Source organism: Streptomyces sp. NPDC002680, assembly GCF_042889145.1.
GTDB classification, from domain to species: domain Bacteria; phylum Actinomycetota; class Actinomycetes; order Streptomycetales; family Streptomycetaceae; genus Streptomyces; species Streptomyces adonidis.
The window spans coordinates 278,529-335,494 of the sequence record NZ_JBIAQP010000012.1; the positions used below are offsets into that span (position 1 = coordinate 278,529).

The window sequence follows — 56,966 nt, forward strand, 5'->3', positions numbered from 1 at the left end:
CGGGCGGCTGGGACGGGCCCGCCGTTGTGGCGGGACATCGCGCCCTCGGTCAACTCGTCGTCGTACGGCCGGAGTTCGCGAACAGGCCGGTGGAGGCCCGGATGCTGGGGGAGGACGCAGCGCTCGTACCGCTCGCAGGGCCCGCCGCCCTGGTGACCGCGCTCGCGCCGGACGCACTGCGACTGCGGCGCGTGCTGGACCAGGCACTGGCGGCACTGGAGCAGGCCCACAGCAGCTGATCGCCCGCCCATCCGCTGAGCGGAACTCCCCTCACCGTTTATCGGATTGGCAAAGAAGACCGCCCACCCCCTGTTCACAGGTCCCCCACAGCGGCAAGGATCGGTCCCCGTCAGCGACCGACAGCAACCACGTACGGGGAGGCCCCACTTGAGAGGCACGAGACCGACGAAACGAGCCGCCGCGCTCGGTTCCGCCGGAGCGCTCATCACGGCGACCCTGATAGCGGGCGCCGTCACGGCGCCCGCGGCCAGTGCGAGCGCCCGTCACGGCCAGGACCGTGAGACGCGGGGCGCGACGATCGCCGCCGCGAAGGCCGCGAAGGCCGGCATCGACTGGCAGGACTGCCCGGCCGACTGGGGTCTGGAGAAGCCGATCCAGTGCGGCTGGGTCACGGTGCCGCTCGACTACGCGAAGCCGTACGGCAAGCAGATCAAGCTCGCCGTCGACCGCATCGGCAACACGGGGACGAAGGAGGAGCGGCAGGGCGCGCTCGTCTACAACCCCGGCGGTCCCGGTGGCTCCGGGCTGCGCTTCCCGCGCCGGGTCACGACCAAGAACCCGCTGTGGGTCAACGTCTCGAAGGCGTACGACTTCGTGGGCTTCGACCCGCGCGGAGTCGGCCACTCGGCGCCCATCTCCTGCGCCGACCCGCAGGAGTTCGTGAAGGCGCCCAAGGCGGACCCGGTGCCCGACTCGGAGGCGGACAAGCGCGCCCAGCGCAAGCTGGCCCGCGAGTACGCTGAAGGCTGCTACGAGCGCAGCGGCGAGATGCTGCCGTACATGACCACCCCGAACACCGTGCGCGACCTGGACGTCATCCGGGCCGCGCTGGGGGAGAAGAAGCTCAACTTCCTCGGGGTGTCCTACGGGACGTACATCGCGGCTGTCTACGGCACGCTGTACCCGAGCCATGTCCGCCGCATGATCGCGGACAGCGTCGTCAACCCGTCGCGCGAGAAGATCTGGTACGAGGCCAACCTCGACCAGGACGTCGCCTTCGAGATGCGCTGGAACGACTGGCAGGACTGGGTCGCCAAGAACGACGCGGTCTTCCACCTCGGCACCACACGGGCCCAAGTCCAGGCGAAATGGCTGGAGTTGCGGGCCACCGCCAAGAAGAACCCGATCGGCGGGCTCGTCGGACCGGCCGAACTGATCGGCTTCTTCCAGGGCGCCCCGTACTACGACTCGTCGTGGATCCCGGTCGCCACCGTGTTCAGCAAGTACTTCGCGGGCGACACCCAGGCGCTCGTCGACGCGGCGGCCCCCGACCTCTCGGACACCGCGGGCAACGCGACCGCCGAGAACGGCAACGCCGTCTACACGGCCGTCGAGTGCACCGACGCCAAGTGGCCCACCAGCTGGAAGAAGTGGGACCGCGACAACACCCGGCTGCACAAGGACTATCCGTTCCTCACCTGGGCCAACGCCTGGTTGAACCTGCCGTGCGCGACCTGGCCGGTCAAGCAGCAGACCCCGGTGAACGTGAAGTCCGGCAAGGGCCTGCCGCCGGTGCTGATCGTGCAGTCCGAGCGTGACGCGGCCACCCCGTACGAGGGCGGAGTCGAACTGCACAAGCGTTTCAAGGGCTCCCGTCTGATCACCGAGAAGGACGCGGGCTCCCACGGCGTGACCGGGCTCGTCAACCCGTGCATCAACGAGCGGGTGGACACCTACCTGCTCACCGGCAAGGTGGACGCGGCGGACGTGACCTGCGCCCCGCACGCGATACCGAAGCCGTAGCGGCAAAAGGTGAGGGGCGGCCGGAGATTTCTCCGGCCGCCCCTTTTCCGTCACACGAACCCCGTCACGCGAGCCCCGTCACACGAGCCAGGCGTCCTCCGCCGCGTAGTCGAAGAGGTCGCCGTACGTCTCGTACATCTTGGGGTACGCCTCCCGCCAGTCCCGCCCGGCCAGTTGACCCTCGATCCAGGCGACGGTCTCCGGCAGACTCTCCGCGTACGTCACGACGGGCCGGTAGCCCAACTCCCGTTCCGCGGCGGACATGTCGCACACCACGGGCACCGGAACCGACCACGGGGTGTCGCCCACCGTGGGCGCCGGGGGAGGCCCGTCCACCAGGACGTCCTCCACCTCGACGCCCATCACGGCGTCGATGGCCCCCGCGATCTCGGCCACCGTCGGCGCCTCGGGATCGACGGCGTTGAGGGCCCGGGCACCCGGGCGCGCCGCGGCCAGCCGGACCAGTTCGGCGATGTTGTGGACGCTCGCCGGATGGAAACGGCTCGCGCCACCGTAGGCGAGGACGCGCCGACGACGCCCGTCCAGGTTGCGCTTGACGAAGTACAGCTCGCGCGGGGTCCGGCAGTACGGCCCGTGGATCGCGCCCGCCCGCAGCAGCGTCGTCGGCAACTGATCGGCGACGGCGAGGAGTTCACGTTCGAGCCCCGCCTTGCGGGTGCTGTACGAGGCTTCGCCCGGGCTGATCGTGCGCTGGTCCTCGGTGATGGGCACGGGGTACTCGGGGAATCCGTCGGGCTCGCTCTGTGTGTCGAAGTTCCGCCCCTTGTCGTCCTCGTACACGGACAGACTGGAGATCACCACGGCCGACCCGACCCGGCCGGCGAGACCGGCCAACTGCCGTGCGTGCTCGGGCCCGTAGGCCACCATGTCCACGAGGACGTCGCACCCGTCGCCCACGGCCGCCGCGAGCGCCGCGTCGTCGGTCCGGTCGGCCGCCGCGACCCGCACCTCCTCCGGCCAGTCCGCGTCCCGCCCGCCACCCCGCGAGACGGCGGTCACGTCCCACCCGTCCCTGGCGAGCGCACCCACGGCCACCCGCCCGATCTGTCCCGTCGCCCCGATCACCACAGCTCGTGTCATGCAGCGACGGTAACCGCTGCCGCCGCCGGGCCGGCCGGGGATTAGCCACGAGCAGATCACAGCCACGGGCGAGAGCGCCAAAGGCTTCAACTCAGCGGCATACGCGGGAACTTGCGCCCCCGCTGCTCCTTCTCCGCCTTCTTGCGCTCGGCCTCCTCCGCCTTGGCGACCGCCGCGTACTGGTCGACGTACTCCTGCTCGGAGAGGGTGAGGATGGCGTACATGATCTCGTCGGTGATGGCCCGCAGCACCGCCTTCTCGTCCTCCATCCCGAGGTAGCGGGAGAAGTCGAGGGGCTTGCCGAAACGAATCACCACGGGATGGATGTTCGGGATCACCTTGCCCGGCGGCTGTGCCTCGAAGGTGCCGATCATCGCGCACGGGATGACGGGCACCTGCGCCCTGAGCGCCATGACGGCGACCCCGACCTTGCCCTTGTACAGCCGTCCGTCGTGCGACCGGGTGCCCTCCGGATAGATGCCGAGCAGCTCGTCCTTGCTCAGCACCCCGAGCCCTTCGCGGATGGCCGCCTGCCCGGCCTCCTTGCCGGACCGGTCCACCGGAATCTGCCCGGCACTCCGGAAGAAGGAGGCGGTCAGCCGTCCCTTGATCCCGGGCCCCGTGAAGTACTCGGCCTTCGCGAGGAAGGTGATGCGCCGCTTGAGGACCGCGGGCATCAGGAAGTGGTCCGCGAACGACAGATGATTCCCCGCGATGATGGCGGGACCCGACGACGGTACGTGTTCGAGTCCCTCGATCCGCGGTCGGAACACCAGTCTCAGCAGCGGACCGAGAAGCACATATTTGAGCACGTAGTAGAACAAAGGGGGTCGCTCCTCACTCCGTCGGGATCGGCTCAACCGCCGCGTTCTAGCAGGTCAGCCGGGCTCGCGTCGGGCCGTCAGTGTATGTGCAGGCGGGTTCCGCCGGAACCGGGTGGAATCGCGCCGCCGACGCTCGGCCACCCTCACAGCCGTACGACGATCAACGCGGTGTCATCGGTTGCGCCACCTGGCGGCAGCAGTTCCAACAGGACGGCGTCGGCGAGTCGTTCGGGGTCCGCCGCGCGGTGGCGGGCGAGGGAGTCGGCAAGGCGGGTCAGGCCGATGTCGATGTCCTCGTGGCGGCGTTCGATCAGGCCGTCGGTGTAGAGGACGAGGGTGGCGCCGGCCGTGAACGTCGTCTCGGCCTGCGGGCGGGGGGCCGGGTCGGGGCGGGCGTCGAGCGGGGGGTCGGTGGCCCGGTCCAGGAACTCCACGCGGCCGTCGGGGTGGACCAGTACGGGCGGGGGGTGCCCGGCGCAGCTGTAGGTGATCGTGCAGCGCTCGAAGTCGATGAACGTCGTGACGGCGGTGGCCGACTCCGCGCCGTCGACGACATGGGCGTACCGGCCCAGGACGTCCAGGGCCTGGGCGGGGCCCTCGGCGACCCGGGAGGCGGCGCTGAGCGCGCTGCGCAGCTGGCCCATGACACCGGCCGCTCCCAAGCCGTGGCCGACGACGTCGCCCACGGACACGCCGATGCGGTCGCCGCCCACCAGGTCGACCAGGTCGTACCAGTCCCCGCACACGTTCAGCGAGCCCACCGCGGGCCGGTAGCGCACGGCGGCCCGGTGGTGGCCCACCTGTCGGTGGGCGGGCAGCATCGCTTCCTGGAGAGCCAGGGCGACCTCGCGTTCACGGGCGTGGGCGCGCCGGAGGCGGTCGTTGAGATCCTGCAACTCGCGGGCGCGTGTGTACAGTTCGGCCTCCAGTACGCGGGCCCGGGTGCCTCCGCTCCGCCCGCCGCGGGCCCGGATCAGTTCGGTGACCTCCTCGACCCGGTGCACCAGGAGCACGACCCGCCCGTCCGGGCCGAGCACCGGCGCGTTGACCGGGCTCCAGTAGCGCTCCTCCCACTCGCCGGGCCGGTCGGGGTCCTCCACGTCGTAGCGCTGGAGGGCCATGGTGTCGCGCTCGCCGGTGGCCAGTACGCGGTGCAGCGAGGCCTCCAGGTTGCGCATGCCCGTCGCGGTGGGGTCGTTCGGGTTGTCGGGGAAGACGTCGAACAGATGGTGGCCGATCAGATCCTGGCGCTTGCGCCCGGTCAGCCGCAGGAACTCCTCGTTGGCGTCCGCGTACACCAGTTCGGGCGTCAGCAGCGCCACCATGCCGGGCAGGGCCTGGAACACCCCCGCGTAGTCGATCGTCGCCGTCTTGTTCATGGTTCCCGCCTCACACCGGGGCCCCATCAGTTTCCCACGTCATGACCGGTATGCACCGGCTCGTGCGTCACACCGATGGACCCGTGAGGGACTGCTCGGCCCAGATGATCTTCCCGTCGGGGACGAAGCGGGTGCCCCAGCGCTGGGAGAACTGGGAGACGAGGAGCAGCCCGCGCCCGCCCTCGTCGGTGGTGCGCGGATGGCGCAGATGGGGTGCGGTGGCGCCGCCGTCGAAGACCTCGCAGATCAGCGAGCGGTCCTTGATCAGACGCAGCCGGATGGGCAGGGCGGCATGACGGATGGCGTTGGTGACCAGTTCGCTGACGACCAGCTCCGTGGTGAAGGCCAGCTCCTCCAGAGACCACTCCGTGAGCTGCCGGGTGGCCTCCTTGCGGGCGTCGGCGACGACCGCCGGGTCGGCGGGCAGGTCCCAGTCGGCGACCTGGTCGGCGCCGAGCAGCCGGGTACGGGCCATCAGCAGGGCCACGTCGTCATTCGGGCGCGCGGGCACCAGGGCGTCGACCACGGTCCGGCAGCGAACGGCGAGCGACGGCTCCGGCCGCTCCAGCGCCCGCCGCAGCCGGTCCCGGGCCCCGTCGTCGGCCCCGCTCTGCCCGGGGGCCAGCAGGCCGTCGGTGTGGAGCGCGAGCGTGCTGCCCTCCGCCAGGGCCAGCTCGACCGACTCGAAGGGCAGTCCGCCCGCGCCGAGCGAGGACCCCTGGGGCAGGTCGACGAACGTGACCGTGCCGTCGGGCAGCACGACGGCGGGCGCGGGGTGGCCCGCGGCGGCCATGGTGCACTGCCCGTCCACCGGGTCGTAGACGACGTACAGGCACCCCGAGCCCACGGCCTGGGTGCTGTCGGCCGCCGCCGTGTCCGGCCCGAGGCCCTCCTCGCGGGCCGCCGTCGCGACCAGGTCGTCGAGGTGGGCGAGCACCTCCTCGGGCGGCAGATCCAGGGCCGCGAGGGTCCGTACGGCGGTCCGCAGCCGGCCCATGGCGGCCGCGGCGTCGATGCCGTGACCGGGCACCTCGCCCACGACCAGGGCGACGCGGGCACCGGACAGCGGCACGAGGTCGTACCAGTCGCCGCCGAGGCCGGTCAGCTCGTCGGCCGGCCGGTACTCCGCGGCCACCTCCACGGCGTCCTGCTCGGGCAGCCGGTGGGGGAGCAGACTGCGCTGGAGGACCAGCGCGGCCTCGCGCTCGCGGGTGTAGCGCCGGGCGTTGTCCACGCAGACGGCCGCGCGCGAGACGAGGTCCTCGGCGAGGCTCAGATCGTCCTCGTCGAACGGCTCCTGGCGGTGGCGCCGGAAGAAGGTGGTGATCCCCAGGGTGACGCCCCGAGCCCGGACGGGCACGATCATCACACTGTGCAGCCCCAGCTCCAGGAAGGTGGCCGCCCGGCCGCCGGAGCCGCCCGTGGCCCACTCCTCGGCGCGGGGGTCGAGGTGCGGCTCGCGCCAGGGCCGGCCGGTGGTGAGGGAGAGCACCGGGGGTGATCCGGCCCGGTAGCCGGCCACGTCGCCGACGCGGACGACGGTCTCCGGGACGCTGTCGAGCACCGTCTGATGGCCGGCCCGGCGCAGCAGCACCCGGTCCGTGGTGCTCAGCGGCCCGGCCGGGAGCTCCGCGCCCCGCAGCACCGGTTCCAGCAGGTCCACGGCGACGGAGTCGGCGAAGGCCGGCACCACCACGTCGGCCAGCTCCTGGGCGGTGCGCACGATGTCCAGGCTGCGGCCGATCTGCTCGCCCGCCCGGTCGAGCAGGGCGAGCCGCTGCCGGGCCCGGTGCCGCTCGGTGATGTCGACGACGGTGTAGTAGACGCCCATCGGATGGCCCCGGTCGTCCTCGAGCCGCGTGAACGACAGCATGTGCGCCGTCTCCCGGTGGGGTGCGGAGCGCAGCCGGCCCACGTGCTCGTACCCGACCACCGGCTCCCCGGTCTCCAGCACCCCGCGCATCTGCGCCTCGATCGCCTCGGAGTCCAGGCCGGGCTGTACGTCCGCCAGCCTGAGCCCCAGCCGGTGCCTGGCGGGTCCGCCGCCGAACTGCTCCAGGGCCGCGTTCGACCACACGAAGCGCAGACCCGCGTCGACGATCGCTATGCCGACCGGGGACCCCGAGACCATCTGCTCCAGCACCGTGCGGCTCATGTCCCAGCCGGGCGCCTCGTCCATCTCCGACAGCAGCACCAGCCACTGGGCGGCGCCCCCGGGCTCCAGCGCCGAGGTGATCCGCACCATGACCCGGACCGGCCGCCCGTCCTTGCGCCGCGCTGTCAGCAGCCCCGCCCAGCCGCCGTCCCGACGGCACCGCTTGGCGAGTTCCGGCACCCGTTCGGCGTCCTCGGCGGACAACAGCCCGGCGACCTGCGTGCCCACGACCTCGGCGGGGGCGTACGCCAGCAGCCGCTGGGCGTCCCGGGTCCAGCTCGTCACGACGCCCTGTGCGTCGAGCAGCACGGGCGCGGCGTCGGCCACGTCGAACCGCTGCCGGGCGACGCGCTGCTCCTCGTAAGTGCCCACGGCCGACCTCTCTGTCGCTGAGAGTGGTCTACCACCTCTTGCCCCGGTCTTCACCCCGCAGAGCGGCGGCCGGGTCCACGGGGCGCACCCCCTGGACCGCGGATGCGGTGTCAGCCCTGCCCGCACACCTTCTCCAGGGTCCCGCGCCTTGAGGCTGCGCGCACGGGAACGCGCTCACCGGCGCTGGTGTGGCGCCGCGGCCCGGTCCACGGGTGCACCCCGTAGACCGGTGGATGCCGCGTCGGCCCTGCCTGCACACCCTCTCCGGCGTCCCGCGATGTGCGGCTGCACGCATCGGACCCCGCTCACCGGCGCCGATGCGGCGCTGGTGATTCCCCGAGACCTGATCCGCCGGACAGGACCCGGCCCCCGCACGCCGACGGCCGGGCCCACGGGACGCACCCCGTGGACCCGTGAATGCCGGATCAGCCCTGCCCGAGCACCCTCTCCAGGGTTCCGACGGCCGAGCGCAGTTCCTCGGCCGTGACCGTCAGAGGTGGTGCCAGCCGGATGGTCGAGCCATGTGTGTCCTTCACGAGGATTCCCGCCCGCATCAGGCGCTCGCTGATCTCCCGCCCGGTGCCGATGGCCGGGTCGATGTCGACGCCCGCCCACAGGCCCCGTGACCGGAAGCCGACCACGCCCTTGCCGACCAGCCCGGTCAGGCCGTCGCGCAGGACGGCGCCCAGCTCGGCCGCCCTGTGCTGGAACTCGCCGGTCTCCAGCAGCTCGACCACGGCCTGGCCGACCGCCGCCGCCAGGGGGTTTCCGCCGAACGTCGAGCCGTGTTCGCCCGGCCGCAGTACCCCGAGGACGTCCCGGCGGGCGACCACCGCCGACACCGGCACGATGCCGCCGCCCAGCGCCTTGCCGAGCAGGACCATGTCCGGGACGACGTCCTCGTGGTCGACCGCCAGGGTGCGGCCGGTGCGACCGAGGCCCGACTGGATCTCGTCGGCGATGAACAGGCAGCCCTCGCGGCGCGTCAGTTCGCGTACGCCGGTGAGGTAGCCGTCGTCGGGGATCAGGACGCCCGCCTCGCCCTGGATCGGCTCCAGGAGGACCGCCGCCGTCGTCTCGTCGATCGCCTCCTCCAGGGCCGCCAGGTCGTTGTACGGGACGATCCGGAAGCCCGGCGTGAACGGACCGAAGCCCGCACGCGCCGTCTCGTCCGTCGAGAAGCTGACGATCGTCGTCGTACGGCCGTGGAAGTTGTCCGCCGCGACCACGATCGTCGCCCGGTCGGCGGGGACGCCCTTCACCTCGTACGCCCATTTGCGGGCCACCTTGATCGCGCTCTCGACGGCCTCCGCGCCGGTGTTCATCGGCAGGACCATGTCCAGGCCGATCAGCTCGGCCAGGGAGGTGGCGAACCGGGCCAGCCGGTCGTTGTGGAAGGCGCGGGAGGTGAGCGTGAGGCGGTCCAGCTGGCGGTGGGCCGCCTCGATCAGCGTCGGGTGGCGGTGGCCGAAGTTCAGGGCCGAGTAGCCCGCCAGCATGTCCAGATAGCGGCGGCCCTCGACGTCCTCGACCCAGGCGCCCTCGGCGCGGGCCACGACCACGGGCAGCGGGTGGTAGTTGTGCGCGAGGACCGGCTCCTCGGCGCGGATCAGGTCCGCGGAGGTGCGGGTGCCGGCGCCGGTGGTCGTCAGTGCGGTCATGAGCGGATCTCCTGGGTGCAGCACTTGATGCCGCCGCCGGCCTTGCGGAACTCCGACAGGTCGACGGGGACGGGGAGGTAGCCGTGGCGCCGAAGTTCGGCGGCGAGGGCCGTGGCGCCGGGGTCGATGAAGACGTGGTGGCCGTCCGACACCGAGTTCAGCCCGAACGTCATCGCGTCCTCGCGGGTCGCCACGACCGCGTGCGGATACAGCCGCGCCAGCACCTCACGGCTGCCCGGCGAGAACGCCCCCGGGTAGTACGCGATGTTCGTCTCGTCCAGGACGAACAGCGCCGTGTCCAGGTGGTAGAAGTACGGGTCCGTGAGCTTGAGGCCGATCACCGGCATCCCGAAGTACTCCTGCACCTCGTGGTGGGCCTCACGGGTCGTACGGAAGCCCGTGCCCGCCAGGATCCAGCGGCCGGCCGGGACCAGGTCGCCCTCGCCCTCGCACACCGACTCGGGGCGGTACACGTCGAAGCCCGCCGACTTGAACCACGTCTCGTACGCGGTCGACTCGGGGCGGCGCTCCGGGGCGTGGAACGAGGAGCCGAAGACACGGCCGTCGACGACGACCGCCGAGTTCGCCGCGAACACCATGTCGGGCAGGCCGACGACCGGCTCCACGGTGTCCACGGTGTGGCCATGGGCGCGGTAGGCGCTGATCAGCGAGCGCCACTGCTCCTGGGCCAGATCCACGTCGACCCTGGTGTCGGGATTCATCCAGGGGTTGATCGCGTACTGCACGGCGAAGTGTCTGGGTTCACAGACGAGAAAGCGCCGGGATCGCGGCACACGGCTTTCGGGCACAGAGGGGTTCCTCCGCTTCCTGCGGTGTCGGGTGGGATTGATACCAAGGTAGGAACCGATCCCGACGCCCGACAAGCGACAACCACTGCGTGTCCGCGCAGGAATCCTGCGTCTTTGGCACCCTCAACGCAGATCTGATGCGTTTCCCGAAGTGTGGTTCGGCGCAGGGTGGGTAGCGCCCGCCTCCGGGCTTTCCGGGAGGAGGTGGGACAGCACCATGTAGCTGATCGTCTTCCGGATGAACGGCTCCCTGCGGATGCGCTCCAGCACGTTCTCGAAGTGCCCCACATCCGTCGCCCGCACATGCAGCAGCGCGTCCGCGCCACCCGTCACCGTCATCGCCGCCGTGATCTCCGGATGGTTGCGCACGACCTCCGCCAGCCGCCGCGGCGGCGCCGCGCCCTCGCAGTACACCTCGACGTACGCCTCCGTACGCCAGCCGAGCGCCGACGGCTCCACCGTCGCCGTGAACCCGGTGATCACGCCCGACTCGCGCAGCCGGTCCACGCGCCGCTTGACCGCCGTGGACGACAGCCCGATCGCCGCGCCGATCTCGGCGAAACTCGTACGGGAGTTCGCCATCAGGGTGGTGATGATCTTCCGGTCCAGCTCGTCGAATGGCGCCGGCCTGCTGTTCATCCGGGCACTGTATCCAGCGACCATCGGGCAGCGCGCCCGCTGACAGCTTGCGCGTCCGGCGCATGTGCACGCGTACGAATTCCACCTACACTCCACCTTCATGCTGCGCGCCCTCGCCGTCGACGACGAACGCCCCTCCCTGGAGGAGCTGCTGTATCTGCTGCACGCGGATCCACGCATCGGCAGCGCGGAGGGCGCAGGCGACGCCACCGAGGCACTGCGCCGCATCAACCGCGCCCTGGAGTCGGGGCCCGGCGGCCCCGAGGCCATCGACGTCGTGTTCCTCGACATCCACATGCCCGGCCTCGACGGCCTCGACCTGGCCCGGCTCCTCACCGGGTTCGCCAAGCCGCCCCTCGTCGTGTTCGTCACCGCCCACGAGGACTTCGCCGTCCAGGCCTTCGACCTCAAGGCCGTGGACTACGTCCTGAAGCCCGTACGCAAGGAACGCCTCGCCGAGGCCATCCGCCGCGCCGCCGAACTCCGCGACAGCGCCCCGTCCGTGCCCGCGCCCATACCCGTGCACGAACCCGACCCCGACCACATACCCGTCGAACTCGGCGGCGTGACCCGCTTCGTCGCCGTCGACGACATCACCCACGCCGAAGCCCAGGGCGACTACGCCCGACTGCACACCGACCGGGGCAGCCACCTCGTCCGCATCCCGCTCTCCACCCTGGAGGAGCGCTGGCGGGCCCGCGGGTTCGTCCGTATCCACCGCCGCCATCTCGTCGCCCTGCGCCACATCGGCGAACTCCGCCTCGACGCGGGCACCGTGAGCGTCCTGGTCGGCGCCGAGGAACTCCAGGTCAGCCGACGGCACGCACGCGAACTGCGGGACCTGCTGATGCGCCGGCCCACGAGCTGAGGGGCACCTTCCAGCCATGCCCCAGGACCCTTCCGAACGCCGGGTCGTCGTCACGGGACCGCCCCGGCGTGTCCGCCGCACCTCGGGCTACTACCGGCCGCGCACCGAGATCGACGAGCAGACCACCCTCGGCCACACCTACGTTCGCTCCCTGATGCGCTCCCAACTCCGCGCCGCCTTCGGTGTGTTCGCGGTCCTCGCGCTGCTGATCGCCCCGCTGCCGCTGCTCTTCGCGGCGATGCCCGACGCCCACCACCTGGAGTGGCTCATCCTCGGCTTCGGCCTCTACGCGCCGCTCGTCCTGCTCGCCCGCTGGTACGTGCGGCGCGCCGAACGCAACGAACGCGACTTCGTCCGGCTGGTCGAGGACCGGGACCGCTGATGAACAGGAACCGCCGATGAACAGGAACCGGTTCCTGTGAACGAGAACTACGCCGTCCCGGCCGTCGCCCTCGTCGTCGTGGCGACGGTCTTCGTCGGCGCGTTCGGCCTGCGCATCTCCCGCACCACCTCCGACTTCTACGTCGCCTCCCGCACCGTCGGCCCCCGCCTCAACGCCGCCGCGATCAGCGGCGAGTACCTCTCCGCCGCCTCCTTCCTCGGCATCGCCGGCCTGGTCCTCGTCCAGGGCCCCGACATGCTCTGGTACCCGGTCGGCTACACCGCCGGATACCTGCTCCTGCTCCTCTTCGTCGCCGCCCCGCTGCGCCGTTCCGGCGCCTACACGCTCCCCGACTTCGCCGAGGCCCGCCTCGCCTCCCAGGCCGTACGACGGCTCGCCGGGGCCTTCGTCGTCGGCGTCGGCTGGCTCTACCTGCTGCCCCAACTCCAGGGCGCGGGACTGACGTTGGCGGTGCTGACCGACGCGCCCGACTGGGTCGGCGGGGTCATCGTCGCCGTCGTCGTGGTCGCCACCGTCGCCGCCGGCGGCATGCGCAGCATCACCTTCGTCCAGGCCTTCCAGTACTGGCTGAAACTCACCGCCCTGCTCGTCCCGGCCCTCTTCCTCGTCCTCGCCTGGCAGGGCGACGGCGCCCCCCGCCACGCCTTCGACGAACCCGCCACCTTCCGCGAACAGCGCGTCGTCCGCGTCGAGGACCGCCTCGACCTCAAGCTGAAGGCGCCCCTCACCGTCACCGTGACCGGCACCGTCGACGGCCGCCCGCACAAGGACCAGGTCCTCCGTCTCCCCGCCGGCACCCACCACATCGACCCCGGTACCCGCCTCACCTTCGCCAAGGGCGCCACCCTCCCCGAGGCCGACCGGGGCAACAACGGCGGCATGTCGACCTCCCTCGCCGAAGGCCGCGAGGAACGCCCGCTGTACGCCACGTACGGCCTGATCCTCGCCACCTTCCTCGGCACCATGGGCCTGCCGCACGTCGTGGTCCGCTTCTACACCAGCCCGCACGGCGTCGCCGCCCGCCGCACCACCGTCGCCGTCCTCGGCCTCATCGGCGCCTTCTACCTCCTCCCGCCTGTCTACGGCGCTCTGGGCCGCCTCTACGCCCCCGAACTGGCCCTCACCTCCGACGCCGACGCCTCCGTCCTGCTGCTGCCCGACCGCATGATCGGCGGCCTCGGCGGCGACCTCCTGGGCGCACTGGTGGCCGGCGGCGCCTTCGCCGCGTTCCTGTCCACCGCGTCGGGGCTCACCATGGCCGTCGCCGGCGTCCTCACCCAGGACGTCCTGCCCTCGCGCGGCGTACGGCACTTCAGGCTCGGCACGGTCATCTCCATGGTCGTACCGCTCGCCGCCAGCGTCATCGTCGGCGGGCTCCCGGTCGCCGACGCCGTCGGGCTCGCCTTCGCCGTGTCCGCGTCCTCCTTCTGCCCACTGCTCGTCCTCGGCATCTGGTGGCACCGCCTGACCCCGCCCGGCGCCGCCGCCGGAATGCTCGTCGGCGGAGGCTCCGCGCTCGTCGCCGTCGCCGCGACCATGGCGGGCTTCCCGGGTACGGGCGCCCTGCACGCGCTGCTCGCCTGGCCCGCCCTCTGGTCCGTACCCCTGGGATTCCTCACCATGGTCCTGGTGTCCCTGGCCACCCCGGGCCGCGTCCCGGCCGGTACGGCGGCCATCCTGGCCCGCTTCCACCTCCCGGAGGAGCTGTCCGGGGCGCACGGCGGCCACGGTCTCGGGGGACCGGCGCGTACGGAGGTGACACGGACATGAGCGGATTCCTGGCCGGGCTCTGCGTGGCCATCCTCCCGCTGCTCGCCGCCGGCTTCTGGCTGGGCCGGCGCACCGCACGCCCCGAACGCCTCGGCGGTCTCGGCACCCCCGTCGAGCACGCCACCTTCGAGACCCTGCACACCGCGTCCCTCGCCGCGCCCCCGCTGCGCGCCGGCCTCACCGAGGAGACCGCCCGCCGCTCGGCCCGCCGACTGCGCACCCTGCTCGGCACGGACGCCCTCTGCCTCACCGACCAGAAGTCGGTCCTCGTCTGGGACGGCGTCGGCGAACACCACCGCGCCGAGATCATGGAACGCCTCGCCGGCCCCCTCGAATCCGGCCGGGGCGAGGCCTTCCGCCTGACCTGCGACGCCCCGGACTGCCCCCTGCGCTGGGCCGTCGTGGCCCCCCTCACCGTCGACGACCGAGTCCACGGCGCCCTCGTCGCCTGCGCGCCCCGCGAGTCGGCGGTCCTCGTCCGCGCCGCCGGAGAGGTCGCCCGCTGGGTCTCCGTCCAGCTGGAGTTGGCGGACCTCGACCAGTCCCGCACCCGCCTGATCGAGGCCGAGATCAAGGCACTTCGCGCCCAGATATCCCCGCACTTCATCTTCAACTCGCTCGCGGTGATCGCCTCGTTCGTCCGCACCGACCCCGAGCGCGCCCGCGAACTGCTCCTGGAATTCGCCGACTTCACCCGCTACTCGTTCCGCAGGCACGGCGACTTCACCACCCTCGCCGAGGAACTCCACGCCATCGACCACTACTTGGCCCTGGTCCGCGCCCGCTTCGGCGACCGTCTCTCCGTGACCCTTCAGATCGCCCCCGAGGTGCTCCCGGTCGCCCTGCCCTTCCTCTGCCTCCAGCCCCTCGTGGAGAACGCCGTCAAACACGGCCTGGAGGGCAGGGCGGCGTTCGCGGGCAAGAGCCACATCAGCATCACCGCGCAGGACGCGGGCGCCGAGGCCCTGGTCGTCATCGAGGACGACGGCGCCGGAATGGACCCGGTACTGCTCCGCCGTATCCTCGCGGGCGAGGTCAGCCCGTCGGGCGGCATCGGCCTCTCGAACGTCGACGACCGGCTCCGCCAGGTCTACGGCGACGACCACGGCCTCGTCATAGAGACCGCCCTGGGCGCCGGAATGAAGATCACCGCCCGGCTGCCCAAGTACCAGCCGGGCGTCCACTCGGCGGGCCGCCTCTTCGAGGACTGACCCGGCCCGCCACCAACTAGCCCATTCGGGTGAACGGACGTCAGGTGGGGCGGGTGACCACCATCCCGAGGGTGATCAGACCCAGCACCACCCAGCCGAACCACAGCCAGCCGTTGCTGCCGAGCGCCACCGTGTAGGCCGTCACCGCGACGAGCCCGCCGACGGTGAGCACCCCCATGGTCTTCGTGGAACCGTTCGTGGAACCGGGCATCGCAACACCCTCCTCATGGTTCTTCTCCCTCCATGGTGCCCCCGTTCTGCTTCCTGACGGTGCACACGACGAAATGGGTTTCGGAGTCCCACGCTCCGCGACTCGTCCAGGACCCGGCCTCGTAGACCGACGGATCGAAGCCGTAGTCGGTCGGCGACACGTCCTTCGCGCAGGCCCTGTCCGACAGGTCCCGGGCCTTCTCGAACGGGACACCGGCGTCCAGCCGCGCGAACCCGAGGACCTGCTCGTCGTGCTCCGCCGTACAGGCGACCAGCCGGGCCTCCCGCCTGGAGGGCGCCTTGAGACAGTCCCGCTTCTGCATGGTGGCCGTGTCCAGGAACGCCTGCCCCGGCTCGCGGTACGGCCCGATCGGCCCGTACACCGGCCCGTGCGCCCCGAGCAGCAGACAGGCCGTACGCCCCTCGGCGGCCTCGAACCCGCCCTCGGCCGGCACGACGGCGTACCCGCGTACGTCCGCCAGCTTCTCCCTGAGATCCCGGGTCCGCTCCTCGCACTGGGCAGGCCCCTGCTCCCGCGCCTCGGCGGCGGACACGGCGTCCACGACCGCCAGCACCTGCCCGTCGGGCGGCGCGTCCCGGCAGGTCGGGTCGACGGTCAGCCGGGGCGTCCCCCGGAAGCGCGCACCGCCGGGCCAGTCGGCGATCACACAGTCGCCCTCCGCCAACGGCACGGCGAGGCCCACGGGGTCGCCGTACGGCTTCGCCACGGTCTGCTCTTCACCCTGCCCGCCGCCGCCCGGCGGGTCACCCAGGGTCAGCCAGACCCCGACACCGGCCAGGGCGACCCCGAGCAGGGCGCCCAGGGCGGCGGGGAGGGCGCGGTGGCGACGGGGCGGAGGCGGTGGGGGGACGGGCGGGCCGAAGCCGGGCGGGGGCGGTGAGGGCGCTGGGGGGCCAGGCAGGGCCGGCACGTGCTGAGGCCCGTGCAGCAGCTCGGGACCGCCCCACGGCGGCATCGACCCAGGGTCCGTCCTCGTACGCTCGTACGGGTCGACCTGGGGCGTGACGATACGGTCCAGCGCGGCCTCCGCGCGGGCCGCCGTGATCCGCTGCGCCGGGTCCTTGGTGAGCATCGCCTCCAGCAGCGGCCCCAGCGCGCCCGCCCGTTCCGCCTTCCGGGGCTCCTCCATGACCACCGCGGTGATCTCCGCGAGATGCGTCTCCCGCTCGAACGGCCCGATGCCCTCGACGGCGTAGTAGAGCGTGCAGCCCAGCGAGAACAGATCGGCGGCGGCGGTCGGCGGCCCGCCGGTGGCCCGCTCGGGCGCCAGATAACCTGCCGTGCCGACGAGGGCCGTCGACAGCGTGTACCGCGTCTCGCCCGCGTCCGGCTGCACCGATATGCCGTAGTCGGTGAGCAGGATCCGGGCGTACGGCGTCCCGGTGCGGTCCGGCGCCAGCAGGATGTTCGCCGGCTTCACGTCCCGGTGCATGATGCCCTGCTCGTGTCCGGCGGTCAGCGCGTCCAGGACGGCGAGGCCGATACGGGCGCACTCGGCGGGGGCGAGGGGGCCGCGCATGTCGACGAGGTCGCGCAGGTCGAGGGCGCCCGCGACGTACTCCATGACGATCCAGGGCAGGCCCTCGTGCTCCAGGACGTCGTGGACGGTCACCACGTTCGGGTTGCCGCGCAGCACCGCCGCGTGGCGGGCCTCGGCGCGGGCGCGGGCGACTCGGGCGGTGCGTTCGTCTGAGGCCTCGGCCTCGTCCCGGAACACGATTTCCTTGAGGGCGACCTCGCAGGTGAGTCTCTGGTCGTGGGCGAGCCAGACGTGGCCCATGCCGCCGCTGCCGAGTTGGTTGAGCAGGAGGTAGCGGCCGGCGATTACCCGGCCCACTCCTGAGGTGGGTGATCCTGATGGCATCCGGTTGCTCCCGCTGGGTGGGTGGTTCGTTGTCGGGTGCGGGCCCGGTGGGGGCTTGTCGCGCAGTTCCCCGCGCCCCTAGGGGGTGGTGGTGGCTGTAGGTGAAGAGCTCGGCTCGGGGGGTGGCGGGTCGGGGGGTGCGCTGGTCGTTTCCGGAGGTGTGCTGGGTGGGTCGCTCGACGGAGGCGGTGGCGGCGGTGGAGGTGGGGGTGGCTCGGGGGTGGGTTCCTCGCTCGGGGGGCCGGTGTCCGGGGTGCCGGGGTCGGACGGTGTGGGGTCGGACGAGGGCGGGTCGGGTGTGGGGGGTGTCGGCTCGTCACTGGACGGTGGAGGCGTCCCGGGATCGGATGACGGAGGTGACGGGTCGCTGCTGCCTGGTGTCGGGGTGTCGGAACCCGGTGGTGAGACCGACCCCGTCCCTGGGGCGGGCTCAGAGCCTGTGCCCGTCCCAGGGCCCGTCCCAGGACCCGACCCCGGACCTGTCTCCGGGGGAGTGGTGACGTCGTTTCCGTCGCTGCCGCCCGTGCCGTTGTCGGGCGTCCCGGACTCGATGTGGACGCTCAGCGTGACGTACGAGCCGAAGGGGAGCGCGGTTCCCGGGCCCGGGTTCGAGCCGGTGACGGTGGCGTTGGACGGGGGCAGGCCGTCGGTGTCGTAGGCGGTCGCCAGGCCCAGGTTGGTCAACTGGCTGCTCGCGTTGCCGAAGGTCGTACCGGCGAGGGACGGCACCTGGTGTCGCTCGCGCGTGTCGAAGACCTTGTCGGCCTCACCCTTTGTGCCGGTCTGGCGGTAGATGCCCCGTTCCGGTTCCTCCACGTCGACCAGGGCGAACCGGTCGACCTTGCTGGGTGCGGGACGTACGAGCACGACCTCGTCGGCGTCGTAGTCGCTCCACTTCTTGTTGCCGTCCTCGAACTCGACGGAAATACGGTCCGTGTCCCCCTTGAACGGCTTCAGCGGATTTCCGCATGAACACTTCACGGCGGGAACTCCCGCCTCATCGACGAGAACCGCGATTCCCGCCTGGAGCAGTGCGTCGAAGGGGACCGCTTTTTCCTTCTTGTAGTCGTGGTTCTTCACGAGGGTGTCGTGACGCAGGAGAACAGGCGTGAGGCGGTCGAGATAGGCGGGAATCCCAGACTGCGGAATATCGACCACACGTGCCCATTCCTGGGCCTTCCTGTTGTTCCTGGGGTCGGTGAGGAATTTCTTCAGCTTGTCGACGTCACAGACCGTCGGCTTCCTCGTGCCCCCGTACAGCCCGGGCGTGCTGCCCTGCTGCAGGCTGCTGCCGTGTGCGGGCTGCGAACGCACCTGGGCGTCCTGGCCCAGACCGCTGTTCTCGTCGAAGAACGGCGCGAGGGAAGGCACCCCCGAGGCCACCGCCTTCACCACCGCCAGCGGCGCCTCTCTGTCGCAACTACTGGCGAAAACAACGCACAGCAGTGCGACTGCCAGCCGCTGAAGTCCATGTTTCCTGAAAGCATGAAGCGTCATACCCGCTCCCCCCGGCGGTTACGTCAGTCCATGCTACTGAATGAGAAAGTGTTTCTGGCAAGGGGAATTAAAGTTGATTCAGCGTCCGCGTGCGTTCAGCGAGGCCAAATAGGCGTTGTACGCCTCGAGTTCCTTGTCGCCGTCCCGGTCGGCGGCCCGGTCCTGACGCTTCGCCTGCCGCTGCTCCGAGCCGTACCACTGGAACAGCAGTGCCAGCAGCACCAGTACGGTCGGAATCTCACTGAACGCCCAGGCGATACCGCCGGCCGCGTTCTGGTCGGACAGCGCGTCGATGCCCAGCGAGGCGGGCGGGTTCTTGTACGCCTCGACCATCGGCTCCGACGCCATCATCAGCGCGATCCCGAAGAACGCGTGGAACGGCATGCCCGCGAACAGCTCCAGCATCCGCATGAGATAGCCGGGCCGGTTGGGGCCCGGGTCGACGCCCATGATCGGCCAGAAGAAGATCAGCCCGACGGCGAGGAAGTGACACATCATCGTGATGTGCCCGGTCTTGGACTCCATCAGGAAGTCGAAGAGTGGCGTGAAGTACAGGACATACAGGCTGGCGATGAACAGCGGGATGGTGAACGCCGCGTGCGTGACGATCCGCATGTACCGGCTGTGCAGCACCGCGAGCAGCAGCTCACGCGGCCCCTTCCGCCGCCCCCGCCCCGCGACCGGCAGCGCCCGCAGCGCGAGCGTGATCGGCGCGCCGAGCAGGATGAGGATCGGCGAGACCATGCTGATCACCATGTGCTGCACCATGTGCACGCTGAACATGACCATGCCGTAGTCGTTGAGCCGGGTGCACATGACGAGCATGACGCTCAGCACCCCGAGCACGAACGAAACGGTCCGCCCGACAGACCACTTGTCCCCTCGCCGGGCCAGCCGCACGACCCCCCACGCATACAGCCCAAGCCCCACAAGACAGGCGACAAGGAAGAACGGATCAGCGGACCACCCGAGCCCCCGCCCCAAGGTGAAGGGTGGAAGATCCATGGTCATACCGTGCCCGCTGTGCTCCATCCCCCCAGAGTAGAACCGCCCCCGGCAACGACGAGGACCGGGGGCGCCCCTTCAGGGGCGCGGGGAACTGCGCGACAAGCCACAGCGGACCCGCACCCGAAGAACAACGGTCAACGGCTAAAGCACACACTCGGCCTCGGCATACCGACCCTCAGGCACCGTCTTCAACGTCTCCACAGCCTCGGCCAGAGACACCATCACAATGTCCGTCCCCCGAAGCGCGGTCATCCGCCCGAACTCCCCCCGATGAACCGCCTCCACCGCATGCCACCCGAACCGAGTAGCCAACACACGGTCGTACGCCGTAGGCGTCCCGCCCCGCTGCACATGCCCCAGGATCACCGGCCGCGCCTCCTTCCCGAGCCGCTCCTCCAGCTCAAGGGAGAGCTGCCGAGCGATCCCGGCGAAGCGCTCATGGCCGTAGACGTCCTTGCCGCCCTCGTCGAACTCCATGGACCCCGCGCGAGGCTTCGCGCCCTCCGCGGCCACGACGATCGCGAACCGCTTCCCCGCCTCGAAGCGTGCGCCGACGCGCGCGGCCAGCTCCTCGATGTCGAAGGGGCGTTCGGGGACGACGATGGCGTGGGCGCCGGCGGCCATGCCGGAGTGCAGGGCGATCCAGCCGGTGTGGCGGCCCATGACCTCGACGATCAGGACGCGCTGGTGGGACTCGGCGGTGGTCTTCAGCCGGTCCAGGGCCTCCGTGGCGACCCCGACGGCCGTGTCGAAGCCGAAGGTGACGTCGGTGACCGCGATGTCGTTGTCGATCGTCTTGGGGACACCGACTATCGGCAGGCCGTTGTCGGACAGCAGCCGGGCCGCCTTGAGGGTGCCCTCGCCGCCGATCGGGATGATCGCGTCGAGCCCCAGCTCGGCGACATGCCCCTTGGCCCGCTCCACGCCGTCCCGCAGATGCTCGGGGCGGACCCGGGAGGAGCCGAGGATGGTGCCGCCGCGAGCGAGGATGCCGCTCACCGCGTCGAGGTCGAGCTTGAGGTAGTCGCACTCCAGGAGGCCCTTCCAGCCGTCCCTGAAGCCGATGACCTCGTCACCGTGGTCCACGACGGCACGGTGCACGACGGACCGGATGACGGCGTTCAGGCCGGGGCAGTCGCCGCCGGACGTCAGGACACCAATGCGCATCGCCCGAAAACCTTCTCCACGTGGGCCGGGACCGGACCACGCTGTCCGGCTCGATCCCCGCCACCATACCGGCGGCGGGGTCCCGGGCCGTAGCACCCGTCCGCGTGCTGGACACCGCCGCTCACCTGTGCGGATGCCCCGTCAGACGGGCTGGTGACGTACACACGCACGGCAGGTGTACGAACAGCGGGCGGAGAGCGTCAGGCGGGCTGCTGCTGTGCCGCCGTGATCCGCTCGTTGCGCAGCGCCTCGTACCAGCGGTCGTCGGTCGGCGGCAGCGCGTTGACGTCGAGGGCCAGTTTCAGCAGCAGGTCCGCGATCAGCGGGTTACGGGCCAGCACGGGCCCGTGCATGTACGTACCGAAGACCGTGTCGTTGTACGCGCCCTCCGTGCCGTCCCCCGTGCCGTTGCCCTTGCCGAGCCGCACCTTGGCGAAGGGGCGGGCGGTGGGGCCGAGGTGGGTGACGCCCTGGTGGTTCTCGAAGCCGGTCAGCGGCGGCAGGCCGAGGCGCGCGTCGATGTCTCCGAGTACGTCGCCCACGCACCGCTCGCCCTCGCCGCGCACCGAGACCACGTCGAGGAGCCCGAGGCCGGGCTCGCGCTGACCGAGGTCGTTGATGAACTCGTGGCCCAGGATCTGGTAGCCGGCGCACACGGAGAACACGATGGCGCCGTTGCCGACGGCCCGGTGCAGACCGCCGTCGCGGCGCAAACGTTCCGCCGCGAGCCGTTGCGGACGGTCCTCGCCGCCGCCGATCAGATAGATGTCGCCGGAGGTGGGGATCGGCTGGTCGCTGCGCACGTCGAGGCGGGCCACGTCGAGGCCGCGCTGCCGGGCCCGGCGCTCCACGACGAGCGCGTTGCCCTGGTCGCCGTACGTGCTGAGCAGGTCCGGGTAGATCCACACCAGACGCAGCTGGTTGTCGCTCATGAAGTGATCGTCCTCAGTGGTCGGTTGGCGGCAGTCGTCAGTTGCCGACGCGGCGGCGCAGATCCTGGAAGGCGGTGTAGTTCGCGATGACCTCGATCCGGCCGGGCGGTGCCAGCTGCACGGCCTGGTCGGCGTTCTCGCAGACCTGGAAGTGCTGGTTGGCCACTTCGAGCCGGACCGCGAGGTCGAGCTTCCGGTCGCCGATGACGAAGATCGGGTGCCCGGTGAGCTGCGTGTAGTCGACGTCCCACAGCCACGAGGTGTCGGTGCCGTCGGCGCCCCGCGCGTTCACGGAGAGGATGACCGGGGTCGGCGGCAGGTCGATCAGGGAGAACGTCTCCAGCCAGCCGGCCGGGTTCTTGGCCAGCAGCAGCCGCAGATCGCGCTGCATGAACTGCACGACGTCGTACCGCCCGGCCACCGCCTGGACCTGGTACATGCGCTCCAGACCGACCTGCGGCGGTACGCCGAACACGGCGGCGACAGCGGCGGAGGCGGCCGCGTTGGACTTGTTGGCGCGCCCCGGCAGCTGGAGGTGGATCGGCCAGGCCGACCCGTGCGGGTCGAGGACGTGGTCGCCGCTGAGCGCCCAGCTCGGCGTGGGCCGGCGGAAGCCGCACTGACCGCAGAACCAGTCGTCGCCGGGCCGCTGCATCACGCCACCGCAGGACGGGCAGGACCAGGCGTCGTCCTTCCACATCTGCCCGGCGGCGACCCAGATCACGTTCGGGGAGGAGGAAGCGGCCCACACGATCAGCGGGTCGTCGGCGTTGGCGACGACGACGGCCTTGCTGCCGGCGAGCCCCTCACGCCAGTTCTCGGCGAGCATGCGGGTCTCGGCGGCGCGGTCGAGCTGGTCGCGGGAGAGGTTGAGGAGCGCGATGCACTTGGGGTCCGTGTCGCGGGCGACACCGGCGAGGTACTTCTCGTCGACCTCGATGACCCCGAACTTGGCGTCCGAGCCGCCCGCGAGCGCCGAGGTGATGCCGGCGGGCATGTTGGCGCCGAGCGCGTTCGACACGACGGGTCCGGCGGCGCGCAGGGCCTCCGCGATGAGCCGCGTGGTCGTGGTCTTGCCGTTGGTCGCCGAGACCAGGATCACGTCGAGGTTCTGGGCGAGCCGGGCGAGGAGGTCGGGGTCGAGTTTGAGGGCTACCTTGCCGCCGATCACCGATCCGCTGCCGCGCCCCGCCGCACGCGAAGCCGCCGCTACGGCCTTGCCCGCCGTCACGGCCAGCTTGGCCCGCGGAGTGAGCGGGTCCGAGTTGCCTGCCATCAGATCTCGATCCTCCCTGCGTACGCGCCGCGCCTGTGCCTCCGGCCACGTGGTGTGGACCTCAGCCTATCGAGATCCGTACACCGGACCCGCATCGCGGCACCACCTCGGCGCCCGCGCGACTTTGGTGACCGTACCCTTGCGGCCATGCGACAAGGCTCCATCCCGGGTACGCGAGGCCGCGTCCGCCCTCTGACACTGCTCGGTGACCCGGTTCTCCACACCCCCTGCGCGGAAGTCACACACTTCGACGCCGAACTCGCCGCGCTGGTCGAGGACATGTTCGCGACGATGTACGCGGCCCAGGGCGTGGGCCTCGCCGCGAACCAGATCGGCAACCCGTCGCGGGTCTTCGTCTACGACTGCCCCGATGACGAGGACGTCCGTCACGTAGGGCACGTGGTCAACCCCCGCCTGGTGGCGGCGGAGGGCCTGCTGCTGCGGGGCCCGGAGGGCTGCCTGTCCCTCCCGGGCCTGGAGGCGGGCACGGAGCGATTCGACGAGGCCCTGGTCGAGGGCTTCACGGTGACGGGGGACCCGGTGAGGGTGACGGGCACGGGCTTCTTCGCAAGATGCCTCCAGCACGAGATGGACCACTTGGAGGGCCGAACGTACGCGGACCGAGTAACAGGCTGGCGCCACAAGAGGCTGATGCGACAGGCAAACCGAGCCTCTTGGCACCGGGCGGGGTGATTCCGTAGGGGCGCGGGGAACTGCGCGACCAGCCCCCACCGACCGGCAGACAACACACAACCCTTCAGAACCCCGGACCCCCCACGCGATCCCCAGCGGCAGCGAGCCGCCCCCACAACAAATCAGCCAAACTCCGCACCAACTCAGCCCGAGAGCACGGCCGTTCCCCAAGCCACCAGTCCCCAGCCGCGTGCATCATCCCGACTATCCCGTGCCCCCACACCCGAGCCAACTGCTGACTCCCGGGACCGAGATCCAACCGATCCTCGATCACCTGGGCCAACTCCTCACCCATCAGCCGAAGCAAGGGCAGCGAGTGCTTCCGCACATCGAACCCGGGATCGCCGGGTGACACCCCGTCCGCGGGGTGCATCAGGAACCGGTACACCTGAGGCCGCGCCTCGATCGCCGCGAGGTAGGTGTCCAACGTCGCCTCCACCCGCTCACGCCGCTCCGCCGGAGCATCCAGCGCGGCCCGCAGCGAGTCCAGCAGCGCGTCGGTGTGCCGCTTGGCCAAGGCGGCGTAGAGTCCGCCCTTGTCACCGAAGTGCCGGTAGAGAATGGGCTTGGTGATGCCCGCCTCGGCGGCGATGGCGTTCATCGAGGCGCCGGGTCCGTCGCGCAGCACCACCCGGTCCGCGGCCTCCAGCAGCTCGCGCCGACGGCGGTCGGCCGACCGCTGTTGATCGGTCTGCTGCGTGGAATCCATGGTCTCTCCCCACCCCGTGCTGATATCGGTGCCGCCTGCGCAAACTAACACTCATCGGTCGATGCCCATCGAACGGGCTGCCGACCGTGGTCCGGGAGTTGACTTTTCCTACCGACGGGTAACAGACTCCAGTTACCGCAGGTAACATGCTAGTGCAGCACTGGAGGGGTCATGGCCGAATTCACCATGGAGCTCAACGACGAACAGAAGGAGGTTCGCGACTGGCTCCACGGTTTCGCCGCCGATGTGATCCGGCCCGCCGCCGCCGAATGGGACGAGCGCGAGGAGACCCCCTGGCCGGTGATCCAGGAGGCCGCGAAGGTCGGCATCTACTCCCTGGACTTCTACGCCCAGCAGTACTTCGACCCCACCGGCCTCGGCATCCCGATGGCCATGGAGGAACTCTTCTGGGGCGACGCGGGCATCGCCCTCTCCATCGTGGGCACCGGCCTCGCCGCCGTGGGCGTCCTCGCCAACGGCACCGAGGAGCAGATCGGCACCTGGATCCCGCAGATGTACGGCGACGCCAACGATGTCAAGGTCGCCGCCTTCTGCTCCTCCGAGCCCGACGCCGGCTCCGACGTCGCCTCCATGCGTACCCGTGCCGTGTACGACGAGGCCAAGGACGAGTGGGTCCTCAACGGCACGAAGACCTGGGCGACCAACGGCGGCATAGCCAACGTCCACGTCGTCGTGGCCGTCGTCGACGCCGAACTGGGCTCCAAGGGCCATGCCTCCTTCATCGTCCCGCCGAACACCCCCGGCCTGTCCCAGGGCCAGAAGTTCAAGAAGCACGGCATCCGCGCCTCGCACACCGCCGAGGTCGTCCTGGAGAACGTCCGCATCCCGGGCTCCTGCCTCCTCGGTGGCAAGCAGAAGCTCGACGAGCGCCTGGCACGGGCCCGTGAGCGGGCGAAGTCCGGCGGTGAGCGGGTGAAGAACGCGGCGATGGCGACGTTCGAGGCGAGCCGCCCCGCCGTGGCGGCGATGGCGGTCGGTACCGCCCGGGCCGCGTACGAGGTCGCGCTCGACTACGCGAAGACCCGGGAGCAGTTCGGGCGCCCGATCATCGACAACCAGGGGGTCGCCTTCCAGCTCGCCGACATGCGTACGTCCATCGACGCGGCGCGGCTGCTGACGTGGCGGGCGTCGTGGATGGCGATCAATGGGAAGCCGTTCACCGCGGCGGAGGGGTCGATGTCGAAGCTGTTCGCGAGTGAGACGGCGAAGAAGGTTACTGGGCAGGCGATTCAGATACTCGGGGGTAATGGCTACACCCGGGAGTATCCCGTCGAGCGGATGCACCGGGATGCGGCGATCTACACGATCTTTGAGGGTACGAGTGAGATTCAGCGGTTGGTGATTGCTCGGACCTTGTCCGGGATGCCGATTCGGTAGTTCGTCGGCTGCGGGCCGTGGGGGCTGGTCGCGCAGTTCCCCGCGCCCCTAGGCGGGACCCCTCACCGGCATCAGAAGTTACCCCGATGCGCTGCCGCTGCTGTGCGCGATGCAGGCCACGTCGATTCGGTCGGCCAGTTTGGCCAGTTCGATCGTCAGGGCGGCCACCGTGTCCTCGTCGAGGTTGTCCTGGCCCGCTTCCACGAGATGCAGCCAGCGACCCCCGACCGTGCGCAGCAGTTTGCTGACGTCGGAGGCGGCCACCTGCAACGTGCCGCGGTCGTCGACGATCAGAGGCAGAGTCACTTCGCGGTTCACAGGGGGGATCGTAGCCGCGGAACGCTCACGCTCCGTGCCATACCGTCGTGATGTTGCAGAACTCGCGGATTCCGTGTCCCGACAGTTCACGCCCGTACCCGGACCGCTTCACCCCGCCGAACGGGAACGCCGGGTGGGACGCGGTCATCCCGTTGACGAACACACCGCCCGCGTCAAGATCCCGTACGAGACGGTCCACCTCGGCCTCGTCCCGGGTCCAGACATTCGAACTCAGCCCGAAAGGTGTGTCGTTGGCGATCGCCAACGCCTCCTCCAGATCGGCCGCCCGGTAGAGCGTCGCGACCGGGCCGAATGTCTCCTCCTGGTGAATGCGCATCTCGGTCGTGATGTCGGCGAGGACGGTCGGCGCGTAGTACCAGCCGTGGTCCGTGAAGCCCTCGGGACGTTCGCCTCCGCACAGAACCGTCGCGCCGCTCTCCACGGCCTCGTCGACCAGCGACTCCAGGTCATCGCGTCCCTGCTCGCTCGCGAGCGGACCGACCTGAGTGTCCTCGGCCAGCGGATCGCCGACCTTCAGCGCGGCCATGGCCGTCGAGAAGCGTTCCGCGAACGCGTCGAAGACGTCCGCGTGGACGATGAACCGCTTGGCGGCGATGCACGACTGACCGTTGTTCTGCACACGCGCAGTCACCGCGACCTGCGCCGCCCGGTCGACATCGGCGGACGCCAGGACGATGTACGGGTCGCTGCCGCCCAGCTCCAGCACCGTCTTCTTGACCTCGTCCCCGGCGACGGCCGCCACCGCGCGCCCGGCGGGCTCGCTCCCGGTGAGCGTGGCCGCCCGTACGCGGGGGTCACGCAGGATCTCCTCCACCGCGCCCGACCCGATCAGCAGCGTCTGGAAGCAGCCCTCGGGGAAGCCCGCCCGGCGGAACAGGTCCTCCAGATACAGGGCTGTCTGCGGCACGTTCGATGCGTGCTTGAGCAAACCCACGTTGCCCGCCATCAGCGCCGGCGCCGCGAAGCGGATCACCTGCCAGAGCGGGAAGTTCCAAGGCATCACCGCGAGCACCGGCCCGAGCGGACGGTAGCGGACCAGGGCCCGGGAAGCACCGGAGTCCTTGACGTCGGCCTCGGCGGGCACTTCGTCGGCAAGCAGCCCCTCGGCGTGGTCGGCGTACCAGCGCATCGCCTTCGCGCACTTCGCGGCCTCCGCGCGGGCCTGGGTGACCGGCTTGCCCATCTCGACCGTCATGGTGCGGGCGATGTCGTCCCGGTCCTCGTCGAGCAGGTCGGCGGCCCGGTGCAGCAGCCGGGCGCGCTCGGCGAAGCCGGTCGTGCGGTGCGTACGGAAGGCCGCCTCGGCGGTCGCGAGCCTGCGCTCGATCTCCTCCCCGCCCATGGCCTCGTACGTCTTGATGGTCTCGCCGTTCGCCGGGTTCACCGTCGCGATGGGCATGCTGGTCTCCTGCCTGAGGGCTGTCCTTCGACCTTCCCGCGCGGCGATGGCCCCCGCAACGTGTACGCCGACCACCGGCACGGTCTCTCAACGTCCCGAGTGCTCCGCCAGCCGGTCCAGAAACCCGGTCTGGGCCGACACGATCACGGCCCGCGCCCGCTCCATCGTGAACCACTGGACCCGGTCCAGCTCGGGAAACTCCTGCTCCCGCCCCGACCCCCTGGGCCACTCCATCCGGAACGTGCCCGGCACGACAGCGGCCGGATCGAGATCGGCCTCGATCGCCCACGCCGTGACGACCTTCCCACCGGCCTGCCGTACGTCACCCAGCGGCACGGCCTCGCCGTCCGGCGGCGCCAGCCCCAGTTCCTCCTCGAACTCGCGCCGCGCCGCGTCCCAGGCGGTCTCCCCATCCACGTACTCACCCTTGGGGATCGTCCAGGCCCCGGCATCGCGGCGGGCGAAGAAGGGCCCGCCCATGTGCCCGAGCAGCACCTCCGGCACGGCATCGGGCACGGCCAGCCGGAACAGCAACAGTCCGGCGCTGCGCTTCCCGTTCGCCTTCGCCCTCGCTGTCACTTTGTCGCCTCCGGATGCGCGGCCAGCAGGGTCTGTACGGTGTCGGCCTCGGCCGGGGTCTTGTCCTCGCGGTAGCGGATCACGCGGGCGAAGCGGAGGGTGACGCCGGCTGGGTAACGGGTGGAGCGCTGGAGACCGTCGTACGCGATCTCCACGACCAGTTCCGGCCGTACGGTCACCACCCAGCCGTCGTCCGACACCGCCAGCGCCTGGAGCCGCTCCGTCTGCCAGGTCAGCATCGCGTCGGTCATGCCCTTGAAGGTCTTGCCGAGCATGGCGAAGGTCCCGTCGGGGTAGCGGGCGCCGAGGTGGAGGTTGGAGAGCTTGCCGGTACGGCGGCCGTGGCCCCACTCGGCGGCCAGGACGACCAGGTCGAGTGTGTGGACGGGTTTCACCTTCAGCCAGGAGGCACCGCGCCGGCCCGCGCTGTAGGGGGCGTCGAGGGCTTTGACCACGACACCCTCGTGGCCGCGCGCGAGGGTGTCGGCCAGGAACTTCTCGGCGGCGGGGATGTCCGCCGGGCCGCCTGTGAGCAGGCGCCCTACACGCATCGGCTCGGGGACGAGGCGGGCCAGCGCGGTGTGCCGTTCGGCGAAGGGGAGGTCGAGGAGGTCGTGGCCGTCGATCGAGAGGGCGTCGAAGAAGACGGGGGAGACGGGGGTCTCCCGAGCCGCCGTCGTCACGTCCACGCGTGAGCCGACGCGGCCGGCGGTCTCCTGGAAGGAGCGTGGCCGTCCGGCGGCGTCGAGGGCGATGACCTCACCGTCCAGGATGAACCGCTCGCCTCTCAACGTCCGTGCGGCGGCGGTCACTTCGGGGAGTCTGTCGGTGATGTCGTCGAGAGTGCGGGTGTAGAGGCGTATGTCGTCGCCGTCGCGGTGGACCTGGACGCGGATGCCGTCCAGCTTCTCCTCCACGGCACAGGCGCCGAGTTTGTCCACGGCTTCTGCGATCGAGGTGGCGCTGTGGGCGAGCATGGGCTGGACGGGGCGGCCGACGGTGAGGCGGAAGCGGGCGAGGGCTGGTGCTCCTTCGGTGAGAAGGGCTTGCGCGACGGGTTGGATGGCGCCCGCGAGCATCACGGCCCGCCGTACGTCCGCGGGCGGTGCGTCGGTGGCGACCGCCAGCCCTTCGACGGCGACCGCGTCGAGTGCGCCCTGCCTCACCTCGCCGGTGATGAGCCCGAACAGGAAGCGCTGCTCGTCCGGGGTGGCCGCGGCCAGCAGCTCGCCGACCAGGCGTTTGCGTTCGGCCTGCGAGCCGGGGCCGGTGACGGTGCCGATGGCTGTGAGCCGGGCGTCGACGTCTCGGACGGTGAGGGAGGGGTCGGTGGCGCCGGGGATTTGCTGGTCCAGCATCTTCCAGCCGATGCCTAGGCGTCCCTGCGGGAGGCGTCCCGCGAGGTAGGGGATGACGATGGGGACGTCGTCTGGGGCGGCGTCCCGGAAGAGTTCGGCGAGCAGGGTGATCTTGCGGGTGCGGGCGGAGGTGGCGGCGACTTCCTGGGAGACGTGGGTCAGCCGGGTGAGCAGCATGGAGCCATGGTGCAACGGGGGTGGCGGGTTCACACCTGGACGGCTTTGTTTCGCCCCCGCCGCCCCTACCCGTTCCCATCCCTGGGGGCTGCGCCCCCAGACCCCCCTTTCGGCCTGAACGGCCTCGTCCTCAAACGCCGGACGGGCTGGTTTGTCAGCCCGTCCGGCGTTTGAGGACAAAGGGGGTTCGGGGGCGGAGCCCCCGAGGATGGGACGGGTAGGGGCGGCGGGGGCGAGGAAACCTACCCGAACACCAGGTCCGCCACGATCGCCGTCGCCGCGCGGTAACCCCCGCTCGCCGCATGGATCACCTGCTCCCCGAATCCGATCGCGTTGCCCGCCGCCCAGACACCCGGCACGGTCGTCAGGCCCGTCGCGTCCACCTTCGGATACACACCGAACGGCGTCTCCGTCAGTTCTGCGCCCAACGACTCGAACAGGACGTTGCGCGGGACGGGCCGTGGCGCGACGAACACCGTCTCGCGGGCGTACGTCGTGCCGTTCGTCAGGCGGACCCCGGACAGACGGTCCGCGTCCGTCGCCAGGGACTCCACCTCACCCGGGACCACCGTCACGCCCGCCCCGTCCAGCCTGCGCCGGTCCTCCTCCGTCAACTCCTCCTCCCGCACTGTGTGCAGGAACAGCGTCACGTCCTTCGACCACCGAGCCACCAGCAACGCCTGATGCACGCTCGCCGGCGTCGAGGCCAGCACCCCGAACGCCCGGTCCCGTACCTCCCAGCCATGGCAGAAGGGGCAGTGCAGCACATCCCGCCCGAAGCGCTCGGCCACGCCCGGTACCGCGGGGAGTTCGTCCCGCAGGCCCGTCGCGACGACGAGCCGCCGGGCGCGCACAGTCCGGTCCCCGCTCGCCAGGGTCACCGTGAAGTCCTCGCCCTTGGCCACGCCCACCACCCTGTCCTCCACCAGCTCCACCCCGTACCCCGCGACCTCAGCCCGCCCCACCGCCAGGAACTCGGCCGGCGCCATGCCGTCCCGGGTCAGATAGCCCTGCATGTGCGCCGCCGGCGCGTTGCGCGGCTCGCCCGCGTCGATGACGAGGGTGCGAACGCGGGCCCGGCCCAGGATCAGTGCCGCCGACAGTCCCGCCGCGCCGCCTCCGATGACGACGACCTCGTACGACTCGCTCTCGTGCTGCTGGGTCATGGTGACCACCTCCACCACGACCGTCGCCCGTCCGCTGCCGCATTGACAAACATCTTTGCCGAAACTGCAATGGAGGCGTGGATGAGACGCGTGTGGATGAGACGAGCGACGACACCGGCCATGTCCTTGCCGAGGTGGGCCCCCGCCTGCGGCGGATCCGCAAGGAGCGGGGGGCGACGCTGGCCGGGCTGTCGGCCACCACCGGGATCTCCGTCAGTACGTTGTCGCGGCTGGAATCCGGGCTGCGGAAGCCCAGCCTGGAGCTTCTCCTGCCGATCGCGCGTGCCCATCGCGTCGCGCTCGACGAACTGGTCGGGGCCCCTGCCGTCGACGACCCCCGCGTGCGGGCCAAGCCGATCGTGCGGCACGGGCGGACGTATCTTCCGTTGACCCGGCAGCCTGGCGGGCTCCAGGCGTTCAAGGTGATCCTGCCGGCGGGCAATGAAGAGCCCGAGCCTCGTACGCACGAGGGGTACGAGTGGGTGTACGTGCTGTCGGGGCGGCTGCGGCTGGTGCTCGGAGAACATGATGTGGTGCTTGGGGCGGGGGAGGCCGCCGAGTTCGACACGCGGGTGCCGCACTGGTTCGGGACGGTGGGGGAGGGGCCCGCGGAGTTTCTCAGCCTGTTCGGGCCGCAGGGGGAGCGGATGCACGTACGGGCGCGGCCGGCCCGTTCGAAGGGTTCGCGGTCGTGACGTACGCGACTGTTCAGGACCCGGTCCCGACGGTTCCCTGATGTGCAAGCGACCGCTTAGTATGCGATCGAGCCCGGTCAGGTGAACAGGACGAGCGCAGTTCCGTGGAGGCCCCCATGCAGGCATGGCAAGTGCACCAGAACGGTGAGCCGAGCGAGGCGATGGTCCTCGGTGAGGTGGAGCGGCCGGTGCCCGGTGAGGGCCAGGTGCTGCTGAAGGTGCGGGCCGCGACCATCAACTTCCCGGACGTGCTGATGTGCCGTGGGGAGTACCAGGTCAGGCCGCCGCTGCCGTTCACCCCCGGGGTGGAGATCTGCGGTGAGACCGAGGACGGGCGCCGGGTGATCGGGAATCCTGTGCTGCCCTTCGGCGGGTTCGCCGAGTATGTGGTGGCGGATCCCCGTGGGCTGTTCGCCGCCCCTGAGTCGCTTGACGACGCCGAGGCCGCCTCCCTCCTCATCGGGTATCAGACCGGCTGGTTCGGGCTGCATCGGCGGGCCGCCCTGGAGGCCGGTGAGACGCTGCTCGTGCACGCCGCCGCGGGTGGGGTCGGCAGCGCCGCCGTACAGCTCGGGAAGGCCGCCGGAGCCACCGTCATCGGTGTCGTCGGCGGGGCCGAAAAGGTGTCCGTGGCGCGGGAGTTGGGCTGTGACGTCGTCATCGACCGGCGTACGGAGAACGTCGTCGGGGCAGTGAAGGAAGCCACTGGGGGGCGGGGCGTCGATGTCGTCTACGACCCCGTCGGCGGGGACGCCTACACCCAGTCCACCAAGGTCGTCGCCTTCGAGGGGCGGATCGTCGTTGTCGGGTTCGCCAGTGGGGGCATTCCCAGCCCCGCGCTCAACCACGCCCTCGTGAAGAACTACTCGATCCTCGGGCTGCACTGGGGGCTGTACAACACCAAGAACCCCAAGCTGGTCCAGCACTGCCACGAGCAGCTCACCGAGCTGGCCGCCCGGGGCGCCATCAAGCCGCTGGTGAGCGAGCGCGTGCCGCTGAGCGGGGCCTCCGCCGCCGTGCAGCGCGTCGCCGACGGTGTCACCACCGGCCGGGTCGCCGTGCTGCCCGCCCTGCCCTCCCCGGAGAACGGAGCCGCCGCATGACCGTCGTCGACGCCACTGAACTCACCCGGCTCACCAAGGAGTTGCTGGCCGCTCATCCGCCCGCCAGTACCGATCGGCTCGACTTCCTCAAGGCCCGGTTCGACGCCGGGCTCGCCTGGGTGCACTACCCGGAGGGGCTGGGCGGGCTCGGTGCGCCGCGTTCCCTCCAGGCCGTCGTGGACGCCGAGTTGGAGGCCGCGGGTGCTCCCGACAACGATCCGCGGCGCATCGGCATCGGGCTGGGCATGGCCGCGCCCACCATCCTCGGCTTCGGTACCGAGGAGCAGAAGCGGCGGTTCCTGCGGCCGTTGTGGGTGGGGGAGGAGGTCTGGTGCCAGCTGTTCAGCGAGCCGGGGGCTGGTTCCGACCTCGCCGCGCTGGGTACGCGGGCCGTCCGGTCGGGGGACGACTGGATCGTCAACGGGCAGAAGGTGTGGACCTCCAGCGCCCATCTCGCCCGCTGGGCGATCCTCATCGCGCGCACCGACCCCGACGTGCCCAAGCACAAGGGCATTACGTACTTCGTCTGCGACATGACCGACCCAGGCGTCGAAGTGCGGCCGCTGCGGCAGGTCACCGGTGAGGCCGAGTTCAACGAGGTGTTCCTCACCGACGTCCGTATCCCGGACGCCCATCGTCTCGGCGAGATCGGCGACGGCTGGCGGGTCGCGCAGACCACGCTGAACAACGAGCGCGTGGCCATCGGCGGTATGCGACTGCCCCGCGAGGGGGGCATGATCGGGCCGGTCGCCAAGACCTGGCGCGAACGGCCCGAGCTGCGCACCCACGATCTGCATCAGCGGCTGCTCAAGCTGTGGGTCGACGCCGAGGTCGCCCGGCTCGCCGGTGAGCGGCTGCGGCAGCAGCTCGTCGCGGGACAGCCCGGCCCCGAGGGCGCCGGCATGAAGCTCGCGTTCGCCCGCCTCAACCAGGAGATCAGCGGCCTGGAGGTCGAACTCCTCGGCGAGGAAGGCCTGTTGTACGAGGACTGGACCATGCGCCGGCCCGAACTGGTCGACTTCGTCGGCCGTGACGCCGGATACCGCTACCTCCGCTCCAAGGGCAACAGCATCGAGGGCGGGACCAGCGAGGTCCTGCTGAACATCGTCGCCGAGCGTGTCCTGGGTCTGCCCAGTGAGCCGCGCACCGACAAGGACGTCGCCTGGAAGGACCTCGCCCGATGACCGATCTTCTGTACTCGGAGGAGGAAGAGGCGCTGCGCGCCGCCGTCCGGGATCTGCTCACCGACCACTGCGACTCCGCCGGCGTCATCACCCGCATGGAGACGGACGCCCCGCACGACCTCTCCCTGTGGAAGTCCCTCGCCGAAGGCATGGGGCTGGCTGGTCTTCTGGTGCCCGAGGCACAGGGCGGCCAGGGGGCCTCGCACCGTGAAGTCGCCGTCGTGCTGGAGGAGTTGGGGCGTGCCGTCGCCCCCGTTCCGTATCTGACCAGTGCCGTCGTCGCCACGGAAGCGCTGCTGGCCGGTACGGGCGACGCGGCCGGTGAACTGCTCACCGCGCTCGCCTCCGGCCGTACGATCGGCGCCCTCGCCGTCGCGCTGGACGTGGCTCCCGGCGGCGCCTACAAGGTCGTCGCCCACGAAGGCGGCCTGCTGCACGGCGAGTTGACCGGCATCGCGGACGCGGCGGTCGCCGATGTGCTGCTGGTTCCGGCCGACGACGGTGGGCTGTACGCCGTGGACACCGGCTCGGATGCTGTCACCGTCACCCCACAGGTCTCCTTCGACCTCACCCGGCCGGTCGCCACCGTCGTCCTCGACGGCGCCTCGGCCCGGCTGCTGGGCGACGCCGAACCCGCCGTACGACGTGCGCTGCGGGCCGGGGCCGGACTGCTCGCCTCCGAGCAACTCGGGCTCGCCGACTGGGCGTTGACCGAGACCGTGCGCTATCTGAAGGACCGCAAGCAGTTCAACCGGCCCGTCGGCGGCTTCCAGGCCGTCAAGCACCGGCTGGCCCAGCTCTGGCTGGAGGTCGTCAGCCTGCGCGCCGCCGCCCGGGGTGCCGCGGACGCCCTCGCCACCGGCAGTGCGGACACCGACGTCGCGGTCGCCGTCGCCCAGTCCTACGCGGCCCCCGTCGCCGTCCGTGCGGCCGAGGAGGCGCTCCAGCTGCATGGCGGGATCGGTATGACCTGGGAGCACCCGGCCCACCTCTGCCTCAAGCGCGCCAAGGCCGACTCGATCGCCTACGGCACCGCGGGCGGCCACCGCGCCGCCCTCGCCGAACTGGTCGACCTGCGCGCCCCCTGACGTAACCCTCGTACGTCCGCGAAAGCCCGCCCCTGTCCGGGGGCGGGCTTTTTCGTGTGCGGAGCGGCGGTGAAATGAACACGCAGAGTCAGCGGTGAACACACAGCGGCAGTCCGGCCAACTCCCTTGCCAGGGCCTGCTGCTGAGCCCCGCCCGCCCCTCATACTCGCGGAGGCTTCATACCTCGGCCCCAGCTCCAGAGTCAGCCCCACATGAACTCCAGCCAGGGAGGCAGCGCATGGCCCTCACCACCCGTCGCAGAGCGCTCACCGCCTTCGGTGCCGCAGTCCTGGGCACCGTCGCCCTGCCCGCCGCGCGTGCCCTCGCGGGCGAATCGACGTACGGTCCGCGCCCGTTGTGGCGCGCGCACGCCCACAACGACTACGAGCACCCCCGTCCCCTCCTCGACGCCCTCGACCACCGCTTCGGCAGCGTCGAGGCCGACATCTACCTCGTGGGCGACCAGCTCCTCGTCGCCCACGACCCCCAGGACCTCGACCCGGCCCGCACCCTCGAATCCCTCTACCTCGACACCCTCGCCGCCCGTGTCAAGGCCAACCACGGTTCCGTGTACCGGGGTTACCGTCGGCCGCTCCAGCTCCTCATCGACATCAAGACCGAGGGCTCGTCGACGTATCTCGAACTCGACCGCCATCTCCGCCGCTATCGGAGCCTGTTCACGACGTACGCCCACGGCCGTGTCCACCCCGGGCCGGTCACCGCCGTGATCTCCGGCGACCGTGCCGCCCGGGTGCCCATGGAGGCCCAGAGCGTACGCCGGGCCTTCTACGACGGGCGGCTCGCCGACCTCGGCACCTCGGCGCCCGCCTCTTTCGTGCCGCTGATCTCCGACAACTGGACGCTCAACTTCACCTGGCTCGGCGTCGGTACGTTCCCCGACGCCGAACGCGCCAAGCTGAACGGCATCGTCTCGACGGCCCACAAGCGCGGGCAGCAGGTGCGCTTCTGGGCCACGCCCGATGTGGCCGGACCCGCCCGGGACGCGCTGTGGGGCGAACTCCTCGCCGCCGGCGTCGACTACCTCAACACGGACGACCTGGCGGGGCTCGAAGCGTTCCTCGACGCGAACGGGACGCCGTAGGACTTGCCAGAGACCACACGTTCGGCCGTCATGTCAGCCGCACGGACGAACCCTCCGCTACGCCACACTTGCGGCCGAAAGCCGCGAAGTGCGCGTGGCGGAGGAGGTTGACGATGGCCATTTCCATCTCTGCGGTGGTGCTGCTCCTGATCCTGGCGGTGGTCTTCCTGCGCAACGGGGCGCTGAAGCCCAGTCATGCCGTGGTCTGTGTCCTGCTCGGCTTCCTTCTGGCCGGTACGAACGTGGCACCGACCATCCACAGCGGGATCACGGCCACGGCCGACATGGTGAGCAGCCTCAGACCCTGACGTCAGGACGTCGTTCAGGACGTGGTGAAGACTCCGATCGCGTTCGGGACGGGCCGTTCGGCGCCGCCCGTCGGATGGTTGCGTACCGTGGCCCTGCTCGCTCCCGGTGCTCTGGCGACGAGGGTCGTGGAGCCGCCGCCGTCCAGGTTGAAGGCGTCGACCGAGCCCAACTTCCGCATGGTGGCGGCGACTTCGGCGACCGTCAGGCCGCTGCGGTACTTGGCCGCACCGTCCACCGCGAGCAGCAGCAGCTTGCGCCCGCCGTTCGCGATGCCCGCCGCGGTGCGCACGGCGGAGGTGGTGGAGTCGAGGCCGGCCAACGGCTGGCCGCCCTTCAGCACCGGGTAGCCGCCGAGCGCGAAGCGGTACGGGACACTGCTCGTAGCGGCCACGAGACCGCTCTTGACCGTGACCTTCGCACCGACGAACAGCTTCCGCAGCTGCTGCGCGCCCGCCTCCCGGCCCACGAGGACCGTGGTGTTGGCGGCGATGGCCCCCTTGCCGGGGGAGTTCGCCATCCGTACGACCTTGCCGCGCCGCACCGTCACCTCGTACGTGTCCGTGCTGCACGGCGCGGCCCGGTTGGTGTCCGTGCCGCACACCGCCCGCGCCCGGGAGACGCTGCCCCAGGCCGGGGTGAACGCGCCGATGGAACCCACCGGTAGCGCGTACTGGTTGAGCCCGCCGAGAGTGAACCGTCCCACGGGCGTACCGACGCTGCCCGTCAGGGTGAGGGTGTCCAGCCGGGCCTTCCGGTCGGTGCCCACGCCGAGAACGGCCCTGGTGGTGACCCCGGGCGGCATCGCGGGGCCGAAGCGCTGGCCCTTCGGCACCGCCGCCTTGAGGACCACACCGCTCGCGATGGCGGGGCCCACGGACGCGCCGGTGGTCGCGACCCCGGGATGCTGGACCTCGCTGATGTTGAAGAAGTCGCCGTTGACGCCCGCGACGGCGCCCTTGGCGTTGGCCAGTTTCGACACGGCGGACCGTGCCGCCACCGCGCCCGGGTAGAGGAGGTTGAGCCGGACCCGCGCGTTGGCGAGGTCGACGCTCAGCAGATGGGCGTGGGTCAGCCCCTTGGCCGCCGAGATGTCGAACTGTGTATAGCGCACGCCCGGCGCGATCTGAACGGCACTCGGCGCACCGCTGGCCGGTGCCGCCCCGATCAGGGCCGCGCCGGCCAGCGTTCCGAGTGCCGCGACTAGTGAGAGTGCTGTTCTGCCCGTTCTGAACCGTCCGCTTCCACGCATTCAGACCCCCCTGATGTCTCGTCAACTGTCCCAGGACGCAGGGGAAGTGCACCAGATGACGATGAGCCGTGCGGGGGGCTTGCGGGGGCTATCCGTCGACTACACGGGAACGGATCAGAAAACGCACTCCTTCGGGTGCCTCCAGTGAGAAACCACTGCCCCGGCCGGGTACGACGTCCACGATGAGGCGGGTGTGGCTCCAGACCTCGAACTGGCTGCGCGACATCCAGAACGTCACCGGTTCGGCGACACCCTCGACCGTCAGTTCGGCGAGCTGGATGTCCGAACCGCCGGTCCGGAACTCGCCCTCCGGATAGCACATGGGCGCACTGCCGTCGCAGCAGCCGCCGGACTGGTGGAACATCAGCGGGCCGTGCATCGCGTGCAGCCGCCGCAGCAGATCGGTGGCGGCGGGGGTCAGTTCGACGCGCGGGCTCTTCTCGGGCGTGTCCACGGGCTCAGTGAACTCCGTACGACGTTGCGAGAGGGTTGCGGGCGGCCTCCGACGCCCTGGACACGCGGAAGGCCGCCTCCCCGTACGGAGAGACGGCCTTCGTATACGAATTCGAACTGCCGGATCAGCTCCGGTCGGTCACGTCCGTGACCCGCCAGCGCTGGTTCGAGCCGGAGTTTGCCTGCCATGTCGTGACGGCGGCACCCTCGTTGGTGGCCTGGCCGCCGACCTCCAGAAGGCGGCCGGTGGCCCAGTTGACCAGGGTCCACGTGCCGTCACCGGTGGTCGACATGACCCACTCGGTGGCCGGATCGCGCTCGCCCGTGTCGGGCTCCACCACGGGGACGTTGTCGCGGACGGCGAGTCGCTTGCCCTCGGCCGGGTTGGCGAACACGTACCGCTGGCGGGCGCCCTTGTCGCCGTGGCGGGCGTCGAGCTGCCAGTCCTGCGCGACCGTGCCGTTGGCCGAGCCGATGACCAGGTTCGTACCGTTGGCCGCGACGGTCACCGCCTTGCCGCTCTGCACACCGGTCAGCGTGTAGGAGTGGCCCTTGGTGAACAGGCCGGCGTTCTTCGCGACGCCCGAGACACCCTTGATCGCGAAGGAGGTCACGGACTGGGCGGGGACGGTGTACGTCGCCTTGCCGTCGACGACCTTGACCGGGGCCTGCTGCTGAAGCTTGCCGTCGGCGCTGGTCACGGTCGGCGTGACGGTCGCGTTGCCCTTGATCGTGCGGAACCTGGACAGGTCGATGGTGACGTCACGGGCCGCGGTGGTGCTGTTGACGTGGACGAGCGAGGCGCCCTTGCCGTCCTTGGTCACAGCGGCGGCGCTGGAGGTGTCGTCCACCTTGATCAGCTTGTCGCCCGGCTTGATGAAGTGCGTGAAGTTGCGGGCGGTGTCGAACTTGGTGTTCGTGTAGATCGGGCAGGACTCCAGCGTGTCCGTGGACTTGCAGCTGAACGACAGCTGGATGCTGCCCCAGTTGCCGCCCTTGGCGGACTCGCCGCCCGGCTTCATGTTGTCGTAGTCCTCGACCGGCTGCCAGAACACCCAGGCGGAGGGCTCCAGTTCACGCAGGTCGTTCACGATCTGCTGGGCGAGCCCGAGACCCGGCCGCATGTCCGTGAAGCTCTGGCCGTCGCCCCAGTCGCCCTCGACCTCGCTCATCCACAGCGGCTTGTCGGCCGCCTTGGCGAGGTCGCGCACGGTGGTGCGCTGCCCGGTGCCGTAGGTGTGGACGTTCATCTGGTCGACGAGGTCCTTGGACGTCTGCGAGTACGAGTTCCAGTTGTTGGCGAAGATCGACGGGTTGGTCTCGTCCATCGCCGAGATCTCGGCCTTGACCTTGGCCTTCTTCAGCTCGGGTGCCAGTGCGGCCAGGACCTTCTCCTGGAGCGCGGGGCCGATGTGCGCGCCCTCCTGACGGCCGCCGACCGGCTGCCCGTCGGCGCCCAGCCGGGTGCTCCAGTAGCCGGTGTTGGGCTCGTTGAACGGGTCGACGGTGTCGACCTTGATGCCCTCGGCCTTCTCGAGACGCTTTGTCGCCCCGGCCATGTAGGCGGCGAAGTCGTCGACCGAACTCGCCTTCAGCTGGTCGGTGTTGGCGTTGAAACCGCCGGACACATAGCCGCTCTCCGTCATGAACCAGGGCGGCGAGTTGCTGAACGTCTCCCAGTGGGTGATGTCCTTCTTGATGCGCTCCACCCACCAGCGCTGGGTTTCGTCCGCGTTCGGGTTCCAGTCGGCCGCGTCGTCGGCGCTCCACCAGTCGGTGTCCTCGCGGGTGGTGCCCGCGGGCGCCTTCCACCAGCCCTCGACAGCCCCGCCGGCCCGCAGATAGTCCTTCACGTCGGGGGCGTTGCCACCGCCGATGTTGTAGCGGGCGATGTTCAGCGCCAGCCCGTCGTCACCGAACAGCAGCTTCGCGAGCTTCTCGCGGATCGCCGGGGGATAGTCGCCGGTCGCGTTGGCGAACCAGACCAGACTGGTGCCCCACCCCTCGAACTTCTCCTGGCTGTACGAGGGATCGGGGGTGACGGTGACGGACGGGACCGCGGCCTCGGCCGCCGCCTGCGCGTCCGGCGAGGGCGCGCTGATCAGGGCGGCCGAGGTGGCCAGAGCGGTGATGCCGACGACTCCCAGCAGGTGTCGTGTGCGGGTACGGCGTGCCAACGTGTGCTCCCAACTCAGATGTGGTCGCTGCGGTGGACCGCCGTGCCCGCACACCGTACGCGGGAGCGCACGGAATGGCGGGGCACGACGGTGTGCCCCTTGGATCAGGGGAGTTCGGGGTTGTTCAGTGGGCGGGCTGCCGCAGTACGGCGACTTCCCTCGGCGCCAGGACGAGAACACCCTCGGTGTCCGTGCCGCCGGTCAGCCGCTCGCCGTCGAGGCCCGGCAGCGGCACCTCCTCCTCGCTGCGGTTCACCAGGAACAGGAACCGGCTTCCGCCGCCCTGTCGTACGGTCGACTCGACGCGCCCACGGGCCGGTTCGGGCAGCTCGCTGTCCACGCCGGCCGGTGCGAGCAGGGTCGGCAGCAGCGCCGCGAGGCCGTCGGCGCCGAGGCGCGTGGAGACGTACGACGCCGAACCCCCGCCTGTCGTACGGCGGGTGACGGCCGGCCTGCCCGTGTACGCGCCCGAGCGGTAGTGGGCGAGGACCTCGACCTCGGGGTCGGTTACGTCGATCCGGTCGGTCCACACCGTGCCCGTACCGCCGCCGTCGACCTCGACCGACTCACCGTCGAGCAGCGGGCCGAACTCCTCGACGCGGATGCCGAGCAGCTCGCGCAGGGCGCCCGGGTAGCCGCCGAGCCAGATGTGGTCGTTCTCGTCGACGACACCGGAGAAGTACGTGGTGACCAGATGGCCGCCCGTCTCCGCGTACCGCGTGAGGTCCTTGGCGAGCGTCGCCGGGACCATGTGCAGGACCGGGGTGATCAGCACGTCGTAGCGGCTGAACTCGGTGCGGGTGGTGACGACGTCGGCGCGGATGCCGAGGGAGAGGAGCGCGGAGTACCAGTTCAGGCCCTCCTGGCGGTAGTCGAGCAGGGCCGTGGGGTGCGAGTCCTGCTCGCTCGCCCACCAGGAGTCCCAGTCGAACACGATCCCGACGCGGGCCGGTTCGCGCTCGCTGCCCGCGATCGGGGCCAGGTCCTTCAGGGTCCGGCCGAGGGCGGTCACCGCGCGGAAGACCTCGCTGTCGGCGCCCGCGTGCGGCACCATCGCGGAGTGGTACTTCTCGGCGCCGGCCGCCGACTGACGCCACTGGAAGTAGCAGACGGCGTCGGCGCCGTGCGCCACGTGGAGGAGCGAGTCGCGGGCCAACTCGCCCGGCCGCTTGGCCACGTTGACGTGCTGCCAGTTGACCGCGCTGGTGGAGTGCTCCATCAGGAACCACGGGCGCCCGCCCGCGATACCGCTGGTCAGGTTGGCGGAGAAGGACAGCTCGTCGCGGTCCTGCGGGCCCGGGTGGACGTAGTGGTCGTTGGAGACGAAGTCGATCTCGCCCGCCCAGTCGGGGTAGTTCATGCCCTTCGTGCCGCCCATCACCATGAAGTTGGTGGTGATGGGGACGTCGGGCGTGAACTCGCGGAGCACGTCCCGCTCCGCGATCAGATAGTCCTTCAGCGCGTCCGAGGAGAAGCGCTTGAAGTCCAGCTGCTGGGTCGGGTTCGGGTGCGAGCCGGCCAGCCGGGGCGGCAGGATCTGCGCCCAGTCGCTGTAGCGCTGAGACCAGAACGCCGTGCCCCAGGCGTGGTTGAGGGCGTCCAGCGTGGTGTAGCGGGCGCGCAGCCAGTCGCGGAAGGCGCGGGCCGCGTCGTCCGAGAAGTCGTAGATGTTGTGACAGCCCAGCTCGTTCGAGATGTGCCAGGCCACCAGGGCGGGGTGGTCGGCGTATCGTTCCGCCATCTTCCGTACCAGGCCCAGCGCGTGGCTGCGGAAGACCGGGGAGGTGGGACGCCAGTGCTGGCGGGCGCCCGGCCAGACCGTCTCGCCGGTGGCGGTCACCGGGAGGATCTCCGGGTGCGCGGTGGTCAGCCAGGGCGGCGGGGACGCGGTCGCGGTGGCCAGATCGACGCCGATCCCGCCCTCGTGCAACAGGTCCATGACATCGTCGAGCCACTCGAAGTCCCAGGTGTCCGCGTCCGGCTGGATCCGGGCCCAGGAGAAGATCCCCACCGAGACGACGTTGACGCCGGCCTCCCGCATCAGCCGTACGTCCTCCTCCCACACCTCCCGAGGCCACTGCTCGGGGTTGTAGTCGGCGCCGTACGCGAGACGGGGCGAGTCACCGTCCGGCCCGTACGGCAGACGGGACGGGGAGGCGGAGGTCATGGTGGTCCTTCCGGATACGGGGGGTACGAGGAGCGGCCGGCGTTGACGCTCTTCCGGCCGCTCCTCGGCTGTTACCGCTCGGCGGACACGTGACCGCCGTTACTGCTGCCCTGCTGCTACTGCTCGACCGTAAAGCCCTGCTCGTTGCCGTACTTGATGGAAGCGTCCTGCCAGCTCTTCAGACCGGCGGAGAGCTTCTCGCTGGAGATGTAGGCCTTGCCGACGGTGTCGTTGAAGATCGAGTTGGCGTACTGCTGGAAGGGCAGGTACGACCAGTCGCTCGCGACGTTGGCGGCGGACTCGGCGAAGATCTTGTTCGCCTCCTGGCCGTCGAAGTAGTCGAACTTCTTGCTCTGGAACGCCGCGTCCTGGAGCTGCGCGGTGGTCGCCGGGAAGGCGCCCTCGTCGACGCGGGTCTGCACACCGTCACCGGCGTTCGCGTACTCGACGAACGCGTAGGCCAGCTCCTTGTTCTTGCCCAGCTCGGGCAGCGCCAGCGAGCTGCCGCCGTTCTCCGCGCTGGCCTTCTCGCCCTTGGTCCAGGACGGCATCGGGGCCGCGCGCCACTGACCGGCCGCCTGCGGGACACCGGTGACGAAGTTGGCGGGCATCCAGGCGCCCGTGGTCAGGGTCGCGATGGTGCCGTCGCCCAGGCCCTTGTACCAGTCGTCGGTCCAGCCGTTGATGGGGGCGAGCAGCTTCTCGTCGATCAGCTTCTGCCAGGTGTCCGTGTACTTCTTGGCGCCGGCGTCCTCGAAGTTGATCGCCACCTTGGTGCCGTCGACCTTGTAGGGGCGCGAACCGGCCTGCCACAGCATGCTGGTGGTGAAACCGGCGTCGCCGGCGTCGTTGGCGATGTAGACCTTCGGGTCGGCCGCGTGCAGCTTGCGGGCCGCCTCGACGTACTCGTCCCAGGTGGTCGGGACGGCGATCTTGTACTTGTCGAAGACCTTCTTGTTGTAGAACATCGCCATCGGGCCCGAGTCCATCGGCAGGCCGTAGACCTTGTCGCCGTCACTCACGGCGTTCCACGGGCCGGGCGTGTACTTGGCCTTGAGCTTGTCGGCACCGTAGGGGGCCAGGTCGGTCAGGCCCTTGGTGAGCGAGTACTGGCTCAGCGCGAAGTACTCGACCTGCGCGACGTCCGGGACACCCTTCTTCGCCGAGATGGCGTTCGACAGGGCGGTGTAGTGCTTGTCGCCGGAGCGCTCGGCCACCAGGTTGATCTTGACCTTGGGGTACTTCTTCTCGAAGTTGGCGGCGACCGACTTCAGCGTGGGCTCCCAGGCCCAGACGGTGACCGTGCCGCCCTTCTCCAGAGCCGCCGAGATGTCACCGGCGGAGACCGGCTTGCTGTCGGAGCTGTCGTCGCTGGAGCCACAGGCGGTCGCGCCCAGGGCGAGGACGGAGAGCAGGGTTATGCCGCGCATCAGACGGCTGGTGGTTCTACGCATGGAGGTGCTTCCACTTCTTCGTGGGCGGGACAGGGTGAGGGTTGACGCTGTGGGGCTGAGGGGGGTGTGGGGCCTGAGGGAGGGTCACTCCTTGACGCTTCCGGCGGCGAGGCCGGACTGCCAGTACTTCTGCAGCAGCAGGAAGGCGACGATCAGCGGAATGATGGTGAGCAGCGAACCGGTGATCACCAGGTTGAAGATGACGTCGCCGCCGATCGTCTGCGCCTGGGAGTTCCAGGCGTCCAGACCCAGGGTCAGCGGATACCAGTTCGGGTCCTTGAGCATGATCAGCGGCAGGAAGTAGTTGTTCCAGGTCGCGACCGTGGTGAACAGCAGGACGGTCACGGTGCCGGGAGCGAGCAGGGGCAGGGCGACCTGGAAGAAGGTGCGCACCTCGCCCGCTCCGTCGATCCGGGCCGCCTCCATCAGTTCGGTGGGGATAGCCTCGGTCGCGAACACCCACATCAGATACAGACCGAAGGGCGACACGAGCGAGGGGATGATCACCGCCCACGGGGTGTCGGTCAGGCCCATCTTGCTGAACATCAGGAAGGTGGGCACCGCCAGCGCCGTACCCGGGACCGCGACAGCGCCGATGACCACGGCGAACACGGCGCGCTTGCCGGGGAAGGTGAACTTCGCCAGCGCGTAGCCGCCGAGGATCGCCAGCAGGGTGGCCCCGCCGGCGCCGAGCACGACGTACAGCAGGGTGTTCAGCAGCCAGCGGACGAAGATGCCGTCGTTGTACGTGAACGTGTCATGGATGTTCTGCCAGAGGGCGAAGTCGCTGCTGAACCAGAGTCCGGAGGAATTGGCCAGGCCGTCCTGGGTCTTGGTGGCGCTGATGACCAGCCAGAGCAGGGGCACGACCGTGTAGACCAGGATCAGACCGGTGAGCACGGTCAGCAGAATGCTGCGCTTGGGGCGGCCGGGGGTGTGCTTCTTGCGGGTGCGCAGCCGGGGTGCGCCCTTCGTGCCGCCGGTGGCCTGCGCGGATGCGTCCGGGGAGGTGGTGGTGACGGAGCTGCTCATGGTTCAGGCTCCCTTGCGCATGCCGCGGAGCTGCACGACGTAGGCGATGACCATGGTGATCAGGCCCATGATGATGGCGACCGCCGCGGAGTAGTTGTGCTGCTGGCCGTTGAAGGACAGCGAGTACGTGTAGAAGTTCGGGGTGAAGTCGGTCGTGATGGCGTTGCGCGCCAGCGGCCGCAGGATGGCCGGCTCATTGAAGAGCTGGAAGCTGCCGATGATCGAGAAGATCGTCGCGATGACGAGGGCACCGCGGATCGCCGGGAGCTTGATGGCGGTGATGACGCGGATCTGCCCGGCGCCGTCCAGTTCCGCGGCCTCGTAGAGCGCGTTCGGGATGACGCGGAGTGCGGAGTAGAAGATCAGCATGTTGTAGCCGATGAACTCCCAGGTGACGATGTTGCCGATCGACGCCAGCACCAGGTCGCTGGAGAGCGGGTCGGGCAGCGTGACGTCGAACGCGCTGTTGATGTCACCCACCAGCCCGTACTTGGTGCCGTACATGAAGCCCCACATCAGGGTGGCGACCACGGCGGGCACCGCGTACGGCAGGAAGATCGCGATGCGGAAGAAGTCCCTGCCGTAGAGCCGCCCGCTGTCCAGGGCCAGCGCGATCAGCAGGGCGATGCCGAGCATGATCGGCACCTGGATGACCAGGAAGAGCGACACCCGGGTCAGGGAGTCCCAGAACTGGTCGTCCTTCAGGGCCGCCGTGTAGTTGTCCAGGCCGACGAAGCTGGTGCCGCCGATCAGCTGGTCCCTGAACAGGCTGAGGTAGATCGAGTACCCGATGGGTGCCAGGAATACGAGGGCGAACACCGCGACGAACGGGCCTATGAACCCCCATCCCGTCCATGAGCGGCGGTCCCTCTTCGCCGCGGGCCGGGCCGGGGCGCGCTTCGCGGCCACCGGCGGTTCTAGGGTCGTCATTGTCGTGCCTCGCTCGTCCGTCTCGGAACCGGCGCTGGTCCGCCGCCGCCCCGATGTTTACGTAAACATCTCTGGCCGCCAGAACCCCACAAAAGGCCCACCGGCTGTTATGTTTACGTAAACATCTGATGGCGGCATGTCTACACCGCTCCCCCGACGCTGGTCAAGGGTCGTAGGGAGCAACTGTGGAACGAACAGCGAGGGTTGACGGTGGACACAGCTGACGGCACCTCGGCGGAGCCGGCGCGGGCTCGCGCACGCACCAGGAAGCGGGCCGCCCGCCGCACGCAGAGCGCCTCCATGGCGGACGTCGCCCGGGTCGCCGGCGTGTCCTCGCAGACCGTCTCCCGGGTGTCGAACGGTTTCCCCGGTGTCAACGAGGAGACACGGCGCCAAGTCCTCGCCGCCATGAAGGAGTTGGGCTACCGGCCCAACAGCGCCGCCCGGGCCCTGAAGCGCGGCGAGTTCCGCACCATCGGCGTCATCACGTTCGGTCTGTCCACCACCGGCAACGTCCGCACCCTGGAGGCGATCGCCACCTCGGCGGCGCACGAGGGGTACTCGGTCACGCTGCTGCCGGTCGCCGTGCCGACGCAGGACGAGGTGCGCGGCGCCTTCTCGCGGCTCGGGGAACTCGCCGTCGACGCGGTCATCGTCATCCTCGAAGTGCACCTCCTCGACGCGTCGACCCTCTCCATGCCGCCGCACGTCCAGGTGGTCGTGGCCGACTCCGACGCGGGCGACCGCTACACCGTGGTCGACACCGACCAGGCGGGCGGCACCAGGACCGCCGTACGGCATCTGCTGGACCTCGGGCATCGCACGGTCTGGCATCTCGCCGGGCCCGAGGGCTCGTACGCGGCACAGCGCCGCACCGACGCCTGGCGCGCCGAACTCCTCGCGGCGGGACGGACCGCGCCGGAGTTGGTGCGCGGCGACTGGTCGGCCGAGTCGGGCTATCACGCCGGGCTGCGGATCGCCCGACTGCCGGACTGCACGGCGGTGTTCGTGGCCAACGACCAGATGGCCCTTGGACTGCTGCGGGCCCTGCACGAGAGCGGTCGGCGGGTGCCCGAGGACGTCAGTGTGATCGGCTTCGACGACATCCCGGAGGCGGGTTCCTTCCTGCCGCCGCTGACCACCGTGCACCAGGACTTCGCCGAGGTGGGGCGGCTGTGTGTGGAGGGCGTACTGAGGCAGATGCGCCAGGACGCGACGGAGCACGGGACGACGCTGGTGCCGACGCGGCTGGTCGTGCGGAACAGTACGGCGCCACCGCGTGCGGAGATCTGAGGGAACTCCTCGAAACATTCGAAGCGACGGCGTTCCTGAGCCATTGCCGAGTCGCTGTCGCGCGGTCTGTTGACGGCCTCATGCCGTGCCTTTACGTTCTGCGGGACATTCGGAAACCATTCCGAAACTTTCGTAATCGGAGTGGTTGTCGGAAGAAGGGAACGCCATGGATACCCGCACGTCCATCGCCCCTCGAATTCGCGGGGCACTCACCCTCGGTCTCGCGGCCCTGCTCGCCACCGCCGGCCTCACCGCCCTCTCGGGGACCGCCAGTGCCGCGAGCACCCTCGGCGCCGCCGCGGCGGAGAAGGGCCGCTACTTCGGTGCCGCCGTCGCCGCGAACCACCTGGGCGAAGCCGCGTACGCGAACACGCTCAACGCCGAGTTCAACTCGGTCACCCCCGAGAACGAGATGAAGTGGGACGCCACCGAGAGCACCCGGGGCTCCTTCACCTTCACCGCCGCCGACCAGATCGTGAACCATGCCCAGAGCCGGGGCATGAAGGTCCGCGGCCACACTCTGGTCTGGCACTCCCAACTGCCCAGTTGGGTGGGGGGATTGGCGGCGGCCGATCTGAGAACCGCGATGAACAACCACATCACCCAGGTGATGACGCACTACAAGGGCAAGATCCACTCCTGGGACGTCGTCAACGAGGCGTTCCAGGACGGCAGCAGCGGCGCAAGGCGCAGTTCACCGTTCCAGGACAAGCTCGGCAACGGCTTCATCGAGGAGGCGTTCCGCACGGCTCGTGCCGTCGATCCGGCGGCCAAGCTCTGTTACAACGACTACAACACCGACGGCGTCAACGCGAAGAGCACCGCCGTCTACAACCTGGTCAAGGACTTCAAGGCACGCGGAGTACCGATCGACTGCGTCGGCTTCCAGTCCCACTTCAACAGCGCCTCCCCGGTCCCCGCCGACTACCGGGCGAACCTCCAGCGCTTCGCCGACCTCGGCGTCGACGTGCAGATCACCGAACTGGACATCGAAGGCTCGGGATCGGCCCAGGCGACCAGCTACGCCAACGCGGTGAACGCCTGCCTCGCCGTCTCGCGCTGCACGGGGATCACCGTCTGGGGAGTCACCGACAAGTACTCGTGGCGGGCCAGCGGCACCCCGCTGCTGTTCGACGGCAACTACGCCAAGAAGGCCGCGTACACGTCCGTACTGACCGCGCTGGGCGGCTCGGGTTCGGGCGGTGGCGGCAGCGCCGGCTGCACGGTGACGTACGGCAAGGCGGAGGAGTGGAGCGACCGCTTCAACGGCAAGGTGACGGTGACGGCGGGCGGTTCGGCGATCAGTACGTGGACGACCACCGTCACCGTGACGTCCCCGCAGAAGATCTCCGCGACCTGGAACGGCACACCCACCTGGGACAGCAGCGGCAACGTCATGACGATGAGGCCGAACGGCAACGGCAGTCTCGCGGCGGGCACTTCGACGAGCTTCGGGTTCACGGTGATGACGAACGGGAACACCACGGCGCCGGTGCTGGGAGGCTGCACGGCGTCCTGACCGTGGTACGAGCGAGCAACGGCTGTGACCCCGGACCCCGGTTGCCGGGGACGGGGTCACGGTTCGTGGGACGGGTCAGAGGCCGGCCGCGGCGCTGTGCAGGTTCTTCGCGGCCAGGGCGAGGCCCTCGGTCTGCGAGTAGGCGGCGTCCTCGTGCTCGATGTTCACGGCCATGTCCGGGTCGATCTCGGCGAGGGCGCGCAGGAACTCCGTCCAGAACGGCACCTCGTTGCCGACCCCCACGGCGACGAACTTCCACGCCGGGTTCTCGGGCCAGGCGTTGCACCAGAAGCCGTAGCCGGTGGGCACTTTGCCGGGCGCGTCGGCGGGCACACGGGTGAACGACGTGTCCAGGACGCCTCGGATGTCGGCGCCCGGGCAGAGCGTCGCGTCCTTCGCGGCGGCGTGGAACACCAGCGGGCCCAGCCACTTGATGGAGGCGACGATGTCCATGCCCTGCCACATCAGGTGCGAGGGGTCCATCTCCGCGCCGACGTTCGTCAGCCCGCCCGCGTCGACGAGCCGCTTGAGGGTGACGGGGGAGAACACCACGTTGTGCGGGTGCATCTCGATGGCGACCCGGACGTCGTTCTCCTGGGCCAGTGCGTCGATCTCCTGCCAGAACTCGACGGCCACGCCCCACTGGTAGTCCAGGACGTCCATGTAGACGCCGTCCCACGGATTCACCACCCAGGACGGGTACTTGGCGTCCGGGTCGGAGCCCGGTGTGCCGGACATGGTCACCACGTGCCGGACACCGAGCAGACCCGCGAGCCGGATCGTGCGGCGCAGGTCGTCGGCATGCTTCGGGCCGACCCCCGGGAGCGGGTTGAGCGGGTTGCCGTTGCAGTTGAGGCCGGTCAGCTCCATCCCCCGCTCGGCGAAGAGCGCCAGATACTCCTCGCGCGCGGTGGCCGAGGACAGCAGCAGGTCGACCGGGCAGTGCGGGGAGGGAATGAACCCACCGGTGTTGACCTCCACCGAGGTCAGACCGTTCTCCTTGAGGATGTCGAGGGCCTCGGGGAGCGTGCGGTCGTGCAGACAGGCGGTGTAGGCGCCGAGCTTGAGGGCCATGTTCTCTTCCTTCTGGGGTGAGGGTCAGACGGCGGGCGGAACCGTGACGGCCGCGCCGCCGTTGCGCGAGGACTCGACGACCGCCTGGATGATCTCCATCGTCCGCAGCGCGTCGGCGAAGTCGGCACAGGCGGGCAGCGGTTCGGCGACGCCCGCGACCTGGTCGAGGAACGCCCGCGCCTGGTAGGTGAAGTTGTCGGCGTTGCTGGCGCCCACACCCGGCGCCTCCATCGGGACCCCGCCCGCGAAGTACGGCAGCTGCGGACCGGCGATGATCTGGCGGGCGCCGCGTGTACGGGCGTCCGGCTGGGCGTCGTCGAAGAGGTACTCGGCGGGCCGGTGCTGGTCGAACGCGGCCCGTCCGCCGAGCCCCAGGACGTCGAAGGCGAGCCCGTTGGGCAGCCCGAAGCCGGTGCGCGTCACGGAGAAGGTGCCGACGAGCCCGGACTCGAAGCGGGCCGTGAAGGACGCGGTGTCCTCGTTCTCGACCTCGCCGAACTCGTCGGAGACGGGGGCCGCGTTGTGCCCGACGACCGCGCCCAGCGGCAGCGGACGCTTGGGGATCTGCGTCGACAGCGCGGCACCGGACACCGAGACGATGGGCCCGGCGACGTACTCGGCGGCGTCGATCACGTGCGAGCCGATGTCCCCGAGCGCGCCCGAACCCGGGCCGCCCTTGAACCGCCAGCTCAGCGGCCCGTTCGGGTCGGTCGCGTAGTCGCACCAGTACCGGCCGCTGAACAGCGACAGATCGCCCAGCTCACCGCGCCGTACGTGCTCGCGGATCGCGGCGATGCCGGGGGAGCGGCGGAAGGTGTAGCCGACGGCGGTCACGACACCGGCGGTGCGCTCCAGCTCGACCATCGCGCGGGCGTCGTCGAGCGAGCCCGCCAGGGGCTTCTCGCACAGGACGTGCTTGCCCGCCGCGACCAGCGCCTCGGCGATCGGGCGGTGCAGCGAGTTGCCGACGACGATGCTGACGGCGTCGATCGTGGGGTCCTCGGCGACGGCCTCCCAGCTCGGGAGCGCCTTGTCGTACCCGTAGCGGCGGGCGGCGTCCTCGGCGAGCGCGACGTTGGCGTCGGCTATCGCGGCCAGCCGGACCGGCGGCAGACCGGCGCCGAAGACCGTGTTGACGTTGCGGTACCCGGCGGCGTGGCTGCGGCCGGCCATACCGGCCCCGATCACCGCGACGGAGAGGGGTTTGGTCATGGGGGTGCCCTTCGGAAGAGTTGAGACGAGAGGGGGGAACCTCAGCTGGAAGTGGGGAAGTTGAACCCGGCTCGGTGCTGCTGGGCGGGCTGCGGCCAGCGCGTGGTGACGACCTTGGGGCGCGTGTAGAACCGGATGCCCTCGGGGCCGTGGACGGGGGAGTCCCCGATGAGGGAGTCCTTCCAGCCGCCGAAGGAGTAGTACGACATCGGCACCGGCACGGGCACGTTGATGCCGATCATGCCGATCTTGACCCGGCGCTGGAACCGGCGCGCCGCCTCACCGCTGGCGGTGAACAGGGCGGTGCCGTTGCCGTACGGATTGGCGTTGATCAGGTCGATGGCCGCGTCGAGCGAGTCGACCCGGACGACGGCGAGCACCGGCCCGAACAACTCCTCCTTGTACGCGTCCATTTCGGTGGTGACCCGGTCGAGCAGGGACGGCCCGGTGAAGAAGCCCTCCTCGTGGCCGTCGACCTTCAGCCCGCGTCCGTCCACGACGACGGCTGCGCCCTGGGTGGCCGCGACCCCGACGGCGTTCTCGACCCGCTCCTGCGAGGCCTTGGTGACGAGCGGCCCCATCTCGGTGCCCGGCACATCACCGGGTCCGACCTTGATCTCACGGGCCTTGCGCTCCAGCGCCTCGACGAGGGAGTCGGCGGCGTCACCGACGGCCACGGCGACCGAGACGGCCATGCAGCGCTCGCCGGCCGAGCCGTAGGCGCCCGCCGTGATGTGGTTGGCTGCGAACTCCAGGTCCGCGTCCGGGAGTACGACGGCGTGGTTCTTCGCGCCGCCGAGGGCCTGCACCCGCTTGCCGTGCGAAGTGGCCTGCTCGTGCACGTACTTGGCGATCGGCGTCGACCCGACGAAGGACACCGCCTCGATACCGGGGTGGGCGAGGATCGCGTCCACGGCGTCCTTGCCACCGTGCACCACGTTGAAGACACCGTCGGGCAGTCCGGCCCGCCGGTAAAGCTCGGCGACGAAGTTGGCGGCGGACGGATCGCGCTCGCTCGGCTTCAGGACGAAGGTGTTGCCGGTGGCGATGGCCATGGGGTGCATCCAAAGGGGCACCATGGCGGGGAAGTTGAAAGGAGTGATGCCCGCGACGACGCCCAGCGGCTGCCGGAAGTCGTGCACGTCGACACCGCGCGACACCTGGTCCGAGAAGGACCCCTTGAGCACATCACCGAGCCCGCACGCGAACTCGACGACCTCCCGGCCGCGCGTGATCTCACCGCGCGCGTCGTCGACCGTCTTGCCGTGCTCGGCCGAGATGATCCGGCCCAGCTCCTCCTCGTGCTCCACGAGCAACTGCCGGAAGGCGAACATCACTTGGGTGCGCTGCGCGAGCGACGACTCCGCCCAGGTCTCGAACGCGGCGGTGGCGGCCACGACGGCGGCATCGACCTCGGCGGCACCGCCGAGCACGACCCGGGCCTGCTCCTGGCCGGTGGCCGGGTTGAACACCGGCGCGGTGTCCACGGCGTCGACCGGCGAACCGTTGATCCAGTGCTTGATGGTCTTCACGTGAGGGGGTCCTTACAGGTAGTGGCGCTGGCCGAGCTTGTGGGAGGCGTACGTCTCGTACGCGGCGCGGGTGGAGTCCAGGGCGGACGTCTGGGCGACGGGGACGTCCCACCAGCCGTGGCCGGGCGGATTCGGCCCGTACAGATCGCTCTCGACGTGCACGACGGTCGTACGTGTGGCCGCCTTGGCCTTCTCCATCGCCGCCCGGAACTCGTCGACGGAGGTGGCGTGCAGGACGTCCGCGCCGAGCGAGGAGGCGTTGGCGGCGAGATCGACGGGGAGGACATCGCCGTCGAGCTGGCCCGAATCGCCGTTCCGGTAGCGGTACTTGGTGCCGAACCGCTGCGAGCCGAGCGACTCCGACAGCGCCCCGATGGACGCGAAGCCGTGGTTCTGCACCAGGACGACGATGACCTTCAGCCCCTCGGAGACCATGGTCACGATTTCCTGAGCCATCATCAGATACGAGCCGTCGCCCACGAGTACGACGACCTCCCGCGTCGGATCGGCCATCTTCGCGCCGACGCCGGCGGCGACCTCGTAGCCCATGCAGGAGTACGCGTACTCGACGTGGTAGGCCTTCGGATCCCGGGCCCGCCACAGCTGTTGGAGATCGCCGGGCATGGAGCCGGCCGCGTTGATCACGACGTCACGGTCGCCGAGTACGTCGTTCAGGGCGCCCAGAATCTGGGTCTGGGCGGGGAGTTCGCCGGTGTTGCGCGACGGCGCGAAGCACTCCTCCTCGATCTCCCTTGTACGGGCGACGAGTTGGCGGGTCCTGTCGCGGTACTCCTGGTCCACCTCCCAGTCCGTGAGCGCTCCCGCCAACGCCTGGATGCCGAGGCGGGCGTCGGCCACCAGCGGCTCCGCCGAGTGCTTCACGGCGTCCAGGCGGGCCACGTTGAGGTTGACGAAGGTGACGTCCGGGTTGCCGAAGACGGTGTGGCTCGCGGTGGTGAAGTCGGAGTACCGGGTGCCGATACCGAGGACCACATCGGCGTCGCGGGCCAGCTCGTTGGCGGCGTACGAGCCGGTCGAGCCGAGGCCTCCGACGGCGTAAGGGTGGTCCCACGGCACCGCGCCCTTGCCTGCGTGGGTGTCCGCGACCGGGATGCCGGTGGCCTCGGCGAAGGCGCGCAGCGCGGTCTCCGCACCCGAGTAGACGGCACCACCCCCGGCCACGATCAGCGGCTTCCTCGCGTTGCGGAGCAGGGCGGCGGCCCGCTGCACGGCCTGCGGTTCCGGCACCGGGCGGCCGACATGCCAGACCCGCCGCCGGAAGAACGCGACCGGCCAGTCGTACGCCTCCGCCTGCACGTCCTGCGGCAGGGCGAGAGTGACGGCGCCGGTCTCCACCGGGTCGGTGAGGACCCGCATCGCGGCGAGGGCGGCCGGGATCAGCTGCTCGGGCCGGGATATCCGGTCGAAGTACTTGGACACGGCACGGAAGGCGTCGTTGACGGTGACGTCCCCGCCCCGGGTGTCCTCCAGCTGCTGGAGCACGGGGTCGGCGGCGCGGGTCGCGAACATGTCGGACGGCAGCAGGAGCACCGGGATGCGGTTGGTGGTGGCCAGGGCCGCACCGGTGATCATGTTGGTCGAGCCGGGCCCGGTCGACGCCGAGCAGGCGAAGGTGGCCAGCCGGTCGCGCATCTTCGCGTAGGCGACCGACGCGTGCACCATGCCCTGCTCGTTGCGGGCCAAGTAGTAGGGGAGATCGGCCTCTTGGGTGATGGCGGCCTGGAGCAGCGCCTGCCCGAGGCCGGCCACGTTGCCGTGCCCGAAGATGCCCCACACCCCGGGGATCAGCCGCTGCTCCTGGCCGTCGCGCTCGCTGTACTGGTTCGCCAGGAAGCGGACCAGGGCCTGGGCGGTGGTGAGTCGGACGGTAGTCATTGGTTCTCTCCGAAGGGCAGCCGGTCGTCGACGTCCTGGGCCTGCCAGGTGGAACGCACCCAGCCATGGGCGGGGTCGTCGCAGATCAGCCAGGCGCGGTCCTGACCCGGACCCGCCATGACGTTCAGGTAGTAGAGGTCGTAGCCGGGCGCGGCGATCGACGGCCCGTGCCAGCCGTGCGGGATGAGCACCGTGTCGCCGGAGCGGACCTCGGCGAGCACATCGATCGGCCGGTCCTCGGTCCCGTACACCCGCTGGTAGCCGAAGGCCCGCTCACCGCCGTCGACCTCGAAGTAGTAGATCTCCTCCAGCTCGGACTCCACCCCGGGGCGTGCCTCGTCGTGCTTGTGGGGCGGGTACGAGGACCAGTTGCCGCCGGGGGTGAGCACCTCGCAGACGAGCAGTTGCTCGGCCTCGAAGGTGCCCGGCAGGCAGTAGTTGTTGACCTGGCGGGAGCAGGCACCGGCCCCGCGCAGCTCGACGGGCACGCCCTCCTTGGGGCCGTACCGGGCGGAGAGTGAGCTCCGCCCGGTACGGGCTGCGGGCAGCGCGAACCGTCCGCCGGTCGCGCTGCTGATCAGGGCCTCCGACTCGCGCGGGAGGTACGCGAAGTCGGTGACCGAGGCGAACACGCCTGTCCGCCCGGCGAGTTGGAAGGCCCTGCCGTCCGTGGTGACGGTGCAGGAGCCCGTCAGCGGCAGGACCAGGAACTCGGAATCTCCGGTGGACAGGGCGTGCGCCTCGCCCGGCCTCAGGGTCAGGATCCTGAGGCCGGAGTATCCCCAGCCCGCCGACTCGGGCGTGACCAGGAGGTCGTAGGGTCCGTCGGCCGAACTCCCCTTCGGCAGGTGGTACTTGCCCGTGTCGCTCACAGCAGGCTCACCGCCTTGTCGACCGCACCGGCGACATCGCCGTCGGAGGGGTAGAGGAGGGAGCGGCCGACGACCAGTCCTTGCGCGGTGGGCTGCTTGAGGGCCTTTCCCCAGGACGCGAACGCGGCGGCGGCGTCCTTGACCTCGCCGCCCAGCAGCAGCGCGGGGAGTGTCGAGGCGGCCAGCACGCGCTCCATGTCGTCCACGACCGGGAGCTTCAGCCAGGTGTAGGCGGTGCGTCGGCCCAGCCCCGAGGCGATGCCGACCGACTTGACGACGGCATCGGCGGAAAGGTCGTTGCGTACCTTGCCGTCCTGCCACGTGGAGACGAACGGCTCGACCATGGCGATGAGTTGACGGTCGTTCAGCTCGTTGACGGCACGTGCGGTGTTCTCCAGCGCCGACGGTGTCGCCGGGTCGTCGAGCGCGATACGCGTGAGCATCTTGCCGCCGTCGAAGCCCATCGCCGCGATCGTCTCGGCGTCGTACCCGGTGAACCGGTCGTCGATCTCGAAGACCGACCCGGCGAGCCCCGCCCGGTTCATCGACCCGAAGACGCTCTTGCCGTCGAGTACGCCGAGCAGCAGCAGGTCTTCGAGGATGTCGGCGGTGCCGAGGACCCCGGTCACGCCTGGCCGGTCCAGGGCGGTGCACAGGCGGTCGAGGAGTTCGAAACGGTCGGCCATGGCGTTCGGGTCGCCGCCGACGCCGTTGGCGCCGCGTGCGGGATGGTCCGCCGCGATGATCATCGCCCTGCCGTGCTCGCCGAGCAGCGAGCCGGCCCTCACCCGGCGCGCGGCGGCCGTCGCGACGGCGCCGGGGTCACCGACTCGGGCGGCCACGATCCGGTTCACGTTGTCGGACAGCACGTCGTCACGCCTTTCCATCGATGGGGGCAGGGGAGGCCTCGCGGAGCTTGGCCTCGACCTCGGCCTCGGTCGGCATGGCGTCGGAGCAGGACAGCCGGCCCGCGACGATGGCACCGGCCGCGTTGGCGAAGGCGACGGTGCGGCGCGTGTCCCAGCCGGACAGCAGGCCGTGACAGAGGGCGCCGCCGAAGGCGTCACCGGCGCCGAGTCCGTTGACGACGTCCACCGGGACCGGCGGGATCTCGACGGCCGAGCCGTCGCGGTCCACGGCCAGCACACCCTTCGGCCCCTGCTTCACCACGGCCAGCTGCACCCCGGCGGCCAGCAGCGCCTTCGCGGCGGCGTACGGCTCGCGCTCGCCGGTCGCGACCTCGCACTCGTCGAGATTGCCGACGGCGACGGTGGTGTGGCGCAGGGCCTCGACGTAGTACGTACGGGCCTCGGCGGGGTCGGTCCAGAACATGGGCCGCCAGTCCAGGTCGAAGACCGTCGGCCCCGTCTTCGCCCGGTGGGCGAGCGCGGCAAGGGTCGCCGAGCGGCTCGGCTCCTCGCTCAGGCCCGTGCCGGTGACCCAGAGGATCCGGGCGTCGTGTACGGCGTCCAGGTCCAGCTCCTCGGGACGGATGTCCAGGTCGGGGGCCTTGGGGAGGCGGTAGAAGTACAGGGGGAAGTCGTCCGGCGGGAAGATCTCGCAGAACGTCACCGGCGTCGGCGCGATGTCCGACGTACCGACGAAGCGGGTGTCGACGCCGTAGCCCGTGAGGGCCGTGCGGACGAAGTCCCCGAA

The 56,966-nt window shown here is 70.4% G+C and carries 50 protein-coding genes (2 of these 50 cut by a window edge); 16 read left to right on the top strand and 34 right to left on the bottom strand.

All coding sequences use genetic code 11. From position 1 onward, the window contains the following. Both ACFYXF_RS30665 and ACFYXF_RS30670 read left to right on the top strand, forming a co-directional pair. Positions 1 to 239, top strand: partial view of an urease accessory protein UreD gene (locus ACFYXF_RS30665; RefSeq protein WP_389354411.1) — the end only. The gene continues 535 nt to the left of window position 1, outside the view; only the last 239 of its 774 coding nucleotides appear in the window; the start codon falls outside the window, past its left edge; it ends in the stop codon at positions 237 to 239. A gap of 148 nt (positions 240 to 387) precedes the next feature. Then, positions 388 to 1,983, top strand: a complete 1,596-nt coding sequence (locus ACFYXF_RS30670; RefSeq protein WP_389354413.1) for an alpha/beta hydrolase — start codon at positions 388 to 390, stop codon at positions 1,981 to 1,983. Positions 1,984 to 2,061: 78 nt separating this feature from the next. On the opposite strand, the gene ACFYXF_RS30675 is transcribed toward ACFYXF_RS30670, so the two are convergent. The 7 genes from ACFYXF_RS30675 to ACFYXF_RS30705 form a co-directional block, all read right to left on the bottom strand. Next, positions 2,062 to 3,084: an NAD-dependent epimerase/dehydratase family protein gene (locus ACFYXF_RS30675; protein WP_389354415.1), complete on the bottom strand. Its 1,023-nt coding sequence runs from the start codon at positions 3,082 to 3,084 to the stop codon at positions 2,062 to 2,064. An 86-nt stretch (positions 3,085 to 3,170) separates the two neighbouring features. Beyond that, a complete protein-coding gene (locus tag ACFYXF_RS30680) occupies positions 3,171 to 3,908 on the bottom strand; it encodes a lysophospholipid acyltransferase family protein (RefSeq protein WP_389354416.1) in 738 nt (245 codons plus the stop codon). Between the two features lie 143 nt (positions 3,909 to 4,051). Further along, positions 4,052 to 5,287, bottom strand: coding sequence for a PP2C family protein-serine/threonine phosphatase (locus ACFYXF_RS30685; protein ID WP_389354418.1), 1,236 nt, complete (start codon positions 5,285 to 5,287; stop codon positions 4,052 to 4,054). Between the two features lie 67 nt (positions 5,288 to 5,354). After that, complete coding sequence (locus ACFYXF_RS30690; RefSeq protein WP_389354420.1) at positions 5,355 to 7,814, bottom strand: SpoIIE family protein phosphatase; 2,460 nt, start codon at positions 7,812 to 7,814, stop codon at positions 5,355 to 5,357. Between the two features lie 425 nt (positions 7,815 to 8,239). Then, positions 8,240 to 9,475: an ornithine--oxo-acid transaminase gene (gene rocD / locus ACFYXF_RS30695; protein ID WP_389354422.1), complete on the bottom strand. Its 1,236-nt coding sequence runs from the start codon at positions 9,473 to 9,475 to the stop codon at positions 8,240 to 8,242. After that, on the bottom strand, positions 9,472 to 10,284 hold the full coding sequence (ddaH, locus tag ACFYXF_RS30700) for a dimethylargininase (protein WP_389354423.1): 813 nt from the start codon (positions 10,282 to 10,284) through the stop codon (positions 9,472 to 9,474). The genes rocD and ddaH overlap by 4 nt, the downstream gene beginning before the upstream one ends. Positions 10,285 to 10,407: 123 nt before the next feature. Then, entirely contained in the window at positions 10,408 to 10,923 is a 516-nt protein-coding gene (locus ACFYXF_RS30705; protein ID WP_389354424.1) for an Lrp/AsnC family transcriptional regulator, read from the bottom strand. 100 nt (positions 10,924 to 11,023) lie between these two features. On the opposite strand from ACFYXF_RS30705, the gene ACFYXF_RS30710 reads away from it, so the two are divergent. From ACFYXF_RS30710 to ACFYXF_RS30725, 4 genes are read left to right on the top strand one after another with little or no spacing between them, the layout of a single operon-like run. Then, the gene (locus tag ACFYXF_RS30710) at positions 11,024 to 11,791 is read left to right on the top strand and encodes a LytR/AlgR family response regulator transcription factor (protein WP_389354426.1); all 768 of its coding nucleotides are present in this window, start codon (positions 11,024 to 11,026) and stop codon (positions 11,789 to 11,791) included. A 16-nt stretch (positions 11,792 to 11,807) separates the two neighbouring features. Then, entirely contained in the window at positions 11,808 to 12,173 is a 366-nt protein-coding gene (locus tag ACFYXF_RS30715) for a hypothetical protein (protein WP_369037022.1), read from the top strand. Between the two features lie 36 nt (positions 12,174 to 12,209). Beyond that, a complete protein-coding gene (locus tag ACFYXF_RS30720) occupies positions 12,210 to 13,964 on the top strand; it encodes a cation acetate symporter (protein WP_389354428.1) in 1,755 nt (584 codons plus the stop codon). Then, on the top strand, positions 13,961 to 15,175 hold the full coding sequence (locus ACFYXF_RS30725; RefSeq protein ID WP_389354430.1) for a sensor histidine kinase: 1,215 nt from the start codon (positions 13,961 to 13,963) through the stop codon (positions 15,173 to 15,175). The genes ACFYXF_RS30720 and ACFYXF_RS30725 overlap by 4 nt, the downstream gene beginning before the upstream one ends. A 40-nt stretch (positions 15,176 to 15,215) precedes the next feature. On the opposite strand, the gene ACFYXF_RS30730 is transcribed toward ACFYXF_RS30725, so the two are convergent. The 7 genes from ACFYXF_RS30730 to ACFYXF_RS30760 form a co-directional block, all read right to left on the bottom strand. Continuing rightward, positions 15,216 to 15,386 carry a hypothetical protein gene (locus ACFYXF_RS30730; RefSeq protein WP_389354432.1) on the bottom strand — a complete coding sequence of 57 codons (171 nt, stop codon included), beginning with the start codon at positions 15,384 to 15,386 and terminating at the stop codon, positions 15,216 to 15,218. Between the two features lie 13 nt (positions 15,387 to 15,399). After that, positions 15,400 to 17,271 carry a protein kinase gene (locus ACFYXF_RS30735; protein WP_389354434.1) on the bottom strand — a complete coding sequence of 624 codons (1,872 nt, stop codon included), beginning with the start codon at positions 17,269 to 17,271 and terminating at the stop codon, positions 15,400 to 15,402. 78 nt (positions 17,272 to 17,349) lie between these two features. Beyond that, positions 17,350 to 18,666: a DUF6777 domain-containing protein gene (locus ACFYXF_RS30740; protein WP_389354436.1), complete on the bottom strand. Its 1,317-nt coding sequence runs from the start codon at positions 18,664 to 18,666 to the stop codon at positions 17,350 to 17,352. A gap of 180 nt (positions 18,667 to 18,846) precedes the next feature. Beyond that, positions 18,847 to 19,800: a cytochrome c oxidase assembly protein gene (locus tag ACFYXF_RS30745; protein WP_389354438.1), complete on the bottom strand. Its 954-nt coding sequence runs from the start codon at positions 19,798 to 19,800 to the stop codon at positions 18,847 to 18,849. Between the two features lie 117 nt (positions 19,801 to 19,917). Beyond that, the gene (locus ACFYXF_RS30750) at positions 19,918 to 20,943 is read right to left on the bottom strand and encodes a 6-phosphofructokinase (protein ID WP_369037029.1); all 1,026 of its coding nucleotides are present in this window, start codon (positions 20,941 to 20,943) and stop codon (positions 19,918 to 19,920) included. Between the two features lie 200 nt (positions 20,944 to 21,143). Continuing rightward, positions 21,144 to 21,875, bottom strand: a complete 732-nt coding sequence (locus ACFYXF_RS30755) for a glutamine amidotransferase (RefSeq protein WP_329280088.1) — start codon at positions 21,873 to 21,875, stop codon at positions 21,144 to 21,146. Between the two features lie 37 nt (positions 21,876 to 21,912). Then, positions 21,913 to 23,151 carry a MurT ligase domain-containing protein gene (locus ACFYXF_RS30760; RefSeq protein WP_389354440.1) on the bottom strand — a complete coding sequence of 413 codons (1,239 nt, stop codon included), beginning with the start codon at positions 23,149 to 23,151 and terminating at the stop codon, positions 21,913 to 21,915. A 147-nt stretch (positions 23,152 to 23,298) separates the two neighbouring features. Here ACFYXF_RS30760 and def point away from each other — a divergent pair, with 147 nt between their 5' ends. After that, on the top strand, positions 23,299 to 23,844 hold the full coding sequence (gene def, locus ACFYXF_RS30765; RefSeq protein ID WP_389354441.1) for a peptide deformylase: 546 nt from the start codon (positions 23,299 to 23,301) through the stop codon (positions 23,842 to 23,844). Between the two features lie 64 nt (positions 23,845 to 23,908). Here def and ACFYXF_RS30770 read toward each other — a convergent pair whose 3' ends face one another. Then, positions 23,909 to 24,553: a TetR family transcriptional regulator gene (locus tag ACFYXF_RS30770; RefSeq protein WP_389354443.1), complete on the bottom strand. Its 645-nt coding sequence runs from the start codon at positions 24,551 to 24,553 to the stop codon at positions 23,909 to 23,911. A 171-nt stretch (positions 24,554 to 24,724) separates the two neighbouring features. Here ACFYXF_RS30770 and ACFYXF_RS30775 point away from each other — a divergent pair, with 171 nt between their 5' ends. Continuing rightward, positions 24,725 to 25,951: an acyl-CoA dehydrogenase family protein gene (locus tag ACFYXF_RS30775; protein WP_389354445.1), complete on the top strand. Its 1,227-nt coding sequence runs from the start codon at positions 24,725 to 24,727 to the stop codon at positions 25,949 to 25,951. A gap of 78 nt (positions 25,952 to 26,029) precedes the next feature. Here the strand turns inward: ACFYXF_RS30775 and ACFYXF_RS30780 are convergent, their stop codons facing one another. The 5 genes from ACFYXF_RS30780 to ACFYXF_RS30800 all read right to left on the bottom strand — a co-directional run bounded on the left by ACFYXF_RS30780 (position 26,030) and on the right by ACFYXF_RS30800 (position 30,984). Further along, a complete protein-coding gene (locus tag ACFYXF_RS30780; RefSeq protein WP_327693272.1) occupies positions 26,030 to 26,269 on the bottom strand; it encodes a DUF6213 family protein in 240 nt (79 codons plus the stop codon). A gap of 25 nt (positions 26,270 to 26,294) precedes the next feature. Continuing rightward, positions 26,295 to 27,689: an NADP-dependent succinic semialdehyde dehydrogenase gene (locus tag ACFYXF_RS30785; RefSeq protein ID WP_389354447.1), complete on the bottom strand. Its 1,395-nt coding sequence runs from the start codon at positions 27,687 to 27,689 to the stop codon at positions 26,295 to 26,297. 87 nt (positions 27,690 to 27,776) lie between these two features. Then, on the bottom strand, positions 27,777 to 28,268 hold the full coding sequence (locus tag ACFYXF_RS30790) for an NUDIX domain-containing protein (protein WP_389354449.1): 492 nt from the start codon (positions 28,266 to 28,268) through the stop codon (positions 27,777 to 27,779). Further along, a complete protein-coding gene (locus ACFYXF_RS30795) occupies positions 28,265 to 29,803 on the bottom strand; it encodes an ATP-dependent DNA ligase (RefSeq protein WP_389354451.1) in 1,539 nt (512 codons plus the stop codon). Before ACFYXF_RS30795 ends, ACFYXF_RS30790 begins: the two co-directional genes overlap by 4 nt. A 242-nt stretch (positions 29,804 to 30,045) precedes the next feature. After that, on the bottom strand, positions 30,046 to 30,984 hold the full coding sequence (locus tag ACFYXF_RS30800) for an NAD(P)/FAD-dependent oxidoreductase (RefSeq protein ID WP_389354571.1): 939 nt from the start codon (positions 30,982 to 30,984) through the stop codon (positions 30,046 to 30,048). Between the two features lie 77 nt (positions 30,985 to 31,061). On the opposite strand from ACFYXF_RS30800, the gene ACFYXF_RS30805 reads away from it, so the two are divergent. The 6 genes from ACFYXF_RS30805 to ACFYXF_RS30830 all read left to right on the top strand — a co-directional run bounded on the left by ACFYXF_RS30805 (position 31,062) and on the right by ACFYXF_RS30830 (position 36,449). Beyond that, positions 31,062 to 31,664, top strand: coding sequence for a helix-turn-helix domain-containing protein (locus tag ACFYXF_RS30805; protein WP_389354453.1), 603 nt, complete (start codon positions 31,062 to 31,064; stop codon positions 31,662 to 31,664). 116 nt (positions 31,665 to 31,780) lie between these two features. After that, the gene (locus tag ACFYXF_RS30810; protein ID WP_389354454.1) at positions 31,781 to 32,767 is read left to right on the top strand and encodes an NADPH:quinone oxidoreductase family protein; all 987 of its coding nucleotides are present in this window, start codon (positions 31,781 to 31,783) and stop codon (positions 32,765 to 32,767) included. Continuing rightward, the gene (locus ACFYXF_RS30815; RefSeq protein ID WP_389354456.1) at positions 32,764 to 33,951 is read left to right on the top strand and encodes an acyl-CoA dehydrogenase family protein; all 1,188 of its coding nucleotides are present in this window, start codon (positions 32,764 to 32,766) and stop codon (positions 33,949 to 33,951) included. The genes ACFYXF_RS30810 and ACFYXF_RS30815 overlap by 4 nt, the downstream gene beginning before the upstream one ends. After that, a complete protein-coding gene (locus ACFYXF_RS30820; protein ID WP_389354458.1) occupies positions 33,948 to 35,039 on the top strand; it encodes an acyl-CoA dehydrogenase family protein in 1,092 nt (363 codons plus the stop codon). The genes ACFYXF_RS30815 and ACFYXF_RS30820 overlap by 4 nt, the downstream gene beginning before the upstream one ends. Positions 35,040 to 35,277: 238 nt before the next feature. Continuing rightward, positions 35,278 to 36,141 carry a phosphatidylinositol-specific phospholipase C/glycerophosphodiester phosphodiesterase family protein gene (locus ACFYXF_RS30825; RefSeq protein ID WP_389354460.1) on the top strand — a complete coding sequence of 288 codons (864 nt, stop codon included), beginning with the start codon at positions 35,278 to 35,280 and terminating at the stop codon, positions 36,139 to 36,141. Between the two features lie 113 nt (positions 36,142 to 36,254). After that, positions 36,255 to 36,449: a hypothetical protein gene (locus ACFYXF_RS30830; protein WP_389354461.1), complete on the top strand. Its 195-nt coding sequence runs from the start codon at positions 36,255 to 36,257 to the stop codon at positions 36,447 to 36,449. A 14-nt stretch (positions 36,450 to 36,463) separates the two neighbouring features. Here ACFYXF_RS30830 and ACFYXF_RS30835 read toward each other — a convergent pair whose 3' ends face one another. The 7 genes from ACFYXF_RS30835 to ACFYXF_RS30865 form a co-directional block, all read right to left on the bottom strand. Further along, on the bottom strand, positions 36,464 to 37,699 hold the full coding sequence (locus ACFYXF_RS30835) for a phosphodiester glycosidase family protein (RefSeq protein WP_389354463.1): 1,236 nt from the start codon (positions 37,697 to 37,699) through the stop codon (positions 36,464 to 36,466). A gap of 88 nt (positions 37,700 to 37,787) precedes the next feature. Further along, positions 37,788 to 38,153: a DUF779 domain-containing protein gene (locus tag ACFYXF_RS30840; protein ID WP_389354465.1), complete on the bottom strand. Its 366-nt coding sequence runs from the start codon at positions 38,151 to 38,153 to the stop codon at positions 37,788 to 37,790. A gap of 124 nt (positions 38,154 to 38,277) precedes the next feature. Next, positions 38,278 to 40,329, bottom strand: a complete 2,052-nt coding sequence (locus ACFYXF_RS30845; RefSeq protein ID WP_389354467.1) for a glycoside hydrolase — start codon at positions 40,327 to 40,329, stop codon at positions 38,278 to 38,280. 124 nt (positions 40,330 to 40,453) lie between these two features. Next, on the bottom strand, positions 40,454 to 42,496 hold the full coding sequence (locus ACFYXF_RS30850) for a beta-galactosidase (RefSeq protein ID WP_389354469.1): 2,043 nt from the start codon (positions 42,494 to 42,496) through the stop codon (positions 40,454 to 40,456). A 116-nt stretch (positions 42,497 to 42,612) separates the two neighbouring features. After that, on the bottom strand, positions 42,613 to 43,950 hold the full coding sequence (locus ACFYXF_RS30855) for an ABC transporter substrate-binding protein (RefSeq protein WP_389354471.1): 1,338 nt from the start codon (positions 43,948 to 43,950) through the stop codon (positions 42,613 to 42,615). Positions 43,951 to 44,034: 84 nt separating this feature from the next. Further along, positions 44,035 to 44,982, bottom strand: a complete 948-nt coding sequence (locus ACFYXF_RS30860) for a carbohydrate ABC transporter permease (protein ID WP_389354472.1) — start codon at positions 44,980 to 44,982, stop codon at positions 44,035 to 44,037. Between the two features lie 3 nt (positions 44,983 to 44,985). Then, positions 44,986 to 45,912 (bottom strand): carbohydrate ABC transporter permease, encoded by a 927-nt coding sequence (locus ACFYXF_RS30865; RefSeq protein ID WP_389354474.1) that lies wholly within the window; start codon positions 45,910 to 45,912, stop codon positions 44,986 to 44,988. A gap of 210 nt (positions 45,913 to 46,122) precedes the next feature. Here ACFYXF_RS30865 and ACFYXF_RS30870 point away from each other — a divergent pair, with 210 nt between their 5' ends. Both ACFYXF_RS30870 and ACFYXF_RS30875 read left to right on the top strand, forming a co-directional pair. Then, positions 46,123 to 47,205: a LacI family DNA-binding transcriptional regulator gene (locus tag ACFYXF_RS30870; protein WP_389354475.1), complete on the top strand. Its 1,083-nt coding sequence runs from the start codon at positions 46,123 to 46,125 to the stop codon at positions 47,203 to 47,205. A gap of 166 nt (positions 47,206 to 47,371) precedes the next feature. After that, complete coding sequence (locus tag ACFYXF_RS30875) at positions 47,372 to 48,724, top strand: endo-1,4-beta-xylanase (RefSeq protein ID WP_389354477.1); 1,353 nt, start codon at positions 47,372 to 47,374, stop codon at positions 48,722 to 48,724. Positions 48,725 to 48,799: 75 nt separating this feature from the next. Here the strand turns inward: ACFYXF_RS30875 and ACFYXF_RS30880 are convergent, their stop codons facing one another. The 7 genes in view from ACFYXF_RS30880 to iolC are tightly spaced (at most 41 nt apart) and all read right to left on the bottom strand, a layout consistent with a single transcriptional unit that may run on beyond the window. Then, positions 48,800 to 49,798 carry a sugar phosphate isomerase/epimerase family protein gene (locus ACFYXF_RS30880; RefSeq protein ID WP_389354479.1) on the bottom strand — a complete coding sequence of 333 codons (999 nt, stop codon included), beginning with the start codon at positions 49,796 to 49,798 and terminating at the stop codon, positions 48,800 to 48,802. 24 nt (positions 49,799 to 49,822) lie between these two features. Next, a complete protein-coding gene (locus tag ACFYXF_RS30885; protein ID WP_389354481.1) occupies positions 49,823 to 51,010 on the bottom strand; it encodes a Gfo/Idh/MocA family protein in 1,188 nt (395 codons plus the stop codon). A 41-nt stretch (positions 51,011 to 51,051) separates the two neighbouring features. Beyond that, a complete protein-coding gene (locus ACFYXF_RS30890; RefSeq protein ID WP_389354483.1) occupies positions 51,052 to 52,542 on the bottom strand; it encodes a CoA-acylating methylmalonate-semialdehyde dehydrogenase in 1,491 nt (496 codons plus the stop codon). A 12-nt stretch (positions 52,543 to 52,554) separates the two neighbouring features. Next, on the bottom strand, positions 52,555 to 54,438 hold the full coding sequence (gene iolD, locus ACFYXF_RS30895; RefSeq protein WP_389354484.1) for a 3D-(3,5/4)-trihydroxycyclohexane-1,2-dione acylhydrolase (decyclizing): 1,884 nt from the start codon (positions 54,436 to 54,438) through the stop codon (positions 52,555 to 52,557). Beyond that, positions 54,435 to 55,310: a 5-deoxy-glucuronate isomerase gene (gene iolB, locus ACFYXF_RS30900; protein ID WP_389354486.1), complete on the bottom strand. Its 876-nt coding sequence runs from the start codon at positions 55,308 to 55,310 to the stop codon at positions 54,435 to 54,437. The genes iolD and iolB overlap by 4 nt, the downstream gene beginning before the upstream one ends. After that, on the bottom strand, positions 55,307 to 56,197 hold the full coding sequence (locus ACFYXF_RS30905) for an aldolase (RefSeq protein WP_389354487.1): 891 nt from the start codon (positions 56,195 to 56,197) through the stop codon (positions 55,307 to 55,309). The genes iolB and ACFYXF_RS30905 overlap by 4 nt, the downstream gene beginning before the upstream one ends. Further along, positions 56,184 to 56,966 carry the 3' portion of a 5-dehydro-2-deoxygluconokinase gene (gene iolC, locus ACFYXF_RS30910; RefSeq protein ID WP_389354489.1) on the bottom strand. It continues 186 nt past the right edge of the window, so only the last 783 of its 969 coding nucleotides appear in the window; its start codon lies off the right edge, out of view; its stop codon occupies positions 56,184 to 56,186. Before iolC ends, ACFYXF_RS30905 begins: the two co-directional genes overlap by 14 nt.

Bases quoted from the DNA above. Each gene is read 5' to 3' on its own strand.
- ACFYXF_RS30675 (WP_389354415.1), bottom strand. From the start codon at position 3,084: ATGACACGAGCTGTGGTGATCGGGGCGACGGGACAGATCGGGCGGGTG.
- ACFYXF_RS30685 (WP_389354418.1), bottom strand. From the start codon at position 5,287: ATGAACAAGACGGCGACGATCGACTACGCGGGGGTGTTCCAGGCCCTG.
- rocD (WP_389354422.1), bottom strand. From the start codon at position 9,475: ATGACCGCACTGACGACCACCGGCGCCGGCACCCGCACCTCCGCGGAC.
- ACFYXF_RS30705 (WP_389354424.1), bottom strand. From the start codon at position 10,923: ATGAACAGCAGGCCGGCGCCATTCGACGAGCTGGACCGGAAGATCATC.
- ACFYXF_RS30710 (WP_389354426.1), top strand. From the start codon at position 11,024: ATGCTGCGCGCCCTCGCCGTCGACGACGAACGCCCCTCCCTGGAGGAG.
- ACFYXF_RS30715 (WP_369037022.1), top strand. From the start codon at position 11,808: ATGCCCCAGGACCCTTCCGAACGCCGGGTCGTCGTCACGGGACCGCCC.
- ACFYXF_RS30725 (WP_389354430.1), top strand. From the start codon at position 13,961: ATGAGCGGATTCCTGGCCGGGCTCTGCGTGGCCATCCTCCCGCTGCTC.
- ACFYXF_RS30730 (WP_389354432.1), bottom strand. From the start codon at position 15,386: ATGCCCGGTTCCACGAACGGTTCCACGAAGACCATGGGGGTGCTCACC.
- ACFYXF_RS30735 (WP_389354434.1), bottom strand. From the start codon at position 17,271: ATGCCATCAGGATCACCCACCTCAGGAGTGGGCCGGGTAATCGCCGGC.
- ACFYXF_RS30745 (WP_389354438.1), bottom strand. From the start codon at position 19,800: ATGGAGCACAGCGGGCACGGTATGACCATGGATCTTCCACCCTTCACC.
- ACFYXF_RS30750 (WP_369037029.1), bottom strand. From the start codon at position 20,943: ATGCGCATTGGTGTCCTGACGTCCGGCGGCGACTGCCCCGGCCTGAAC.
- ACFYXF_RS30755 (WP_329280088.1), bottom strand. From the start codon at position 21,875: ATGAGCGACAACCAGCTGCGTCTGGTGTGGATCTACCCGGACCTGCTC.
- ACFYXF_RS30760 (WP_389354440.1), bottom strand. From the start codon at position 23,151: ATGGCAGGCAACTCGGACCCGCTCACTCCGCGGGCCAAGCTGGCCGTG.
- def (WP_389354441.1), top strand. From the start codon at position 23,299: ATGCGACAAGGCTCCATCCCGGGTACGCGAGGCCGCGTCCGCCCTCTG.
- ACFYXF_RS30770 (WP_389354443.1), bottom strand. From the start codon at position 24,553: ATGGATTCCACGCAGCAGACCGATCAACAGCGGTCGGCCGACCGCCGT.
- ACFYXF_RS30775 (WP_389354445.1), top strand. From the start codon at position 24,725: ATGGCCGAATTCACCATGGAGCTCAACGACGAACAGAAGGAGGTTCGC.
- ACFYXF_RS30785 (WP_389354447.1), bottom strand. From the start codon at position 27,689: ATGCCCATCGCGACGGTGAACCCGGCGAACGGCGAGACCATCAAGACG.
- ACFYXF_RS30795 (WP_389354451.1), bottom strand. From the start codon at position 29,803: ATGCTGCTCACCCGGCTGACCCACGTCTCCCAGGAAGTCGCCGCCACC.
- ACFYXF_RS30810 (WP_389354454.1), top strand. From the start codon at position 31,781: ATGCAGGCATGGCAAGTGCACCAGAACGGTGAGCCGAGCGAGGCGATG.
- ACFYXF_RS30815 (WP_389354456.1), top strand. From the start codon at position 32,764: ATGACCGTCGTCGACGCCACTGAACTCACCCGGCTCACCAAGGAGTTG.
- ACFYXF_RS30820 (WP_389354458.1), top strand. From the start codon at position 33,948: ATGACCGATCTTCTGTACTCGGAGGAGGAAGAGGCGCTGCGCGCCGCC.
- ACFYXF_RS30825 (WP_389354460.1), top strand. From the start codon at position 35,278: ATGGCCCTCACCACCCGTCGCAGAGCGCTCACCGCCTTCGGTGCCGCA.
- ACFYXF_RS30830 (WP_389354461.1), top strand. From the start codon at position 36,255: ATGGCCATTTCCATCTCTGCGGTGGTGCTGCTCCTGATCCTGGCGGTG.
- ACFYXF_RS30835 (WP_389354463.1), bottom strand. From the start codon at position 37,699: ATGCGTGGAAGCGGACGGTTCAGAACGGGCAGAACAGCACTCTCACTA.
- ACFYXF_RS30850 (WP_389354469.1), bottom strand. From the start codon at position 42,496: ATGACCTCCGCCTCCCCGTCCCGTCTGCCGTACGGGCCGGACGGTGAC.
- ACFYXF_RS30855 (WP_389354471.1), bottom strand. From the start codon at position 43,950: ATGCGTAGAACCACCAGCCGTCTGATGCGCGGCATAACCCTGCTCTCC.
- ACFYXF_RS30860 (WP_389354472.1), bottom strand. From the start codon at position 44,982: ATGAGCAGCTCCGTCACCACCACCTCCCCGGACGCATCCGCGCAGGCC.
- ACFYXF_RS30865 (WP_389354474.1), bottom strand. From the start codon at position 45,912: ATGACGACCCTAGAACCGCCGGTGGCCGCGAAGCGCGCCCCGGCCCGG.
- ACFYXF_RS30875 (WP_389354477.1), top strand. From the start codon at position 47,372: ATGGATACCCGCACGTCCATCGCCCCTCGAATTCGCGGGGCACTCACC.
- ACFYXF_RS30880 (WP_389354479.1), bottom strand. From the start codon at position 49,798: ATGGCCCTCAAGCTCGGCGCCTACACCGCCTGTCTGCACGACCGCACG.
- ACFYXF_RS30885 (WP_389354481.1), bottom strand. From the start codon at position 51,010: ATGACCAAACCCCTCTCCGTCGCGGTGATCGGGGCCGGTATGGCCGGC.
- iolD (WP_389354484.1), bottom strand. From the start codon at position 54,438: ATGACTACCGTCCGACTCACCACCGCCCAGGCCCTGGTCCGCTTCCTG.
- ACFYXF_RS30905 (WP_389354487.1), bottom strand. From the start codon at position 56,197: ATGGAAAGGCGTGACGACGTGCTGTCCGACAACGTGAACCGGATCGTG.